We start from the raw sequence: 56954 nt of genomic DNA on the forward strand, positions 1-56954 counted from the left end.
GACCACGGAGTTGATGCAGCCCGGGCACTTCCATGATGTCTGCTCCGCCGTGCACCCAATGGCTGTGGCGTCCCCTTTCTTCCGCGCTTTCGAGTTGCCCCGAAGGGTGGACCTCATCACCCCGGACGTGTCCTTCGGTTCCCCGCTGGAAGGTGGCCGGGCAGCCCTGGCCTATCAATCGATGGACAGGACCGTTGAAGGACTGGGCCGGGACGGACCCGCGTACCGCCGGCTCATGGAGCCACTGGTCCGCCACATTGACGACGTCATGGACTTCACCCAAAACCAACTCCTCCGGATCCCCCGGAACCCCCTGGTGGCCGGCGTCTACGGCCTGCGGACCCTGGAACAAGGGACCGGGCTGTGGAACCTTCGGTTCCGGGAGGAACTGGCGCCGGCCCTCCTCAGCGGTGTGGCCGCCCATGCCATCTCCCACCTGCCCTCCCTCGCCGCCTCCGGAGCCGGGCTGATGCTTGGTGCCCTGGGACACGCCGTGGGATGGCCCATCCCCCGCGGCGGTTCCGCATCCATCGCGGCAGCCCTCGCGGACGACATCCGCGCCCACGGAGGAGTCATCCACACCGGAACCCCGATTGACCGGTTGGAACAGCTTCCTGCCACCCGCGCCACGCTGCTGGACGTGGCACCCCGGGGTTGCTGGACATGGCAGGGGAATCACTTCCCGGACATTACCGGCGGGCCCTGGAACGCTTCCGTTACGGCAATGGCTCGTGCAAGGTGGACTTCATCCTGTCCGGGCCGGTGCCGTGGCAGGCCAGCGGACTCTCCGACGCCGGCACCGTGCACGTGGGCGGCACGCGGGCCGAGCTGGCACGCTCGGAAAACGAAGTCAGTGCCGGACACCATCCTGAACGGCCATATGTGCTCGTGGCCCAGCCGTCCCGCTTCGACGCAGCCGCGCCCCTGCAGGCCGGCACACACTGTGGACGTACTGCCATGTTCCCTCCGGCTCGACGAAGGACATGACCAGCCAGGTTGCCGCGCAGCTGGAACGGTTCGCCCCGGGATTCCGCGATCTTGTGGTGGAATCACACGTCATCACCGCAGCGGAGTTGGCTGAATACAACCGGAACTACATTGGGGGCGATTTCAGCGCCGGCATCATGGACGTCCGGGGTCTGGTCCAGAAGCCGGTGGTGTCCCCCATCCCGTGGCGGACGCCGCTGCTGGGCGTCTACCTGTGTTCGTCGTCGACACCGCCGGGTCCCGGGGTGACGGGCATGCCCGGGCTGCATGCCGCAACGTCCGCCCTGAAGGACGTCTTCAAACTGCCGGTGCCGGACCTGGGGCTCTCATAACGCTCCATGACCCGGGACTGAACACGCGTGGCGCTGATGTCAGCCGGCCCGGGGGATAATGGCGCGATGGGGAAAACAACAAAACTTTCGCTTGCCATAACTGCGCTCATTATCGGAACCTCGCTGGTGGCCTGCGATGACGGAAAGTCCGGCGCCGAAGCCGCGGCACGGCAGCTGGCCGGCGCAGTCTCGGCGCTCGACGTAGGGTCCGTGGCTTTCGACGGCAAGGACGCCGCCGCAGCGAACGACCAGCTGCACCAGGTCTTCGCGGCCCTGGACCCGCAAAAGCCCGAGGTCCAGGCAGGCGGACTCACGCTGGACGGGGACAAGGCCTCCGCACCCTTGAACTACACCTGGAAGTTCGGCGACGCGGAATGGAAGTACACCATCGCAGCGAACTTCAGGAAGTCCGGCGATAAATGGCTCACCGTCTGGGATCCGGCCATCCTGGCACCGGGCCTCGGGGACAGCGAAATCGTGACCAAAGGATCCCAGACCCCCCAGCGCGCAGACATCCTGGGCGCCGGAGACGTCCCGCTGGTGACCTACCGCCCCGTGGTGAATGTGGGCATCGACAAGCCCCAGTTGGGCAGCGCAGACCCCGCCGATTCCGCCGGCAAACTGGCTGCCCTGGTGGGAGTGGACCCTGCCGCCTACGTGCAGCAGGTCAAGGCAGCAGGGGCCCAGGCCTTTGTTTCCGCCATCACCCTCCGCGAAGAGGGCCGGACCATCACCGATGCACAGATCCAGGCCATTCCCGGCGCCCGCGGCATCCCGGCATCCATCCCCCTGGCCCCGAGCAGGACGTTTGCCCGGGCCGTGCTCGGGTCGGTAGGGGAAGCGACGGCGGAACAAATCGAGGCGTCCGATGGCGCCCTGGCCCCCGGGGACGTCACGGGCATCGGAGGGCTCCAGCAGCAGTATGACGAACAGCTCCGCGGATCGGACGCCGTCGTCATCCGCGCGCAACGGGCCGACCTCACGCGCGAACAGATCCAATCCGCCGGCACCGACCCCCGCCGCGTCCTCTTCCAGGTGGAGCCCAAGCCCGGGACGCCGCTGAAGACCACCCTCGATCCGCGGCTGCAGACGCTGGCTGAGGGCATCCTGGAGCCGGTGGGGCCGGCGTCAGCCATCGTGGCCCTCCGACCCTCCACCGGAGCCGTGCTGGCAGCGGCTTCCGGGCCGGGCAGCAACGGCTATAACACGGCAATGCTGGGACAGTACGCCCCGGGATCGATCTTCAAGATGGTGGATTCCCTGGCCATGTTCCGGAACGGGATGACGCCCGACTCCACCATCCAGTGCACCCCCACGCTCACGGTGGACGGGCGGACCTTCAAAAACTCGGAAGGCTACCCCGAGACCTCTTTGGGCGCGGTGACCCTGCGGGACGCCTTTGCCCACTCCTGCAACACTGCCTTCATCTCCCAGCGTGACTCGGTGTCGCAGGGCCAGCTTGAAGCCGCTGCCACGTCCATGGGAGTGGCGGTGGAGGCGCCGAAACTTGGCGCCGAAGCCTTCCTGGGCTCCGTTCCAGGGCAGGCGCAGGGCACCGAACACGCAGCGTCCATGATTGGCCAGGGCAAGGTATTGCTCTCCCCGTTGGCCGCAGCAATCATGGCCGGCTCCGTGGCCAAGGGCGCCCCCGTCGCCGCGCAGCTGGTCCTCAACCCCGACGCCGGTGCGCCCGCTGCCGGAACAACGGCAGGTTCCACTGCCCCCGCGGCCGACCGGTCCGCAACCGCCGCTGCCGAGGCACCCTCCACCGCCTCGGACAAGCCGATCACGGCTGCGGAGGCGGCGTCGCTGGCAGACATGATGCGCGCCGTCGTCACGTCCGGCCACGCGGGGTTCCTGTCCAGCGTCCCCGGGGCACCGGTAGGGGCGAAGACCGGAACCGCCGAATTCGGCACCGAGACTCCGCCAAAGACGCACGCCTGGATCGTGGCCGTCCACGGGGACCTGGCCGTAGCCGTCTTCGTGGAGGACGGCGGCCTGGGCGCCACCACCTCCGGCCCGCTGCTGAAGCAGTTCCTCACCGCCGCCGGCTAGGGGACCCCGCCAGGCAAGGGACCGGCGTGGGAGGATTGACGGTGTGGCCCATATTGACGTTTCCGGCATCGACTACTTCCTCTCCGACGGCACCCAGCTCCTGAACGGAGTGACCTTCAAGGTCCCTGACGGCACCAAGACCGCCCTCATCGGGCCCAACGGCACGGGGAAGACCACGCTGTTCCGGATCATCGCCGGAGACCTGGTCCCGGACGAGGGCGTCATTGGGCGGTCCGGAAACATGGGCATCATGCGCCAGTTCGTGGGGCAGGTGCGGGACGGCTCCACCGTCCGGGACCTCCTGGTGTCCGCCGCTCCCCCGGCCCTGGCAGCCGCTGCCCGCGAGGTGGATGACGCCGAGCTGGCCATGATGGAGGACGACGACGAGCCCACCCAGATGCGGTACGCCCAGGCCATCGTGGATTGGGGGGACGCCGGCGGCTACGACGTCGAGACCGTCTGGGACGAGGTCTGCATGGCCGCGCTGGGGCTGCCCTTTGACCGCGCACAGCACCGCCCGGCGTCGACCCTTTCCGGCGGCGAGCAGAAGCGCCTGGTGCTGGAAGCACTGTTCGCCGGCCCGGACGATCTCCTCCTTTTGGACGAGCCGGACAACTACCTTGACGTGCCGGGCAAGCGCTGGCTCGAGGAGAAGCTCAATGACTCCAGGAAAACCGTCTTCTTCATCAGCCACGACCGCGAGCTGCTGAACAACGCCGCCGGGCGCATTGTCACCCTTGAGCCGGGGATCAACGGGGCCGCCGCGTGGATCCACGGGGGCGGATTCGAATCGTACGTGGAGGCCCGGGCGGACCGGAACGCCCGGTTCGAGGAATTGCGCAAGCGCTGGGACGAGGAGCACATCAAGCTCAAGGAACTCGTCAACATGTACAAGAACAAGGCCGCGTTCCGCTCCGACATGGCCAACCGCTACCATGCCGCCCAGACCCGGCTGGCAAAGTTCCTTGAAGTGGGGCCGCCCGAGGCGCTGCCCATCGAGCAGAACGTGCAAATGAGGCTCAAAGGCGGACGGACCGCCAAGCGCGCCATCGTGGCGGAGAAGCTGGAACTCACCGGGCTCATGAAGCCCTTTTCCACGGAAGTGTGGTTCGGCGACCGCGTGGGCGTGCTGGGCTCCAATGGTTCCGGCAAGTCGCACTTCCTGCGGCTGCTGGCAACTGGCGGCACTGACCCCGAACGCGAACACCTGCCCGTGTCCGATGTTGACATCGCCGAGGTACCGCACGAAGGCACCGTCAAGCTCGGTGCCAGGATCCGGCCGGGATTCTTTGCCCAGACCCATGTCCGTCCCGACCTGCTGGGAAAGACCCTGCTGGAAATCCTGCACCGCGGCGATGAACACCGTTCCGGGCTGGGCCGGGAGGCCGCCGCGGGTGCCCTGGACGGCTACGGCCTGGCGGGACAGTCGGAACAGAAGTATGAGTCACTCTCCGGCGGCCAGCAGGCGCGGTTCCAGATCCTCCTGCTTCAGCTCAGTGGTGCCACCCTGCTGCTGCTGGACGAGCCCACGGACAACCTGGACCTGCACTCCGCTGAAGCGCTGGAGCGGGCCATTGACCACTTCGAGGGAACTGTCCTGGCGGTCACCCACGACCGCTGGTTTGCCCGGACCTTCGACCGGTTCATCGTATTCGGCTCCGACGGGAAGGTGTACGAGTCGGCGGAGCCGGTGTGGGACGAACAGAGGGTGGCGCGCAGCCGCTGAGCTGTCCCGGCCACCACATGAGCAAATGATCATGAGTTGATATCATTTGCTCATGAAAACGGACGAGCGGCACAGGACCATTGCCGAAATCCTCCGGCGGCAGCCGGAGGTGAGCGTCGAGGACCTGATGCAGGCCTGCGCCGCCTCTGGCGCAACCATCCGCCGGGACCTTGAAGTACTGGCCGGCCACGGTGTGCTCCGCAGGGTCCACGGCGGCGCCAGGAGCCTGATAGGCCACGGCCGCAACCCGGGCTACGGACAGCGGGAGCTGGAGGACCGGGATGCCAAGAAGCGCATCGCAGCTGCCGTGGCCGGCCTGCTGGCCGACGGCGAACACGTCTGGCTGGACAGCGGCAGCACGGCAACCGAAGTGGCGCGGGCAGCGGCCGGCCGGCAGGTGACCCTGATGCCCATGTCCCTGCAGGCCCTCAATGCGGCTGCAGGCGGTGACGGTGTCGCAGGCTCCCGCCCCGCCCTGCTGCTGCCGGGTGGAAGCGTGGTGCCCGGTGAACTCTGTTTCCGCGGACCGCTGGCCGAGTCCAACATCAGGTCCCTGCGTTTTGACACCGCGGTGGTCACGCCCTGCGCAGTGGACTTCCGCGACGGCCTGCTGGCCCACGACCTCGACGATGCCGCGGTGAAGAAGGCCGGCCTGGAAGCTGCGGCACGAGTGGTGGTGGCCGCCTCCGCGGGAAAGTGGCAGGCCAGCGCCCGGGTGCTCGTCGTCGGCCTGGAAAAAGTGGATGTCATCGTGACGGACCGGCAATTCAGCGCCCAGGACCATGCCGACCTTAAAAAATACTCTGTGGAAGTAGTGTACGTATGAGCTCCAGTACAGGTAAGGAAGAGCAGGCAGGCTTGAGAGCCGCCGCCGCAGCCACGTTCGTGGTCTTCGGGATCAACGGACTCGTGTTCGCAAGCTGGGCGGCCAGGATCCCTGCCGTTACGCAGACGCTGCACATCACGTCAGGGCAAATGGGCACGCTGCTGCTGTGCACGGCCGTAGGCTCACTGCTGGCACTTCCCACCGCCGGCCTGGTGGTCGGCAGGATTGGCACCGCCAACACGGTCCGCTTTGCGGGCTTGCTGGCGGCGGCCGCAGGTGTGGGAATCGCCCTGTCGCTTTCGGCCACGTCCATTCCCGGAACAGCGGTTTCGCTGTTCTTCTTTGGCATTGGCATTGGCCTTTGGGATGTGGCACAGAACATCGAAGGGGCCGACGTGGAGCACAAGCTCCGTCGCACCATCATGCCCCAGTTCCACGCGGCCTTCAGCGGCGGCGCATTCGTTGGCGCCCTGGTGGGTGCAGGGCTTTCCACCCTGGGTGTGGACCTGCCGCTGCATCTCATGGCGATTGCAGCCGTGGTGGTGCTGGTGGCATTGACCGTGCCACGCTACTTCCTTCCCCACATCTCCACCGCCCCCGTGGAGGGGGAGCCGAAACCCGCCAAGGGACCGTCCGCGTGGCGGGACAGCAGGACACTGCTCATCGGCGTCGTGGTCCTGGGCGCCACCCTCACCGAGGGAGCGGGCAACGACTGGATCGCCAAGGCCTCAGTGGACGGGCTCGCGGCCTCCGAATCCACCGGCGCCCTCATGTTCGCCCTCTTCGTCCTGGCCATGACCGCCATGCGGTTCCTGGGCGGCCGAGTCATTGACGCATACGGACGGGTGGCAGTCCTGCGGGCCAGCATGGCCGCAGCGGCCGCGGGCCTGGGCCTTTTTGTGCTGGCGCCCAATATCTGGCTGGCCGGCATCGGTGCAGCCCTGTGGGGCGTCGGCGCCGCCCTGGCTTTCCCCATGGGCATGTCCGCTGCGTCCGATGACCCACGGCACTCAGCCGCACGCGTTTCCGTTGTATCCACTTTGGGGTATATATCATTCCTTGCTGGACCACCGCTGCTGGGCTACCTCGGTGACCTCACCGGTATCCACACCGCGCTGCTGGCCATCATGGCACCCATCTTGGTGGCGCTGCTTCTTGCCGGTGCCGCGAGGCCCCTTAACGCGGTCGAGGAAGCCGCCGGGCAGGAAGCCGCCAAGCGGGACTAGACCTTGGGTTAGGGTGATCACATGCAAAGCGCCAGGCCGCGGGGGAGAAGCTGGATCAGCCGCCTCGATAGATACCTTCTCAAGCATGTATCCAACCTGCCCGGCGGCAACCACGATGTGTTCTTCCGCCGGCTTTCCGCCTCGGCCAACCACGGAAAGCTCTGGATGGGAGCGGCGGCCGTCCTGGCGTTGTTTCCCGGCAAGACGCGGAGGGCAGCACTGCATGGGCTGATCGCCCAAGGGGTGGCCTCCGCCGTGACCAACGTGGTGTTCAAGACGCTGCTCCCCCGGACCCGCCCGCTCCCCGAACATCTTCCGGTATTCCGCTTCGTGCATCCACAGCCCACCAGTTCCTCCATGCCATCGGGGCATTCGGCGTCTGCGATAGCGTTCGCAGTCGGGGCAGGCTTGGTCCGCCCGGCCGTAGGTGCTGCCCTGGCTCCCGCAGCCGTGGGAGTCGCCTATTCGCGGGTTCACACCGGCGCCCACTGGCCGTCGGACGTCCTCTTCGGTTCGGCCCTTGGTGCCGGTGCTGCGCTGGTGACCCGCCATTGGTGGCCGGTTCGTCCGCCGATTCCGCAGACGACCAGGGCATGGACCAGTGCGCCTGAGTTGCCGGGCGGCGAGGGTCTGAGCATTGTGGTCAACACCTTGGGCGGATCCTTCAAGGAGGAGACGGCGTCAGCACTCAAGGAAGTATTTCCCAAAGCGCATATAAATACCGTGCAGCCGGACGAGGACCTGGTGCAACGGATCGCCGCCACCGCCGACTTCCCTGGCACCCGCGCCCTGGGCGTGTGGGGCGGTGACGGAACGGTCGGCGCAGCTGCCGCCGCCGCCGTCGCACGTTCGATTCCCCTGCTGGTCCTGCCCGGCGGCACCCTGAACCACTTTGCGCGCGACGCGGGGACGGGAAGCCTGAAGGATGCAGTGGATGCGGCCAGCAAAGGTGAAGCGGCCCTGGCGGACATCGGGGTGGTGACGGCGGAACGGGGCCTGGCGGGAAGCCCGGAGGTCTCGGAAATGGTCATGCTGAACACCTCCAGCGTCGGCCTTTATCCGAACTTTGTCCGCCGCCGGGAACACCTGCAACCGGCGCTCGGGAAGCCGCTGGCAGGGGTGGTGGCCATGTTCAGGACCTTTGCGGCGGGCACCCCAACCACCCTGTCCGTGGACGGCGTTGTGCGCAAGGTGTGGATTGCCTATCTGGGCAGGGGGCGTTATTACCCCCGGGACCATGCGCCCTTGTTCCGGCCGGTGATGGATGACGGCGTGCTGGACGTCCGGATGATCACGGCTGACGAATCCTTTGCCCGGCTGCGGCTGCTGTGGTCCGTGCTGACGGGAACAGTGGCAAGCTCCCGCATCACCCACCTGCGGGAGGCCACAGAGGTAAGGATCGACGCCGGAGGCGCACCCATGGCGCTGGCGGTGGATGGCGAAGCGCTGGCCGGCGTGCGCAGCGTCGCGTACCGGATCCAGCCGAAGGCACTGACGTATTACTCCCCGCGCCGCTGACCACGTGGACGTGGGGGAAGTAACTACCCTGATTCTCCCCTGAATCAACCCTGATTCCGGGAAAAAGCTGCCCGGGCATCGGTAGCGTAAGGCATGAACACCCACCGAAAGTCGTCTGCAGCCGCGCGCTGCCGTGCAAAGGATTCTTCATGATCGAGGCAAACGGGCTGACCAAGGTCTACGGCGCCAAAACCGCCGTGGCCGGCGTCAGCTTTACCGTCAGGGCAGGGCAAGTGACCGGCTTCCTGGGCCCCAACGGGGCAGGAAAATCCACCACCATGCGGATGATCATGGGACTGGACCGGCCGACGTCGGGCTCGGTCACCGTGAACGGCCTGCCGTACGTCCGGCACAAGGCACCCCTGCGCGAAGTGGGTGCCCTTCTCGATGCCAAGGCGGTCCACACCAGCCGCAGTGCCTACAACCACCTGCTGGCCATGGCGGCCACGCACAGCATCCCCAAATCCCGGGTGCACGAGGTGATTGAAATGACGGGGCTGGAGGCCGTGGCACGCAAGAAGGCCGGCGGCTTCTCCCTGGGGATGGGCCAGCGGCTGGGCATAGCGGCAGCCTTGCTGGGGGACCCGCAGACCCTCATCCTGGATGAACCCGTCAACGGCCTGGACCCGGAAGGTGTGGTCTGGGTGCGGAACCTGGTCCGCTACCTCGCAGGGCAGGGACGCACGGTTTTCCTTTCCAGCCACCTGATGAGCGAGATGGCCCAGACCGCCGACCACCTGATCGTCATTGGGCGCGGCCGCATGATTGCCGATGCACCCATCCGTGACATCATCACCGGCAAGGGGCAGGCACGGGTCCGGGTGCGTACCGACGAACCCGACCGTCTCCACCAGCTGCTCGCCGGACGGGGCGCGTCCATCGACGTCCCGGAGCGGGAACTGCTCGAAGTAACGGGCCTGGAGCCCAGGACCATCGCGGCGGCCGCCCTGGAAAACCACGTCATGGTCTACGAACTGACGCCGCTCGTCGCCAGCCTCGAGGAGGCGTACATGGAACTGACCAAGGACGACGTCGAATACCACTCCCTGCCCGCCGCGGAGGTAAGCAAGTAATGAGCGTAACCACCACCGAACCCACGTCTTCGCCTGACCCCGCATCCTCCGCCGGGGGCCGCAGCCCCCGTGCCGGTGGACGGGCCCTGCCCGGCCCCACGTTCCTCCGGGTGCTCAACTCGGAAGTCATCAAGTTCCGCAGCCTCCTTTCCACGCTGATCCTGCTCGCTTCCACGGCGGTGGTCATGGTCGGGTTCGGCGCGCTGTCCGCGTGGGGGACGGGCCAGTTCGCCGACGCGGCCACAAGGGATCCGCAGGCCGCGGCGCGGATGGCATCGCAGGGCGGCGATCTTGCCGTCAGCGTGCCCACCTCCGGCATCGCCTTCGCCCAGCTGATCCTGGGGTCCCTTGGTGTGCTCCTGATGAGTTCGGAATTCACCACCGGAATGGCCCGGTCCACCTTCGCGGCCGTGCCCAGGCGCCTTCCCGCGTTCGCTGCAAAGCTCGTGGTGGTCATGGTGACGTCATTCGTGGTTACCGCCGTCTCCACCTGGGTGGCAGGACTGGTGGCCGTGCCCATCCTGGACAACTATGGCCTCACGCTGGACCTTGGCAGTTCCCAGTCGGTGAAGCTCCTTCTGGTCAACAGCATCTATGTGGCCGCCGTCGCCGCCATCGGCATGGCCCTGGGCACTCTCATCAGGAATTCCGCCGGCGGCATCATGAGCCTGGTGGGCATCTTCTTCGTGGCACCCATCGCCTTCCAGCTCATTCCCGGGGACTTCTTCAAGGAGGCCCGCAAGTACCTGCCAGGCAATACCGTTGATCCGCTGACGGCGGCCCTGCATGTTCCGGACACCCTGGAAGCCTGGCAGGCGGCACTCGTCCTTGGCGCCTGGGTCATTATCCCCGTCCTGCTCGCGGCAGTCCTGTTGAAGCGGCGGGACGTTTAGCGGCCAACCACTGCTGACGCCCCCGGCGAGAGGGACGGCGCGTGGTTTCCGGCACATTACAAAAGTGCATGGCGGGAAACTTTCTTTGCCCGTGGTGGTTCCTGCTTGGAGGCACGTCCTGTTGGGAGCAACCAGGTCTGTTGGAGTGCACAAAGCAAGGTGCATAATGGCCGACCTAGGGTGAAACGACGATGTGGTGCATCACACGGTCCCCCGGTGGTCCACCAAGGCACGTCGCTCAACCCATGCTATTTTCCCAACAGGACGGCGCTTCCATGCATGCTGACCAGCAACTCTCAAAGTCCCTGAAACCCAGGCACCTGTCCATGATCGCCATCGCCGGCGTCATTGGTGCAGGCCTCTTTGTCGGCTCGGGTGCCGCCATCCAGCAGGCCGGCCCGGGTATCCTCGTCGCCTATGCTGCCGCGGGCCTGGTGGTCATCCTGGTCATGCGCATGCTGGGGGAGATGGCCGCGGCAAACCCGGAAACGGGCTCATTCTCGACCTATGCGGACAAGGCACTGGGCCGTTGGGCAGGGTTCAGCATCGGCTGGCTCTACGCGTGGTTCTGGATCATCGTCCTGGGCATCGAGGCCACTGCAGGCGCAGCCATCATGCACCGGTGGGTGCCGGGCATTGACCAGTGGGTCTGGGCCCTTGTCCTCATGGTGCTGCTGACGCTCACCAACCTCGGCTCGGTGAAGTCCTACGGCGAGTTCGAGTTCTGGTTCGCGTCCATCAAGGTGGCGGCGATCGTCCTCTTCCTGGTCTTCGGTGCCGCCGCCATCCTGGGGCTCATCCCCGGTGTCCCAGCCCCCGGCCTGAGCAACCTGATCAACAACGGCGGCTTCATGCCCAACGGTCCGGGCGCTGTCCTGGCCGGAATCCTCGTGGTGGTCTTCTCCTTCTTCGGCGCCGAAATCGCCACCATCGCCGCCGGCGAATCAGAAAACCCCGTGGATGCCGTGAAGAAGGCCGTGAAGTCCACCGTATGGCGCATCCTGGTCTTCTACATCGGCTCCATCGCCGTGGTGGTCACCCTGCTTCCGTGGAACTCGGCCTCGGTGGCCAAGAGCCCCTACGTAGCGGTCATCGAACTGTTCGGCATCCCGGGCGCCGGAACCATCATGGACGTGGTGGTGCTGACCTCTGTGCTGTCCTGCCTGAACTCCGGCCTCTACACCGCCAGCCGCATGCTGTTCTCACTCTCCACCCGCGGTGACGCACCGCGGGCATGGACCCGCATCTCCCGCCGCGGCGTACCCGCTGCCGCGGTCCTCGCCTCCACCGTGGTCGGCTTCGTCACGGTGGGCCTGAACTACATTGCCCCGGACACGGTGTTCCTCTTCCTGGTCAACACCTCCGGAGCCATCGCATTGTTCGTCTGGCTGGTCATCTCCGCCTCGCAGCTGGTCCTCCGCAAGCGCATGGGAGCCGCAGCAAAGGACCTGCAGCTGAAGATGTGGCTTTTCCCCTACCTCACGTGGGCAGCGATCATCAGCATCGTGGCCCTGCTGATCGGCATGGTGATCGTGGAGTCCACCCGGGAGTCCCTGCTGCTTTCGATTGCACTGGCAGCCGTTGTGGTGGCGGTGGGCGTGCTGCGCTACCGGCGGAAGGGCGTGGCCGCCGCGGGCCAGCCGGACGTGGCAACCGAGGCTGCGCCGGCACCTGTCGAGTAGGCGCGGCACTAGACTCGGGACCATGCCTTTGCCTCCCTCTGCTGCAGACCACATCCAGGACCTTGGCGCCTATGTCAGCGCATCGCCGTCGAGCTTCCACGCTGCGCATGAGGGGGGCCGGCGCCTGGAGGAAGCCGGGTTCACCCGCCTGGATGAGCTGCAGCCGTGGGAGGCCGGGCCCGGTTCCTTCTTCATCATCCGCGACGGCGCCCTGATCGCCTGGGTGGTCCCCGAAGACGCGGGACCCGCCACGGGTTTCAACATCCTGGGCGCGCACACCGATTCGCCGTCGTTCAAGCTCAAGCCCAAGCCCACCACGGGTGCGCACGGCTGGCTCCAGGCCGGGGTGGAAATCTACGGCGGCCCCCTGCTGAATTCCTGGCTGGACCGGGAGCTGCGGCTGGCGGGCAGGCTGGTGATGCTTGATGGCACCGAGCACCTCACGGCCACCGGGCCGCTGCTCCGCTTCCCGCAGCTGGCCATCCACCTGGACCGGGCCGTGAATGATGGCCTCACCCTGGACAAACAGCGCCACATGAACCCCGTCTGGGGGCTGGGAAGTCCTTCAGACTCCGACCTGCTGGGCGTGCTGGCGGCGTCGGTTGCCGGCGCATCCGTCGATCCGGGGCAGATTGGCGGGTACGACGTCGTCATTGCGGACACGCAGGCGCCTGCGGTTTTCGGGGGCAAGGGGGAGTTCTTCGCATCAGGGCGGCTGGACAACCTTTCCGCCACGCATGCCGGACTGGCAGCGCTGACCGCCCATGCGGAGTCCGCAGCCGCCGGCGGCCCGATTGCGGTCCTTGCCGCCTTCGACCACGAGGAAATCGGCTCCAACTCCCGCTCAGGAGCCTGCGGGCCCATCCTCGAGGACGTGCTGGTGCGCATCTCCGACGGCCTGGGCGCGACGGTGAGCCAACGGCGGCAGGCCTTGTCGGCGTCGTTCTGCCTCTCTGCCGATGCCGGCCACGCCGTGCACCCCAACTATCCCGAGCGGCACGACCCCGCCAACCATCCCGTGCTGAACGGCGGGCCGCTGCTGAAGATCAATGCCAACCAGCGCTACGCCACGGACGCGTTCGGCGCCGCATTCTGGGCGCGGCTCTGCGGCGAAGCAGGCGTTCCCTACCAGGAATTCGTGTCCAACAACGTGGTGCCCTGCGGTTCCACCATCGGGCCGCTCACCGCGACCCGGCTGGGCATCCGGACCGTGGACGTGGGCGTGCCCCTGCTGTCCATGCACTCGGCCCGGGAGCTGTGCGGGATTGAGGATCCACGGCGCCTGACCGCGGTGACGGAGCTGTTCTTCCGGACGGCGGCCTTGCCGGCGGGGGCACACCCCTAACGGATCCAGCCGTAGTTGAACCCACCATGGTCAATTTGGTGGGCAGGCACCCCTACCCACGTTTCGCCGTCGGGAACATTGCTGAGAACGGCCGCGCCCATGCCGATGGTCGCGTAGTCTCCCACGGATGTCCTCTCCCGGACGCTCGAATTCAATCCGAGGTAGGCGCCCTTGCCTATCCTGGCGCCGCCGCCCAGTGAGACGCCCGCGGCGAAGGTCGCAAAGTCGGAGACATCGTCGTCGTACGAGAACGTGACGGAGGGCATGGCAACCACGTGGGATCCCAGGCTCACGGCGGCAGTGAGGGTTACGTTGCGCAGCAGGATGCTGCCGCGGCCCACACGGCAGCCTTCCGGGTACTGGACGGAAGGATCCACCGCACTGGCGTACCTCGACTCGCCGATCCCCAAGGTGCCCAGATGCGACACCACCGCTTCGCGTTCCCTGCTGGACGCAATGCACACCAGGAGGAAGGCGTGCATGTAGTTGACTGCATCATCAATGCTGCCAAGGACGGGGGCACCATCGACGGTGACGCCGGCCATCTCCCTGTCATCATCGAGCAGCCCAACCACGTCATACTGGCCGCTGCCGCGGACCATGGCCAGGACTTCACGCGCCAGGCCGCTGGCACCTATCAGGATCAGTTCGCTCACGTGACGGCTCCGGCAGCAGCCTGCCGGGGTGTCGTTACTGGAATCCGGTCCATGCTGTACCTTTCCCGGCGCGTGACGTCCTCTGAACGTGGGACAAGGCTATTCGCCAGGGGCACACTTTCCGGCTGGACACCGAAGGCTATGTGGTTCGGAACAGGGACTATGTGGAAACTGCGGGGACCTGTGGATCACAGGACGGGCAGGACGTACGGCTCCGCAGCCGGAGTTGCCTTGCCGGCGGCCAGGGCAGTCAGCTGTGCGCGGGACTCAACGCCGACCTTGCGGTAGATGGCCGTGAGGCGTACTTCGACGGTGCGGACCGAAACATACAATGTGCCGGCTATTTCCTTGTTGCGCATCCCCCGGGCCACCATCATCGCCAGCGCCCTCTCATGGTCCGTGAGCAAGAGCATTGACGGGTTGCCCTGCGGGCGGACGGCCTCCCACCGTTCGTCCAGCAGGAGGGCGTCCACGTGCTGCGTCCAGGCATCAGCCCCGGCCTCGTCAAACATCACCTTGGCCCGGAGCAAGGCCTCCCGCGCGTGGCGCAGCCTGCCGAAGCCATGCAAACGTTCCGCATAGCACATCAGGGTCCTGCCCCGCTCAAGCCTGTGACCGTTCCTGTCTTCAAGCGCCTGCTTGAAGAGCTGCAGGGACTGCTCGCCGTCCGCAAGCATGGCGCGGCTCCGGGCAACCACCATGACCAGCCACGGAGAGCGCAACCCCGCCGAACGGCTTTCCAGGCGTTGAAGAGCCTGGGTGGCTTCACGGTGCCGGCCAAGACGGACCAGTACCTCCACCAGGTCGGCCTCACAGCGCAGCAGGGTGGGGTTGCCCAGCCCCAGACCGATTTCCGCGGCCCTGGACAACTGGACAACGGACTCCGCCAGGTCACCCCGCAGGAGTGCGAAGTGGCCATGGCAGGCCGCCAGCTGTGCCGTGAGCCCAGGGTGGTTTCCCGATCGCAGATAGTCCAGGGCATTGGCGGCCTGGTTACGCGCGAGTTCGTCATCGCCCAACGAGTAGGCACGCCAAACCCGGAACAGGTGCCGGGCTCCCCGGTGGTACTCCAGGTCAGGTTGGCAGAGCTCGAGTTCGTCGATCAGCCTGACCGCCGCTGCCACATTCCCGGCGCGGATCTCATTGTCTACTGCCGTGAGGGCTGCTGTTTCCCGCCAGTTGGCGTGGTCCGGTTCTGTGGAGCTGCGGAGCATCGCGAAGGCTTCACGGGCGCTTTCGTACTGTTCCGCATAGGTGAGCGCCCGGCCGCGCAGCAGGAGGCGGGCCGGCCGGGCGCTGCGGACCTGCCCGGGGCGGCGGGAGGGGTTTGCCCTTCCGCCGCTGATCGATTCGACCAGCAGTTCGGCATGGTCGGCGATGGCCAGGCACTGCAAGGACGCGGAGCCGCGGAACGCGCCGCCCTGGCGCAGCAGCTCAACTGCCTCTTTCAGTTCCCACCGCTCGGCATAATAGACGGCGCCGATGGCCAGCAGGGCAGCGGAATACCCCGGATCGTGCTGGCCAAACTCCTTTACCAGCCGCTGCAGCATGCTGCAGCGCACCGCAACGCCCTGGACGAAATCGATCTCGAAGGAGAGGCCGGTCAACCGCAGAATCAGGTTGGGGTCGCGGGTGACCCCTTGCGCCCACTCCAGGTACCGGCGCGCATGCACCAGATCACCGCGGGTGAAGAGCAGCTCGGCCAGCCCGGTGAGGCGTGCCGCCGTTTCCGCTTCGCCCGGGTTGATGGCGAGGGCCCGCTCGATGCACTCCACCGCGAAGGACACCTCGCCCCTCCGGACCAGGTGCACCGCGTTACGGAGAAGGTGGAAGGGAGTTTCGTGCTCCAAGACCACCGCGAAGCTCAAGTGCCAGCTGCGGGCATGCCGATCGGTGCCCCGTGCTGCTTCAGCCAGGGCGCGGTGGGTTGCGGTGCGGACGTCAGGTGGCATGGCCGCGTGCACATGGCCCCGCAGCATCTGGTCCGCTATCCACAGGTGTTGTCCGGATCGCTGCACCAGTCCGGCAGCCACCAATTCATCTGCGTGAAGCCACGCTTCATGGTCGATTTTCCCGATAGTGGTGATGTCACTGCGGAACGAGAGCGCAAGCAGGTCCAGGACCATGCTCGCGCCGGGGGTCAGAGCGGCCACCGCTGATGCGTGTCCAGCGTCAAGGCTGCTCGTGGAGGACAGCGGGATGGGCAGTGCGCACTTGCCGCCGGCGTGCCTCTCCACCAGCCCGCTGTACAGTTCGACGGCGGCAAGCGGGTTGCCGCCGGTGGCTGCGGCAACCGCGTGGGCCACCGCCGTCGTGGTCTGTTTGGTTGGCATGCTTTCCAGCATCCGCACGGTGTCACCCTGGCTCAGCGCACCCAGGCGCAGGGCGGGGAGGCCGGTGAAGGGGCTTCCGGGGACCTCGTCCCGCATGCCCGCAAAAAGGACAATTTCCGTGCCGGCCAGTCGCCGTGCCAGGAATCCAATGACTGATTGACTGGCCGGATCCAGGCTGTCGGCGTCGTCAATCGCAATGATGGTCCGCGTTGACGACCGGCGCTGCAGTCCGCTGAGCAGCATGCCGGACACAGCGGGAACGGTCAGGGCACCGGCGTTGCCACCCCGGAGGGCGTCGACGGACCCGTTCAGGACCGGGTCATCCATCTCATTCAGCAGCGCAGTCAGACCGGAAAAGGGCCAGCCCGATTCAGCGGCGCTGGCGGCCAGGAACACGGACCGGTATTCGCAGAGAGAGGAAATTTCGGACAACAGGGCTGACTTGCCTATGCCCCGGCCGCCGACGATGGCCAAGGCTGTTTCCTTGGGGCCACGGATCGCAGAAAGAATCCGGTCAATTTCTTTGTTTCGGCCCACAAGCGGCATGGGGTCCCCAATCATCGAAGAAGGAGACCGCATTTTGTACTGCCGGTTCAAATGGTGGCCGCGCTCCCCAACGCGTAGGCCGCTACAAGCGAATATAACGCGCCACTAAACATGGCACCATACAAATTTGCGCTGGATTGCATCAAGATTAGATCCACAATTGCTCAAGGTCCCGGCCGCGTGGCTGAAGGCCGGCCCGGCGAACGCTGGGGCCTTGCAGGGCCCGGCGATTGCGGTATTGGCGGCAGTACCGGCGCCACCCCATCGCATGAACCACGAAGGGCGGCATGATAACCCCCGTACTTAAAAACGCGCGGCAGACAATAACCCCTATACCTAATATCACCCTGCACCCGTAATCCCCGTACTTGCCTTATCGCAGTAAATATGACTGCAGAAACTGAGTACTCGCTACTGGTGACACTCGAAAGGGGTGGAAATAGGCTTTCTCCACGGCCAGAGTCAAAGGCTAACGAGAGCTGGGGCCCGAGACCAGACCCATGACCGGATAAAGCGTCAAAGACGCGCTCGGCTTCCAAGCGGGCGGGTTCGTTGTTAACTATCCGCAAACGTCATGAAGTGGTGAGGTATTTGTCCATTTCCATCCAGCTCCCAATTACTCTTGCGATGCAGGGCACGGAGCCCGGTAAGGCCTCCGTCAGCGTCGTCATTCCAACACTGGACGAAGCCAGGAACATTCCGTGGGTCCTGCGCAGGATGCCGTCCTACGTTGATGAGGTCATCATCGTGGACGGCCGGTCCACCGACAACACTGTGGGAGTAGCCCAGGCGGTCCGCGACAATCTCGTCATCGTCAATGAGCCCCGCAAGGGGAAAGGTGTGGCCCTACGCTCAGGGTTCGCTGCCGCCTCAGGCGACATTATTGTCATGCTTGACGCGGACGGCAGCATGGACCCGCAGGAGATCGGGTGGTTCGTTTCCCCGCTGCAACATGACTACGACTTCGTCAAGGGCTCGCGGCATGTCACCGGTGGGGGCTCCGAGGACCTCACGCGCCTGCGGAAAGCCGGCAACCAGGCGCTGACCAAGTTGGCCAACGCGGTGCTGCACAGCAATTACTCCGATCTTTGCTACGGATATATTGCGTTTCGGCGTGAATGCCTTGAGATCCTGCAACTCGAATCAGACGGATTCGAAATCGAAACTGAACTGATCGTCCGGGCAGCACGGGCCGGCCTCCGGATTGCGGAAGTCCCCAGCATTGAGCTTGACCGGATTTCGGGAGCCTCCAACCTGCAGACCTTCCGTGATGGGTGGCGGGTCCTGAGGAAGCTGGCCCACGAATGCACCATGTGGGAGGCACCCACGGCCGGCGCCCGGCCCGAAGCCCTGCGCCGGGTCAAGTACGCCTACGCCAACGTCAGCGTTCCGCGGACGCCAACCGACCCGCAGAGCATCCTTGCATTGGTTCAGGGGGCTTAGCATGCTGGATCGAATTGTCCGTCCAAGTGTGTCGATCGTGATTTGTGCCTACACCGAACGCCGTTGGGAGCTTTTGCTGGACGTGATCGAGTCCGTCCGCGCCCAAACTGTCGCCCCCCAGGAGATCCTGGTGGTCGTGGACCATAACGAGGACCTCTACGGTCGGCTCCTCGAAATTGTCGACGACGTGACAGTGGTGGAGAGCGAAGGCCCTCCGGGGCTTTCAGGGGCACGCAACACGGGCGTCGGACTCGCAGAGGGGGACATCGTGGCCTTCCTGGATGATGATGCGGTGGCGACGCCAAACTGGCTGGAACGGCTGCTTGTCCTCTACGACGATCCCGACGTGCTGGCCGTTGGCGGCCGCGTCGAACCTGTATGGGACCAGGGCCGCCCAGGCTACTTCGGTGAAGAACTCGACTGGATCGTTGGATGCAGCCACCGCGGAATGCCGACGGTTGCCTCCGAAGTCCGGAACCTCATTGGGGCAAACATGTCCTTCAGGCTCGACGTCCTCCGACAGGTTGGTGGCTTCAACATCGCGCTGGGCAGGCAAGGCAATTTGCCGCTTGGCTGCGAGGAGACCGAGATCTGCATCCGCTCCACCATGGGCGCACCCGGTTCCCGGATCGTTTACGAACCTGCTGCCTTGGTCCGGCATCACGTCCCGCAGGAACGTGGGACTGTGCGCTACATGCTTTCCAGGTCCTGGTCGGAGGGCCTCTCCAAGGCACAGGTCAGCCACGTCGTGGGGCACAAACGGGCCCTCGGTCCCGAACGGCGGTATGTCCGCAGCACACTGCCGCGCGCCGTGTTCTCGGGAATCCGCGATTGGAGCCGGGGCGACAATCCCATGGGACTGGGACGGGCAGGATCCGTCCTTGCGGTATTGGCCTTCACCTCCGCCGGCTACCTCCGCGGCCGCCGGCTGGCGCACAGCTCCACAACCCAGTTGGGCAGTGAAATTCCCCAAGGCGCAGTCTGGCGGGAAGTCCAGTGAGGGTGAACACCTAGCCAGGACGCTGCCCGTCCCGTCCATGGGAAAGACCTCTTAACGTTGGTGGCAACCAAACAGAGCCAACGACTAAGAGGTCTTTCCCAATGTGGAGGTTGAATCAAACCCGGCACAAGCGCTGCGTTCAGGGGCTGCGGCAGTGGGGTCAGCCGGCGTCCGGGTGCCAGTACCGCAATCCGCCGCTGGTACCCCCGTCGTCGGCGACATCGATCAGCGCGTAGGGAAAGACCTGGCGGTCCAACTGATCCGGACCTTGGCCGCGGACGTCCGACGACCAGGTGCCAGTGTTGATGTACCGGGTTGGAGAACCTTCCAGCCGTGATTCAAGGGCGCGGTGCGTGTGGGCCGAGATGTACCAGGCCACTTCGGAACCGTGCGCTTCAAGAATGCCCGCCACCCGGGCTGCCGCCGCAGGAGCTTGCCCGCCACTGACATTGCGTCCAGTGGCAGCAAGCACCATGCGGGTCGCGGTAAGGGGAAGCGCTGACACCGTCCGGAACCGGGACAGGCGTGCAAGTTCCCGCACTGCCGTCCCGTTGAGCGCGAGCCGCTGCGACTCGGTCTGGAGCAGCTCGCCATAGGCCGGGCCGCGGACGCGCCGTTCCGCCCGTTCCGAGGCCAAACAGGCCTGGGCAACAGCTCCGGCACGACTGAGGCGCGACCGCGTGGGATGGGCATGCCAGGCGGCGAGGGGCGGCAGATCCAGCCCGTCAGTGCCGTTGACGGCGGTGCGCAGCACCTCGGGTATCCGGTGCAGCGCGTGATGCAGGTGTCCATGCTCGGCCATCAGCACGGAGGGGACATAGAGGAACCACGGGTGCACCCGGACCCGCGTGGGATCATCGGGTGCCAGCAGCGCCGCCAGCCGTGCGGCCACCGATGGGCGGGCCAACTCCACATCATGGTTCCCGCATACGAAGTGCAGCTGCACCCCGCGCGCCACGCACGCCTCGAGGGCCCGGAGAGTGGCCGGGTGCCGTTCGAAGATGGAGTCAAGCCGGGCCAGGCTCTCGTTCTCGGACAGGCCTGTGAGTTCAAAAGTGTCACCAACGAAGACAAGGTGTTGCTGCATGCCCGGGGCGGCGGGCACCTCGCGGTGGAGGAACCCCGGCAGTACCCTGCCGGGGTTCCGGGGATCGTCGTCAGTGACGTCCAGATGGAGGTCGCTGACGAGCAACCATCGCGCCCCGCGCCCCAGGTTCACGTAAGCAGTCCAAGGACGCGGGGGAAGAGAAGGAGCAGGAAGGCCGCCCACATGACGCCGACTACGATCCTGCTGTTCCTGGACTGGCTGTGGGGAACCGGCGCTGCTGCCGGTTGCCCAGTGCTTGATCCAGTGCTTGGTGCGGTGGTTGACCTGCCGGGTCCAAGCCGCCGGACCTCGAGGGTTACGAGGGTGATGAGCAGCACGGCAGCTGCAAGCACTCCTGCCAGATCCATCATGATGCGACCTCCTGACGTGCCCGCGCCAAGCATGCGAGGACAGTAATGACGGCCATTGTCACGACGCATGCCTGCCACGACCACAGCGTGAGGTAGAACATGGCCGTGGACACTGCGGTGAGTGTGGCCAGGCCCAGTCCCAGGACGAGCAGCACGCCAAGCGGGACGTCGGTAATCGGGATAAGCCGGGCCAGTGCCTGGCCCGGGAGCAGGATGAGGACGGCTATGGCGGCGACCGTCTGCAGCGGCGTCGGCAACCCGACCAGCGTGACCAGGGCCAGTACCACCGCGGCAACCCCCAGCGCCAGGGTGGGCCGGCTCACTCCGCGGCCGGTCATGGCCCCACCCGGTATACGCGTGCGTCGGCATTGCTGTACGCGAGCTCCACGCCGACCTGCGTATCAAGCCAGTCCTCGAGCTCCCCGAGGCCCGTGGCGGTGGTCTGGCCCTGGATGATCAGGCTCGACTCCGATGAGCGCAGGAGCAGCAGGTAGGCGCCGGCGGCATTGTGCCTGGCGTAACCGTAGATGAGGGGGCCGCAGGTTTCGGCCGACAGGTCGGCGGGACAGAGGTCCTCAATGGTCCGGTATCGGTGCTCCAGATAGTCCTGGTTGCGCCACGGCGTGGGATGGTCAGCCGAGATAATCGAAGAGCCGGGCGGCGCCATGTGGTCCACGGCGGCGATGGCGGCCATCTCGTCATCGGTAAAGACGTCATATTGCGCGTTGCCAAAACGGCCTGTCACGGTCATGACGGCGAACAGGATGCAGGTGAGGACAAGGGCTCCCGCAGCACGGAAGGAAGGCCGGTATCCCACGTTTCCGGGAAGCAGGACCGATGACGCCTGCATCGCAACGAAGGGGAGCGCGAACAGTGATACGCGGATGAGCATTTCCCCGCCGTAGGACTGCGCGGGAAAGAGCAGGAACGGGGCGACGGCCAGGAGGAGCACGCGGATGTCAAGGCGCCCCCTGCGCCAGTCGCGGAACGTTCCAACGGCGGCGAGGGCCCAGAGCAGGAGGGTGAGGCCCATTCGGACCTGCACCACGAGCAGATGTCCAGGGGTCCCGTTGGTGCGGTCGACGACATTTGCTTCGATGGCGGTCTGCAGGCCCGCGTCCGCCAGCGGCGGATGGCCAGCGAGGTACGTGCTTGCAGGAAAGACAAGCCAGAGCACCAGTACGACGCCGGCGATCAGGGGCAGCCTGCTGGGCCAGAGACGTCCGCTCAGGGTAAGGGCGGTGAGGGCGATCAGTACCATGAACGGCGTGAGCTGGTGGCTCGCGCAAATGACCACGATCAGCAGGAGGGTTACGGCCAGGGCGCCAATCCGGCGCCCCGGCTGGGGTTCGGCCGGGGACCGGCCCCGCCACCATGCTGCCAGGTCGGCGCGCCGGAACCCGCGGAAGTGGGAAGGCTCCGTTGCCAGCGGCCCCAGTGCCAGGGCCACCACAACCAGGTAGAGGAAGAAGCCGAAGGCCTGGGGGGAGAGGTAGTCCTGGTCCTGCCAGTTGCCGAGGCAGAAGAGCCAGAGCACCAGCCAGCGCCGGCGCGGATCGCTGATCAGGTACCGTGTCACCACGGCCACGGCGACGAGCCACAGGCCCACGTTGAACACCGGTGCCCACAGGGCAACGCTCACGGGGTCGAGGCCGGCCGTTCCGAGCACGGTCGCCAGGAGGGCAAAGAATCCCGGCCAGTTGAAGTATGCATCGATGTTGGGATCGATGGCCACATTGCGCGACATGGCGTCGGCGATGCCCAGGTGGCGGAACGCCACTTCACCGCGCGGTACGTCCGTCACGAAGACAGCGGCGCCGAAGAGTATGAGCACCAGTACCACGAGGAGCCACAGCATCACCGGGCTGCGTGCAGGGCCCGCGGCATCCCCGCGCAGTGCCACGACGAAGGCGATGTTGAGAATCAGGACCCCCACCCAGAACGGGTAGGGCAGCACACCGACCAGTCCAAGGTCGCTGTTCACAGGAAGTGCCACGGTGGAGGCGGCCCACGCTGCAAGTGCGAGCGACACCGCCCCCGCTGCGGCGCACCAGACATCCCTGGTTTTCCAGCGCGCCTGGGGACGGTGGATGGCCTCCTTGAGCGTGCTGGTCATGATGCCTCCTTTTTGGTGCGGTGGAGAATTGCGATGAGCCGCAGTCCGATGACCAGGGCCCCGGCGGAGAGCACTACCAGCCACGCAAGGGCCATGGCGCTGGAGCCACTGTCGGCGCCCAGGAGCGCCGAGACGCAGAGCGCGGCGCCAAGTGTCACCCCGACGATGATCGACTCTGTATAGCGGCCGAGCACCCGGCAGACGGAGTTGTAGGCCTGCAGCACTGCATAGGCCACCACTCCCGCGGCCAACAACCGCAGGGTGCCGGTGGATGCATTGGCGTACCTGTCGCCGAGCAGATGGAGCAGCGGGTGGGCAAAGACGATGAGGACCATCGCAGCTAGGCCACCGACTATGAGGGACCAGCGGAAACTTGCCCAGGTGGTGGCCGCCAGGCGGCCCGGTTCACGGACTCCCTCGGAGAATTGGACAATGCCTATAAGCATCGGAGCTGTGTAGGCAGCCCAGGCCATCATCCATGCGGGATACCAGTAGGCCGCCACCTCCGGCGATACCAAGTGCGCAAGCAGGAGCGGCAGCACCAGTCCCGGGGCGCGTTCGGTGAGGGTGAGGAGCTGGTTTGGAATGCCCATTTTCAGCAATGAACGTCCGCGCCCGGGATGCAGGGACGGCCGTGGCCGATAGCCCACCAATCTCCGCAGCTGGACGCCACCGATGATGCACGAGACGGCCGAACCGAGGGTCCAGCAGGCCATCAGCACATCGGCCGTAGCCGCGTGGGCCGCCTGCAACGCCACCAACGCCGTGGCCCCAAGGGAGACCATGCCGCCCAGTGTGTACCTCAGTGTTGCGCTGCTGCCGCGTCCCAACGCGACGAGCGCCTGGTCCAGCACCGTGCACATGGTTCCCGTGACGGCAGCCACCACGAACGTCAACCAGAAGAGAACCGACATCGGGGCCGTGTTCGGCGCCACGAACAACTCCAGCACGAGGTAGCCCAGGGCCAGCACGGTCCCTGCCACCCCCACGATGCCAAACGCCGCGTCCAGCACCCAGGGCCGGCGGCTCCCCCCGCCCCACCGAGACGATGACGGCCGAACCGGTGCCCAGCACCGCAAGCTGGGTGCAGATCATCACCGCCGAAACCGCAGCAGTGGTCAACCCAACCTCACGGTCTATCGCCGCGTGCGCGGCGACGACCCAGAATGCGAAACCCGTGCCCGTCTGCGCAGCCTTGGCCAGGACGAGTCCAAGCGAGCTGCGCAGGGGGGAATGCCGGACGACGGGTGGGGCCTCCGTTGGAGCGATCTCCCGTTCAGCCGTCACGACCTAAACCCCTCGCCATACCCGCGTAGTTGTACCAGCAGAAGGCGATGTAATAGCGAAGCCATTTAGGCTGGCCGGAGGCGAGGCTCAAAGCGCTTCCCCGAACGGCGGCGGCGGCGGGCAGGAGCGCCAATCGTGCGCCGCCCCAGCCGTGCTTCCGGACCATCCGGCCCAGTCCCGTACCATCCATGAGGAACTGGTCAAGCGCGAAGTCGAAGTCGTCGGCGGCAAACCGGTGTTCGACCATGACCCGCTGCGACACCCCGGTCTTCATCCCTGACTGGCGCATCCGCCACCGCAGTTCGATGTCCTCGCCCGACTTGAATGCGTCGTCGAAACCGAGGCCCAACATCAGGTCCCGGTCTACGAGCGTGGCGACGAGTCCGAACCAGTTGCGGCTGCGCCCGGTGCGATGGTGATGTGCCAGCGCCTGGCCCCAGTAGCCGGGTCCTGCGACGCTTTCAAGGCCTGCCTGGAGGGCGTCATATCCGTCCTCCACCAACTCAATGAGCAGGTCTGCGACGCCGGTGGCTCCGAACACGACGTCGGCATCCACCAGCAGGACCCACCGGGTGGTGCTGTTCTGGACGCCAAGCGTGCGGGCCCAGGGCAGGCCGCGGCCCTCGTCACTAAGGATCCGGGCGCCGGCAGCGCGGGCAATTTCGACCGTGCGGTCGGTGGACAACCCGTCCACCACGATGATTTCCGCGACACCGGACTGACGCAAGGCTTCCAGACAGCGCGGAAGCAGCTGCTCCGCGTTGCGGGCCGGAACGACCGCGGTGACGTCTGCTGTGCTGTAGCCCACCGTGATCCCCCTTAGGCCTGCTCGTCGAGGATCGACGGCAGCAGCTCGTCCAGGTGCCGGACAATATCGTCCGATGCCTCGTCCGCGGAGTAGGCGGCCGGGACTTGGAACAGGTGGCAGGGGCGTCCGTCCAGGGCTTTGCTGAGAACGAGTCCTTTCGCCGCGAAGTGTTCGCGCCACGGGACCACGGAGCTTGCCGCGAGGCCGGTAACGACCCGCTGCGAGAAGCTCGCCATCTCGATATGGAAGTTGCCGATCATGCGGTCCACCATCCAGTCGGTGGTCCGTTCAACAACCCGTGACCGTGCGCCCTCGTAGCGCTCCACATATATGGCGGCCGCAAGCGGCGCTGAGGTGGTCACCTTCCGACCGGGAAACGCTGCCTCCGGGGTGACCATGCGGTGCTCCGGCGACCACCGTCGGGAGAAGTCGGCCAGGCGTGGATAACGGATAACGAACGGGTGCACCACAGTGGTGAGGCGTCCGATGCTCCCGGAGAACCGGGAGGGGACGAGGGGCTTGCGCGCACCTTCAAACAGGTGCGGGTAGATTGCGCGGTGATGCGGCTTAATGAACATGGGCTTCGCGTATCCAAGCAGCGTTGCGTCCTCGGCGAGGAATGCCCAGTCGTCACCCATGAACGACCAGCCCTCACGCCGCATCAGCTTGGCGGCGGTGCTGGTCTTACCGGTCCCGCCGGCCGCGGGCAGCGCGATGGCGTGGCCCCGGTAGGCCATCGTTGCCGCGTGGATCATGGCCGCCCCGCGGGAGATCATGGCGGCATCGAGAACCGGTACCACGGAGGTCAAGAGCTCTCCGGGTCCGTGAATACGCCATTGCTCTGCACCCCTGACAACTTGGACCCGGTCAGCCTGGAAGCGCACACTGTTGTCCGTGTACGCCAGCTCATGCTCGACGAAGCCGGCATTCGGCATAGGCTCGGGGCGGTCATCAACAATAATGTCGGGCTGCCGATCCTCCGTGTCGGAGGCGAAACACGCCAACATGCTTTGAAGCTGCCTTGCCGTGGGGGCCATTGCGTCGACGCTGATCGTGACGCGGCCGTGAATGTCGAAGTGCAGTGCCTTCGCCCGCCTGGTGCTCATAGTCCTCCCCTGTCTGATTGGTGTCGGCCGAATACAGCTCCGGCCCGGGCCAATCCACCCAGTGCCCGTAGACGGATTCGAAACCCCCGGCCGTAAAACTCCGCCGGCAGAATCGAGCGTAGGGTAGGCCGCCCGGGTAAACACCGGTAGTGAGTACTCGCCTTTTGCATCGCCTGCTACGTGGGGAATGGCGCGCTTTTCGCAGGGCTGGGGGTGGAGGGGCACGTCCGGGCGTGGCGTTAAGTACGTTGGGGGTTTGTCCCGTTCGGTGCGTCAGGTAGAGGGGGTACCTTGGGCGTAGACGCGAACCCAGTCCACCCGCATCTCGCCGTGACCGTTGGGAGTGCCGTCCGGAAACCAGTCCAGCTGCAACGTCTGGTGCATCGACCCCGGCGGCTGATGCGTGGGGTCGCTGTCCTCAAACCACTTCACGCCATCGACGTAGCCGATGATGCCGCCGGGGGACCAGTCAACTGCGTAGTTGTGGAACTGCGTGACGTCCAGGGGCTTGGAAACAGAGGTCTTAGAGTTCGAGCATCCGAAGTGGTGGAAGAAATTGGTGCGGTTCCAGTCACCAGTGGTCTCCGCATAGTCCACTTCACCGTCACAGGGCCAGTGCCCGCTGTCCGGCCACAGGATCGACACCATATGGTATTCATCGTCCCCGGAGCCCGCTGCCCGGACTTCCCAGCGGCCATACCTCTGGAGGCCAAACTTGGCACTCATTCCCGCAGTCGTGCCATCCGAGGTTCCGGTAATGACCATCCTGGAACCATCCACCGTGACCTGCCGGGGACTGCGTATGCCGTTCCCTGCGTGCCCGTCACTGTCGTACACGGACCACTTCGCGGCGTCCGGTGCCCCGGCGTAATTGAACTCGTCGCCGGCGATCGGCGTGCCCCAGCCCAGCCTTGCCGCGGCAGAGCTCATGGCAGAGTCCGTCATGGGTTGGGCTGAGCTGGCCGAGCAGCCGGACAGGAACAGTGCCGCCATCCCCAGGGCCATCGCGGGTCGACGCATGTGTCAGATAATAGGGGCTTCAGCGGCGGGGTGGATAGCAGCCCCGGTTTTTCCACATAGCGTGCCGCGCCGCTGCCTGGGCTGCGCACCACGGCACTAGCCTTGAGTCAAGCGCGAATCGCCTATCGGGTCCAAATGCACTAGGATATTGAAGTCTGTGCTGCGTCCTGCCTCCGTTCCGGGGCAAGGCATTGCACGGAATCGCAAATGAACCTCCTGTTACGGAAATGCCGTAACCGCTTAGCCCAAAGGAGGTGGGTTCACATATGCGTCCTTACGAATTGATGGTAATCATCGACCCCGAGGTCGAAGAGCGTACCGTTGAGCCGTCGCTTCAGAAGTTCCTGAACGTCATCACCAACGATGGTGGAACCATCGAAAAGGTTGACATCTGGGGCCGTCGCCGTCTGGCTTACGAAATCAAGAAGAAGTCCGAAGGTATCTACGCCGTGGTGAACTTCACCGCCAAGCCGGAAACCGCCAAGGAACTTGACCGCCAGCTGTCTCTTAACGAGACCATCATGCGCACCAAGATCACCCGCCCCGAAGAGCAGAAGGTTGTTGCTGAGTAATTCAGCACCACGTCTTCATTCTTTACCCCGCAGGACACGCACTCTTCACCCAGGATCGAACAAGGAGGCAGTAGATGGCAGGCGAGACCACCATTACGGTCATCGGTAATCTCACCAATGACCCGGAATTGCGGTTCACACCGTCCGGTTCGGCAGTAGCGAACTTCACCATCGCTTCCACCCCCCGCACCTTTGATCGCCAGTCCAACGAGTGGAAGGACGGGGAAACCCTGTTCCTCCGCGCCGCTGTCTGGCGTGAAGCAGCCGAGAACGTTGCCGAATCCCTGACCAAGGGGATGCGCGTCATCGTGACCGGCCGCCTGAAGAGCCGTTCCTACGAAACAAAAGAAGGCGAAAAGCGCACCGTTATCGAGCTTGAGGTCGACGAGATCGGCCCGAGCCTGCGCTACGCCAACGCCAAGGTTAACCGTACCCAGCGCTCCGGCGGACAGGGTGGGGGCGGCTTTGGCGGCGGCAACAGCGGCGGTGGCTTCGGCGGCGGCAACTCTGGTGGAAGCCAGGGCGCCAACGCCGGCGGAGGCTGGGGCGGCGGCAACCAGCAGGCTGCACAGGACGATCCCTGGGCTACGCCCGGCGTGTCCAACGCAGGCGGCTGGGGCAACGGCCCCGATTCCGAACCTCCCTTCTAAAACCCAAACAACGGTCCGGCGCGGGGCCTCCCAGGGAGCCGAAAGGCACCCAGGGAACTGCCGCCGTCGGACCACCACCATCCCGTGGATCAATATCCACGGGCTCCCTAGAATAGGAGCTCCACGATGGCTAAGGCTGAACTCCGTAAGCCCAAACCAAAGTCCAACCCCTTGAAGGCCGCTGACATCACTGTCATCGACTACAAGGACGTAGCATTGCTGCGCAAGTTCATCTCCGACCGCGGAAAGATCCGCGCCCGTCGCGTCACCGGCGTTACGGTGCAGGAACAGCGCAAGATCGCCCAGGCAATCAAGAACGCCCGCGAAGTTGCTCTGCTGCCTTACTCCGGCGCTGGCCGCGGCTAAGGAAGGGATTAACTAACATGGCAAAGCTCATTCTGACCCACGAAGTAACCGGTCTCGGTGCTGCTGGCGATGTTGTCGAGGTCAAGGACGGTTACGCACGTAACTACCTCCTGCCCCGCAACTTTGCCCTGACCTGGTCGAAGGGTGGCGAGAAGCAGGTTGAGTCCATCAAGGCTGCCCGCGCTGCCCGCGAGCACGCTTCCCTGGAAGATGCTCAGAAGCAGGCCGCTGCACTGTCCGCGAAGCCGGTCAAGCTGGTCGTCAAGGCCGGCGAGTCCGGCCGCCTGTTCGGCACCGTCAAGCAGGGCGACGTCGCCGACGCTGTTGAGGCCGCCGGCCTCGGCAAGATCGACAAGCGCAAGGTTGAACTGCCTGCCCACATCAAGTCGGTTGGTTCCTACCAGGCCAACGTCCGCCTCCACGCTGACGTTGCTGCTGTGATCGAACTCGACGTGGTTGCAGGAAAGTAGTCCTCAACTGCATCGGAAGACCCCCGTCGCCGGACTCCGGCGGCGGGGGTCTTTCGTTTTCCGGTGGTAGCCTGCTCCGGTGAACCCGACACCACGCAGCCGCCCCTTCCATCAGGTGGATGTTTTCGCCAGCCAGGCCTACCGCGGCAACCCGCTCGCCGTCGTACTTGATGCCCAAGGGCTGGACACGGCAACAATGCAACACTTCGCCAACTGGACCAATCTCTCGGAAACCACGTTTCTCCTGCCTCCCGAAGATCCCCGCGCCGATTACCGGGTCCGGATCTTTACCGGCAGCGAAGAGTTTCCGTTCGCAGGCCACCCGACCCTTGGCTCGGCCCATACGTGGCTGCAGGCCGGGGGAGTGCCGCGGTCTGACGGCCACGTGGTGCAGGAGTGCGCTGCGGGCCTGGTCCGGATAAAGCGCGACGGCGGGAGGCTGGCTTTCGCGGCACCGCCGCTGACACGCTTCGGGCCTGTGGATGCGGGTATCCGCCGTCAACTGGCCGCGGCGTTGCGGGTGTCCGCTGCCGACATCGTTGACGCGTCCTGGCTGGTGAATGGTCCGGAATGGATCGGTGTCCTGCTGCCTTCTGCGGCCCAGGTGCTGGCCCTGAATCCGGACCAGGCGGCGATGGGCGACCTGAAGATCGGCGTTATCGGGCCGCACGAGCCGGGTGCAGACGCCGACTTTGAGGTCCGCACATTCCTGCCCGGCGACGCCATGGCCGAAGACCCGGTCACCGGCAGCTTCAATGCAGGCGCCGCCCAATGGCTCATTGGAAGCGGCAGGGCGCCGGAGGAATATGTGGCTTCGCAGGGGACCGTCCTGGGGCGCGCCGGACGCATCCACATCACTGCCGATGCCGGGGACATCTGGGTGGGCGGGGACTCCGCCACCTGCATCCAGGGAAGCGTCCTGCTCTGACGCAGCGGCCCGGGTTCACGTCCGGGAATACTTCGCTGCCGGCGGCAGTTCACAGGTATAGATGCAAACGCATGTATGCTGAAGTGAACGATTACCAGGAGAATGCCATGGAAACCCGCCGTATCACCGTCCTTTCCGCAGGGCTTGGCGTACCTTCCTCCAGCCGGCTGCTGGCTGACCAGCTGGCTGCTGCCGCCGAGCGCCAGCTCAGGGCCGGCGGCTACGAGGTGGAGGTGGACGTCGTCGAACTCCGCGACCTTGCCGTGGACATCGCCAACAACTTCGTCACCGGCTATGCCGCACCACGCCTGGCCGAGGTCATAGCCGGGGTGGAGGCCTCGGACGGCATCATCGCCGTGACACCGGTCTTCAGCGCCTCCTTCAGCGGCCTTTTCAAATCCTTTATCGATGTTCTCGACCCGAAGTCGCTGGACGGCAAGGCGGTCCTGCTGGGCGCCACCGGCGGCACGGACCGGCACCAGATGGTCTTGGACTACGCGCTGCGGCCACTGTTCAGCTACCTCCGCACGCGCATGGCTGCAACCGGCGTCTTTGCCGGACCCCAGGACTGGGGAACAGCTGAAGAGGGCGGGGGGTCACTGGCGGACCGCATCGACCGCGCAGCCGGTGAATTCACCACTCTGCTGCAGGGGCCCCAACCGGGCCGGAAGCCCGCCCCGCTGGAGTCCCTTCCCTTCGAGCAGCTGCTGGCCGGGATTTCCGGGAACCGCTGACACACGGGCGGCCGCCCCCGGTGCCGGACCCCGTGGTTTCGGGGTTAGGGGACCCGGGCCGCGGGTTTTAGGGGGCGTTCCGGGGATTGCTATTGATCCTTCCACCGCCAACACTGAGCAATCTGGGGGTTGACTGATAATTCAACACCGGGGAGTGAAGTTGAGAGACCATCCAATATCCAACGTGGACGAGCATGATCGGGGTGCCGGGGCTTCCCGGCCCTTTCTTAGATGGGGACCTGCCGGTCCCGAGGGCCGCCGCATGCGTCAACGCCGACTGGCGTTTCCCGCACTGCTGACGGCGCTGCTGCTTGTGCTTGGTGGTCTGGTGGCGCCGTTGGCCGCCTCCGCCGCTACCGGTGATGTAGGCGTCCAGGGCCCGTCCCACTCCGGGACGGCAACGCCCACCGGGACCAAACGGCAGACGAATTCGCTGTGGTTCAACGACGGGACCTGGTGGGGGAACCTTTGGGACGCCGGCAGTTCCACTTTCCGCATCTTCCGGTTCAATGCCTCGACAAGTTCGTGGACGAGCACAGGTGTGGTGACGGAGTCCCGGGCGAACACCCACCATGACGTGTTGTGGGACGGGAAGACCCTGTATGTCGCGAGCTTCCGGTTCGTCAATGACGGCCTGCCGTCCGAACCGAACTTCCCCACGACTATGCGGCGGTACAGCTACAACTCGAGCACCAAGTCGTACACGAGCCTGGGATCCAGCCAAATCAACAACCAAAAAACTGAAACCATCTCCATTGATAAGGACTCAACCGGCCGGGTGTGGGCCACGTGGCAGCAGGGCAATCGGATCTATATGAACGTCACCGGCACGGACGGCGCCACGTGGGGCACCCCGTTTGCCCATCCGGCGTCGTTGAGCAATGTGTCCGTGGACGATAACTCGGCGGTCATCGCGTTCAGCGGGAACAAGATCGGTGTGATGTGGAGCAGGCAGGTGGGGGACTCCACTGACGGCATGTACTGGAGCTACCACGTCGACGGAGCGTCGAAGACCACCTGGACCACTCCTGTGGCGGCGGTGAAGGGGCAGCGGAGCGGCGACGACCACATGAACCTGAAGTGGCTGGATGCCTCAACAGACAAGGTTTTTGCCGCAATCAAAACCTCGTACACCTCGGCGTCCCAGCCGCTGATCCAGTTGCTGGCACTGAATACGTCTACGTCGACATGGTCTGCATACACGATCGCGACAGTGTCTGAGTGCCCGAACAGGGTGATCGTCATGATCGACGAGGCAGCGCGCAAGCTGCGTACCTTCGCTACCTATCCGAAGCCGGGTGGCACAACGAATGCCGGGGTATGCACGAGTTCCGGCGGGGCCATCTACGAGAAATCCACGTCGCTGGACAACATCAGCTTCAGCACCACCAAGACGGCCCGGATCGTTGACGCCGACCAGTACGTCCACAACGTCACGTCGACCAAGCAGAACGTCAACAGTGTTGCGCGGGGCACGGCCAACAGCGGCCTGCTGGTGCTCGCTGACGTGAATGCCACAAGCCGGTACTGGCACTACTACGATTCCACCGGCGGTGCCGGGTAGGCGGGCGGCAGCCAGCCCATCTTCATCCTGAGCCAGGCAAGGCATACAGGACAAGTACGGCCGGGACCCATTCGCAGGAATGGGAGCCCGGCCGTACAGCCGTTTCAATTGGCAGGTGTCAGTCGTCCAGCAGCGCAATGAACTCGCGGGCCTGCTTCATGGAGATATCAGAATGCTTGGACAGTGCAGTGGCTGCCGCTTCGGTGTCGCCACTGCGGGCAAGGGTGCGGATCCTGCCATAGATCTCGTCGTTGAGCATGTTGCTGCTCACTTCGCGGGTGACGTCGCCCTTGCTGGCGATCGCCCGGTAGCGGTAAGGAAACCGCTGGGGCTCGTCGTCGTCGGCCTCGGGTGCCTGCGCCGACTCGGGGCTCCGGTAGGGCTGGGGATGGGCCGCCAGGGCCCCGACGGCGTCACGGGAGGCCCGAAGCCCGTCGCCCGTGATTTCGTAGTAGAGCTTGATGGCAGCCATGGCCTGGCCCTGGGCAATCAGGGCATAAAGCCGCCGGTGTTCGTCTTCCGACAGCCGGTCTGCCGCAGCCCGGGCCAGCTCCTGCGGAGTGGCAGCGGGCTGGGACTGGGAGGCGGTATGTGCGGCCCTCCGCCTGGTGGCCGCGCGGTAGGCCACGGTGACTCCCGCAACCACGGCGAGCAGGATAAGGACCGGGACCACAAGCGATTCCATTTTCACGAGCCGTTCTATGTACTTCCTGGCCCTCGCCAGGTGCGATTGCTTTGCTGGTCATCCGCCCAGCCGTGTTCCTGCTGTTGGATGTGCTGCTGCCTGTTTTGGCTTGGGTGGGTAGCCGCCTCCAGCCGGGCGCGGGCGGCGGTGGCCGCCTCGACCTGGGCTGCGTAATGCCGGGCAGACCGCACGGCAAGTTCGTGCTGGTATTTTTCGGCTTCAGAGGTGCCCGCACCACGCGGCCGCAGGGCTGTGGCAATGCCCCAGATGAGCGCCACCAAAACTATCGCAGGCAACAGCACCAGCAGTAGATCGCCCATACCTAGAGCTTAATCCAGATCGTGGTTATCCACAGCATATTCACTGCTCCGCATACAGCGCCCCGCTGGTGTGGGTCAAACTCCCTGACGGGAATATGAGTAGTGCCACAGCGCCGATCGAAGTGCTCCCGGCCCGGCCTTACCTCCGCTTTCCGCGAGTGGTGCCAACAATGGCCTGTGGATGAAATTCCTTGGAAGAAATATTTACTCCACATGCTGTCCCAAGTGTTTCCGCAGGTCAGAGGCGGAAGCGGCGACAAAAAACTTTGATATCCACAGTGTTCCCCACAGACTGTGCACAAGGTATGCCCCGTACTGCACAGGTTATCCACAGCCCCTGCGGCATGCTGGCTTTGCGGCAGGCGCCAGGGCGGTTAGCGTAGCGGGGTACCTGTTCTCCGCGGTCAAAACAGGGTATGCCTGCACCGGTTTTCAGCCCGGCGCACGGCCTCCTGCAGGTCTCTGTGGAAAAGCTGTGGATAGTGGGGATAACTCCCGCGGAGCCGGGCATCCGGAGCCGCCGGCGCTTGATTGTCAGGGCCAGCGGGTAGACCTGGGCAGGTGGCGGAGCCGGTTACCGGGTGCCGCGAACAGGATGGATCGCCGGGCCGCCAGGCCGGGCATAAATTGAGGACGGCAGCTTTGTCAATCGCGCATCTGGACCCTGTCGAGACAACCCGTGGATCGGACGCCAGCCGGAAACCTCCCCAGGACATCGCGGCCGAACAGTCGGTCCTGGGCGGCATGATGCTGTCCAAGGATGCCATCGCGGATGTCGTTGAGATCCTCCGCGGGCAGGATTTCTACCGTCCCGCGCACGAGACCATCTACGAGGCCATCATTGACCTCTACGGCCGGGGGGAGCCCGCCGATGCCGTCACCGTCTCCGATGAGCTGACCAAGCGCGCCGAGATCAACAGGATCGGCGGCCCTGCCTACCTGCACGAACTGATCCAGACCGTTCCCACGGCAGCCAACGCGGGCTACTACGCCGAGATCGTGGCCGAACGGGCAGTGCTCCGCCGGCTGGTGAACGCCGGAACCAAGATCGTCCAGCTGGGGTACGGGTCGGACGGCGAGGTGGAGGACCTGGTCAACCAGGCGCAGGCGGAGGTTTACGCGGTAGCGGAGCGCCGCACCGCGGAGGACTACGTGGTACTGAAGGACGTGATGGAGTCCACGGTGGACGAAATCGAGGCGTCCGGCCACCGCGGAGAGGGCATGACGGGTGTGCCCACCGGCTTCTATGAGCTCGACGAGCTGACCCACGGGCTCCACCCGGGGCAGATGATCGTCATCGCCGCCCGCCCGGCCGTCGGTAAGTCGACGTTCGCACTGGACTTCGCCCGTTCCGCAGCCATCAAGAACAACCTCGCCACCGTCATGTTTTCGCTGGAAATGGGCCGGAATGAGATCGCCATGCGCCTGCTGTCTGCCGAGGCCACCATTGGTCTCCAGGACCTCCGCAAGGGCACCATCAAAGACGAACAGTGGTCCAAGATCGCCACCACCATGGGCCGGATGAATGATGCACCGCTGTTTATTGATGACAGCCCCAACATGTCCCTGATGGAAATCCGGGCCAAATGCCGCCGCCTGAAGCAGCAGCACGACCTCAAGCTGGTCATCCTGGACTACCTGCAGCTCATGAGCTCGGGAAAGAAGGTGGAGTCCCGCCAGCAGGAAGTCTCCGAGTTTTCGCGTGCGCTCAAGCTCCTGGCCAAGGAACTCCAGGTCCCCGTGATCGCGCTGTCCCAGCTGAACCGTGGATCGGAACAGCGGCAGGACAAGCGGCCCATGGTGTCCGACCTCCGCGAGTCCGGCTCCATCGAGCAGGACGCGGACATGGTGATCCTGCTTCACCGCGAGGACGTCTACGACAAGGAATCACCCCGTGCCGGAGAAGCGGACATCCTGGTGGCCAAACACCGTAACGGTCCCACCAAGGACATTGTGGTGGCCTTCCAGGGCCACTACTCCCGCTTCGCCAACATGGCCGGCGATACCGGTGGCGGCGGCTTCTAAGTATCCCGGCGGGCGCTGGTTCCGCCGCCGGCAGGCCCTGCGGCGGCCAGCAGGTGGTTCGGCAGGCGGTTGCCGGGCGCTGTTCCCCGGATCTCCAGGAGTTCGCGGGCGTGGGCGTGGAGCCGCTTGTCCTCCTCGCTGACCGGCACCCAGGCGGGGACGGGCACGGAGTTGCCCTCGTCGTCGCGCGCCACCATCACGGTGAGGCAGTATGTGGTGAGGGCCAGTTCACGGCCTTTCGGATCGCCCGAACGGACATGGACGGCGATGTGCATTCCCTTGGTCCCGGTGTAAACCAGCCGGGCCTCAACCTCCACAACATGGCCAATCAGCAGCGGCCGGTAGAAGCGCACGCCGCCGGAGAAGACAGCCACGGTATCCCTGCCGCAGTAACGGGAAGCGCACACGTAAGCGGCCTCGTCGATCCACTTCATGACAATGCCGCCGTGGACCTTGCCGCCCCAGTTCACGTCCGTGGGGGCGGCCATGAACCGCAGCGTCACCCGCTCGGCCGTACCGGCGTCGGTATATTCCTGCCGGTTCATGGCTTCCACGATCTGCTCGCGGACCTTGATCCTGGCCAGCGCGTGGTCCCGTTGCTCGATCTCGGCTGGGGTTTGGGGTTCGAACTGCTGCACCGGGATGGGCTTGCCGTCCGGGCCGACCGCAACGAAGATCACCATGCACTGGCTGCGCATGGTGGCAGGGCCGCCTTTGGGGTCACCCGAGGAAACCACGGTATGGATGTGCATTGAGGACCGGCCGGTGTAGACGATGGTCGCTTCCACCTCCACCATGTCGCCGCTGTTGACGGGATCGGCGAAGTGGATGTTTCCCACGTACGCGGTGACGCAGTAGGACTTGGCCCATCCCACTGCCGCGGCATAGGCGGCTTTGTCCACCCACTCAAGCACCGTGCCTGCGTCCACGGAGCCGCTGTGCCCCACGTCGGTGGGGGCAGCGAGGAAGCGGAGGGTCACGGAGTTGGCGCGGCCGGTCTCAGTCATGCTGCGATCTTACTGAGGGCCACGGTTACCGGCCGGTTGGGCCTGAAACAAACTTCCCGGCGGGAGTGCCGCGATTAAAGCCCGACGGCGGCCGGTCACCCAAGGTGACCTGCCGCCGTCGCACCCGGTGGGACAAGTGATCCTAGGCGAGGGCGGCCAGCCGCGAGTTGCTTCGCCCGAAGAGCGCGCGGTCCAGGGAAAGTCGGCCGGCGCCCGTGAGCGCCAGCGCGAATGCCGCGGCGGCCAGGAGCAGGACGAATTCGTAGCCGCCGTTTGCGGCAAAGATGCCGGCGGGAGCGTGCACCAGGAAAAGGGCGCCCAGCATGTCCAGGGCGAGGAGGGCGGCCACCAATCGGGTGAGGATCCCCAGGATCAGGGCAACGCCGCCCGCCAGTTCCAGGACGGCGACGGCGGGTGCCACGAGCCCGGCTGCCGGAACCCCCATTTTGGCGAAGGATGCCTGGGTGCCGGCGATGGTCCATTCGTTGAACTTCTGCCATCCGTGGGCTGCGAAGAGGAAGCCAAGGACGATGCGCAGGGCGGTGAGGGCGGTGGTGGTGAGTCGTAACTGGTTCATGGATACCACTCTTGCCGACCAATGGTTGAAGTGTCAACTATTCTTTGGGGGACTGTGGGCTTTCTCATCTCCGGAGGGTGTTGTCGGCGGCCGCGGTTAAGCTGGCAGCGTGCCCCAACAACCCGCCCCCTCCGCCGTGGCCGGCCGCCAAGGCCATGCCCGGGAGATACTCCGCCTAGCTGTCCCTGCCTTTGGCGCGCTGGTGGCTGAGCCCCTCTTCCTGCTGGCGGACTCCGCCATTGTGGGACATCTTGGTGTTGCGCAGCTCGCGGGAGTGGGGCTGGCATCTGCGGTGCTCCAGACTGCCGTCGGACTCATGGTCTTCCTGGCCTACTCCACCACGCCCGCCGTGGCCCGCGCCATTGGTGACGGGCAGTTGGGCAAGGCCCTTGCGGCAGGGCGCGACGGCGTGTGGCTGGCATTGCTCCTCGGCGTGGTCCTCGCCGTGGCAGGCTTCGCGGCGGCCGAACCGCTGATTGACCTGATGGGGGCCCAGGGCAGCGTCCGGACCTTTGCGGTCGATTACTTCCGCTGGTCCATGCCGGGCCTGGTGGCAATGCTCTTGATCTTCGCCGGCACCGGTGTGCTCCGCGGACTGCAGGACACCCGCACCCCGCTGGTGGTGGCCACGGCCGGTTTCGGGGTCAATATTGTCCTGAACCTGTGGCTTGTGTACGGGCTGGGCATGTCTGTGGCTGGTTCCGCGGTGGGCACCAGCCTAGCCCAGTGGGCCATGGCGGCTGTCTATGTGGTGATGGTGCGGCGCAGCGCAGTGCGGCAGGGCGTGAGCCTGCTCCCCAGCTGGCGCGGCATCCGCAGCATGACGCGGGTTGGATCCTGGCTGATGCTGCGCACGCTCAGCCTCCGGGCCGCAATCCTGGCCACGGTGCTGGTGGTGACGGCCCAGGGGGAGGTCAACCTTGCCGCCCACCAGCTGGCCATGACCATTTTTTCCTTCCTGGCGTTCGCGCTGGATGCCCTGGCGATCGCGGCGCAGGCGCTCATTGGCAAGGAGCTCGGCGCGTCCCATGCCGCCAGGGCCCGGCTGCTGACCGGAACGATGATCCGCTGGGGCGCGGGGTTCGGCGTGGTGACGGGCCTGCTGCTGGCAGCGGCAGCCCCCTGGGCCGGGGCTCTGTTCACCACGGACCCCCAGGTGCAGCAGGCACTCACCGCTGCCCTCTGGATCCTGGCGGCCGGGCAGCCGATCGCCGGCTATGTCTTTGTCCTGGACGGTGTGCTGATCGGCGCAGGGGACGCGCGGTACCTCGCGCTGGCGGGGCTGGTGAACCTTGCTGTCTACGTGCCGCTGCTGGCAGCGGTTGCCTGGTCCGGTGCCACCGGCACCACCGGGCTCGCATGGCTTTGGGTTGCCTTCGCGCTGGGGTATATGGCGGCGCGCGCCGTGACGCTGGGCCTGCGTGCCCGGTCCGACCGCTGGATGGTGCTGGGCTCTGCCTGACGCGGCCCGGTTAGACCTTCCAGCTGCCCCCACTAAACTGGACCGGTGACACAACCATCCACCCCCGCCGGTGCTGCTCCCGGAACCACCGCCCGCCACGACCTCTGGAAGCCGGTCCTGCTCCGTGCGGCCGCTGCCCTGGTGTTTGGCGCCGTGACGGTCTTCTGGACGTCACCGTCTGTGGAGGTCATGGGCTGGGCCGGGGGACTCTACCTCCTGGCCGCCGGTGTGGTTTCCCTGCGGACCGTCCCCGCAGCCGGATTCGCGCAGAACTCGGCGGCCGGCAAGCTGCTGTCCGCCGCCGGCGCGGTCCTGGCCGGCGCAGGCTTTGCCGTGCTCCTCCTGCACAGTGACCTGTTGTTCGGGGTGATCGCAGCCCTGGGCCTGGGCGCAGCCGGCATCCTGGAGCTTGCCTGCGGCCTGCAGCACAGGGGCCGCCATGTTCTTGCCCGCGACTGGATTGCCTCCGGCGTCATCGGGATTGGAACCGCGGTGCTCCTGCCGTTCTTCATCAGTCTCGGTGCCCATGCCCTGCTGGGCGTGGCCGGTGGAGGCGCCATTATTTCCGGCGTCCTGTGGGTGCTTTCCGGCCTGACGCTGCGGCACGATGCCCGTGCCGGCGCAGGGAAGCCGTAAACTAGGGGGAGCGCCCTTCTACTTTCTGTAGAAAATTCGGTGCGACACCGCAATTCGTAAACCGGGCCGGCCGTGCGCCGCCCGCAGGGAGGAACCACCGTGGCTGACCAGCATCAAGGAAAACCGCGCAAGCTGCGGACCTCGGTGAAGGGGCCGCTGATGTTTTCGGCATTCTGGGCCGTCGTCGCCTTCGTGGCAGTGTTGATCTTCGCCTCCGGTGGAAGCGCACGTGCACCCCGGTTCGACCTCGCGTTCACCGCAGCCGGCATCGCCTTCATCGCCACCCTGGTGATCGCCGCAATGCTGTCCATGAGCTACAAGGAGAACGCCGAACACCTGGGCAAGGGATCAGGGGTGAACCTGAGTTCGGCGCCCAAAGGATCCCCGCACGCGGGGCCAAGCCATGGCTTCGGAGCTCCCGGCAACCAGAACCCGCCGGCATCCGGCGATGGCACTGACGAAACTCCCCAGCGCTAGCCGTTACCGGCGGCAGCCGGACAAAGCGCGGGAAAATCCCTACCCCGCAGCAGCCTGGCGGGCCCGGTAAGCAGCAACATGCGCACGGTTGGCACAGTTGCCGGTATCGCAGTACCTCTTGGACCGGTTGCGGCTCAGGTCCAGCACGGCGGCATCGCAGTCCTCTGACTCACACATCCGCAGCCTGTCCATCTCCTTGCTGCGGATCACATCAGCCAGGGCCATGGCCGCTTCGGTGCTCATCCGGTCGGCAAGGGGTGCCTCGGGCGCCGTGGCATGAAGGTGCCAGTCCCATCCGTCGTGCTTCATCAGCTGCGGCAGCGCGTTGGCGTCCCGCAGCAGCCGGTTGACGGTTTCCACGGCGGCGTCCTCACCGGCCGTCCATACCGCGGACAGTTCACGGCGCAACTGCCGCACGCTTTCCAATTCCGCAGCGTCCCGGGTCCGGGAGCCGGAAAAACCCTCCGCGGCCAGGAAGCTGTCCAGGTCCGCAACGGAGGCCAGGCCTTCCCTGCCGTTCGCGGCCGTGTTGATGAGGTTCACCACCGTCCGCAGCGCCACTTCAGTGTCAGGGGCGAAAACCATGTTGACTCCTTACAGCGCCTGAGCGTAGTGTCATGAGCATTACCCCACTTTACTCCTGACAGGAGGCAACGGTGCCTGCCGCCCAAAACCACACCCCCACCCCGGAACTGTCCCCCAGGCGTCCCGGCTTCCAGGCCTCCGGGCTCGGCGTCGCGCTGTTCTCCTCCGCCGTCTTTGGCCTGTCCGGATCCTTCGCCAAGTCGCTGCTGGAAACCGGCTGGTCCCCAGGGGCGGCCGTGACTGCCCGCCTGACGGGAGCTGCCCTGATCCTTGCCCTGCCCGCGGCGTGGGCGCTTAGGGGCCGCTGGGGCCAGTTGAAGGACAACTGGCTCACCATCATGCTGTTCGGACTCATCGGGGTGGCGGCATGCCAGTTGTTCTACTTCAACGCAGTGGCCCTGCTCTCCGTGGGCGTCGCGCTCCTGCTGGAGTACCTGGCCCCGGTGATCATCGTCCTGTGGCTCTGGGCCGCCAGCCGACGCCGCCCGCGCGTCCTCACGGCCGGCGGGACGCTGCTGTCGCTGGCCGGGCTGGTACTGGTCCTTGACCTCACCGGAGCCGTGAAGGTTGACCTGGTGGGGGTGCTGTGGGGCATGGCTGCCGCGGTCTGCCTGGCCATCTACTTCTTCATCACGGCAAAGGAAAATGACACGCTGCCGCCCATCGTGCTGGCTTCCGGCGGCCTGCTGGTGGGTGCGGCCGCCATGTGGCTCGCTGCCGCCACGGGCCTGCTGCCCATGGCCTTCAGCACTGCGGACACCACCCTGGGCCCATGGCTTACGCCGTGGTGGGTGCCGCTTGCCGGGCTGGTGGTGCTGGCCACCGTGCTGGCGTACGTCTCGGGCGTCATGGCGGCCCGGGCCCTCGGTTCCAAGGTGGCGTCCTTCGTGTCGCTCACCGAGGTCCTCTTCGCCGTGGTCTGGGCGTGGCTGCTGCTTGGGGAACTGCCGGGCACCATCCAACTCCTGGGCGGGGTGCTGATCGTCGGCGGGGTCATCCTGGTAAGGCTCGACGAGCTGCGTTCCCCCGCCACCATTGCTCCTTACGACGGCGGAAAGGGCGCCCAGGTGCCGGCGTCACCGCTTGAGCACGCGAACGACGTCGAGCCTGTCCCTTAGGAGCGCAGGTCCCGTAAGCCGGGCACCGGCGTCGCACGCCAACACAAAAGGGCAGGGACACCACCTGGTGTCCCTGCCCCTTGCCGGAATGCGGCGATAAGCCTAGTTCGATGCCTGGCTCTGCTGCTCGGCGTTGCGCTTGGCCTGCGCGCCGGCTTCCTTCAGCGCCTCGGCAACCTTGGTAAGCATGGTGGTGTGGGTTCCGGACCACTCCTGGCGGAACTTATCAGCGTCCGGGCCCTTCCAGTCAGTGCCGCTCAGGACCTTGGTGAGAGTGGACTTCTGCGTCTCGATCTCGGACGCCCCTGCCTGAAGCTTGCTGCCGAGCTGGCGAAGCTGCTCAACGTCTGCACCCCAAATAGCCATCAGTTTCTCCTTGTTAGGTCGTGGATCCGAACCAGATCGGCTCCCCAGTGGCCCCCCGGCTCATCCGGAAGATCCATTGCCTCAAACCTATCCCGGCCCCCAAAACAGTGTCGATGGGCAGCCCTGCCCATGCCGGGCTCCCCATGGACGCCGGGTAGGGACCATGAAAAGGGGTCGATCCCAGGCGTTGGAAGAGCCTAGCATGGCGGTATGTGCCGGAATATCCGAACCCTTCACAACTTTGAGCCGCACGCCACCTCCGAGGAAGTGCACGCGGCGGCGCTGCAGTATGTCCGCAAAGTCAGCGGCAGCACCAAACCGTCCAAGGCCAACCAGGAGGCCTTTGATGAGGCCGTGCACCAGATAGCCCACATCACGCAGCACCTGCTGGATTCCCTGGTGACGCAGGCGCCGCCGAAGGACCGGGAGGCCGAAGCGGCCAAGGCCAGGGCGCGCGCCGCGGTCCGTTACGGCGCGGCCTGAGCCCGCGCTGCTACTTTCCGAAGCTGCGCAGCCGCAGAGAGTTGGCCACCACCAGCACCGAGCTGGCAGCCATGGCAGCTCCTGCGATCATGGGGTTGAGCAGCCCCAGGGCGGCCACCGGGATCCCCACGGCGTTGTAGAAGAACGCCCAGAACAGGTTGGTCTTGATGGTGCCCAGGGTCTTCCGGGACAGTTCGATGGCCTGGGCCACCTGGGCGAGGTCGTTCCCCATCACCGTCAGGTCCGCGGCTTCGATGGCCACATCGGTCCCGGAGCCCATCGCAATCCCGAGATCCGCCTGCGCAAGCGCCGCGGCATCATTGACGCCGTCCCCGGCCATGGCCACCGTGGCCCCGTCCGCCTGGAGCTCCCGGACTGCTGCCACCTTCCCTTCCGGCAGGACGCCTGCATGGACGTCATCCGCGGCGATGCCGACGGCGGCAGCCACCTGGGCGGCGACGGCGGCGTTGTCGCCGGTCAGCAGGATGGGCCGCAGGCCCAGCGCCTTAAGCCGGGCGACCGCTGCGGCGGACCCTTCCTTGACGCTGTCCCTGAGGCTGATGATGCCGGCGGGCGTGCCATCCACTGCCACGCAGATGGCCGTGGCGCCGCCTTCCTCTGCAGCAGCCAACTGCGCCTGCTGGCCGCCGTCCAGGGCAATGCCGTTCTGCTCCAGCCAGCTGCTCCGCCCGGCCATCACGTGGCTGCCTTCGACGGTGCCCGACACTCCGCCACCCGGGGCGGAACTGAACCCCTGGACTGGCGGCAGGTGCACTGAAGGCGAGGTGCCGCCGTCGTCCCCTGCGGGCGCCAGGCGTGCGGCGGAAACTGCTGCTGCCGCAATGGCGTGCGCAACCGGGTGCTCGCTGGCGGCCTCAACGGCTCCGGCCAGCCGGAGGACATCCCGGTCCTGGAAGCCGGGGAACGCGGCCGTGGCATCCACGGCCAGGGCGCCGGTGGTGACCGTCCCCGTCTTGTCCAGCAGGATGGTGTCCACGGTGCGGGTGTCCTCCAGGACCTGGGGGCCCTTGATCAGGATGCCCAGCTGTGCGCCGCGTCCGGTTCCGGTCAGCAGGCCCACCGGAGTGGCCAGGCCCAGCGCGCAGGGACAGGCGATCACCAGCACTGCGACGGCGGCCGTGAACGCCTGCCGCAGGTGGCTGCCGTCGGCGCCCGGGCCGGCGACGAGGAGCCAGAGCACGAACGTCAGGGCGGCGATGGCCAGGACCACCGGTACGAAGACGGCGCTGATGCGGTCGGCGAGCCGCGCGATGGGGGCCTTGCCGGTCTGGGCCTGCGACACCAGGCGCGCCATCTGGGCCAGTGTGGTTTCGGAGCCGACCCGGGTTGCCCTGACCAGCAGGCGGCCGGAGGTGTTGATGGTGGCACCCGTAACGCGGCTGTCCGGCCCCACCTCGACGGGGACGGACTCACCCGTGACCAGGGAGGCGTCCACCGCGGAGGCGCCGTCCACCACCACACCGTCGGTGGCGATCTTTTCACCCGGCCTTACCACCAGGACGTCGCCCACCTGCAGACCGTCCGCGGGAATTTTCTCTTCCCGGCCGCCGCGCAGGACGGTGGCGTCCTTGGCGCCCAGGTTCAGCAGGGCCTGGAGGGCGTCGCCGGCCTTTTGCTTGGCATTGGCCTCCAGGTACCGGCCCAGGAGAAGGAAGGTGGTGACCACCGCGGCCACCTCGAAGTACAGGCCGCCGGACATGCCTTCCATGCCGGGATGCTCCGTCATGCGCGGGTCCGCCAGCAGCTGCCAGGCGGAGAAGAGGTAGGCGGCGGCCACGCCGAGCGACACCAGGGTGTCCATGGTGGAGGCGAGATGGCGGGCATTGACTGCTGCGGCCTGGTGGAAGGGCCACGCCGCCCACGTGACCACCGGCAGCGCCAGGACCGCTGCCACCCAGCCCCAGTGCGGGAACTGGAACGCCGGAACCATGCTGACCAAAAACACCGGGACTGTCAGCACCGCAGCGGCGGCCAGGCGCGGGCGGAGACTCGAAGCGTGGACCTCAGCAGACGGGTCCACCGGCCGCGCCCCCGCACCAGTAGTGCTGCGGTGGCGGACCCTCGCCTTGTACCCGGCTGCCTCGACCGTTGACGTGAGCTGTTCGTCGGTGATGCCCTCGGGGACCGTCACGTAGGCCGACTCCAGCGGCAGGTTGACGGTGGCCGCCACACCGTCGAGCTTGCCGAGCTTCTTCTCCACCCGGTTGACGCAGGACGCGCAGGTCATCCCCTCGATGTCCAGTTCGACGATCCGGGTACCCGGTGGGTGGAGCAGTTCCTGGTGGCTCATGTCAGCTTTCCGCGGTGTAGGGGTTTCTAGGCCTCGTTGGCAACCACCAGGTAGCCCGCCTCAGCGACGGCCTCCCCGATGTCGGAGGGTGGGAGTTCCTTGCTTGAGGTGATGGTCACGGTGGAGACCCCGCCGGCGTTCAGGTCGACGGTGACCTCTTCAACGCCTTCGAGGGCTTCAAGTTCTTCACTGACGGCCGACACACAGTGCCCGCAGGTCATGCCGGAGACGCTGATGGTAGTGGTGGTGGGGGAGGTGGTGCTCATGGCTTGCTCCTTCAGTTGGGCCGGCGGTGGCCGGGTTCCGGGTGTGTTGGTGGGTGTCAGCGAAGCAGTCGGCCGATGGCGTCGGCGGCTTCCTTGACTTTGGCATCTATGGCTTCAGCGCGTGCTGCCGGGTCCGGCTCGGAGGCTGCACCCACCACGCAGTGGCCGATGTGTTCCTCAACCAGCCCCAGGCTGACGGCGTGCAGGGCCTTGGTGACGGCGGCAACCTGGGTGAGGATGTCGATGCAGTACTTGTCCTCGTCCACCATCCGGGCAATGCCCCGGACCTGCCCCTCGATGCGCTTCAGCCGGCGAAGGTACGCGTCCTTGTTTTCCGTGTAACCGTGCTGGGCTGCGTAACCGTGTTGGGCTGCAACGCCGGACTCCGCGGCCGGTGGTGCGGCTGCTACCGCCGCAACGGCTTCTTCGATAGCGTTCATGAAGCCAACCTATACCCCTTGGGGGTATGAGCGCAAGTACCCCCTAGGGGTATCCGGGAACTCTTCCCACCCGTCAGTGGGACAGTATCCCGGGCACAAAAAAAGCTCCGGAGTGCGTTATTGGGGGATACGCACTCCGGAGCAGCTTTTGGGCAAATCCGGCTTCCACTCGTGTGGATCGGCCTTGCTTGAATCAGCTTACTGGCAGGTACGGGCAGCGCGCCAGCACCACGAATAAGTACTTTCGCTTTACTTTAAGCCCGCCATTTCCAGGCGTATTTTCCCCGGTATGCGCCGCTCATGGCCTGTCCTCGTGGGCCGGCATCCGGTATGGAACCACAAGCACGGGGCGGCTTTGGTGGTGGCTTAGCCACTGCCCGACCGATCCGTTGAGTGCCTCCGAGAGCCGGTGCGTGAAGCCGCGCTCGGAGGTGCCCACGATGATGACCGGGGCATCCAGTTCGGCGGCCAGTTGCGCCAGCGCCCGTGCGGGATCGCCTGAAAGGGTGCGGAAGGACCACTGCAGGGGCCCGCCGTCGGAAGGCACCTTGTCCGCCGCAGCCTGGACCTGTGCCTTCAACTCCGTTGTCAGCGCCAGCATGTCGTCATCTGCGTCCGGGTGCAGGGAAAGCCGGTGGGCGGAGCGGGCCGGGTCCCATTCCACCAGGTAGCTGGCTTCGTCCACGTACGCGCAGACCAATGGCGCCGACAACCGGGCTGCCAGGGAGGCTGCGGTCTGGAGAACCTCCGGGTGCTGTTTGGGCATGATTCCCGTCAGCAGCGGAGCGCCGTCGAAGTTTTCCCATGTCATGCTGCAATTGTCCGCCCGCACCGGCTGCATGAACAGGTTCGTTCGGCCCGTCAAACTTCCGGAGTGCGGGCCCGGAGGCCTAGGGAAGGCTGGGATATGCCGTGACCACCACGTTCTTGCCCCACGGATCCTCGGTGTAGCAGCTGATGAGGACCAGCCGGTTGGGCACCATGTCCCAGACGGGGCTGTCCTTGAGGCTGGACTTCAGGTAGGTCGTGACGCTGTCCACCCGGTAGCTGATGGTTCCCGCCACTGTTTCCACCTCCAGGCGGTCGCCAACGGCCGCCGCCGAACTGAGGTGGTTGAAGGGAGCATCCGCGCCGTCCCAACTGTGGCCAATCACGTAGGTGGTGTTGCCGGAGCCCTTGCCCGGAACCCCGAAGGGCGTGAGCCAGTAGCCGTCCTTGGTGGCGGGAGGTTCAATGGTCCGGCTGTATTGGGCCCCACTGTCCAGGTCCAGCGGGTGGACGGGCACATCGAAGGCGGCCGACGGGTAGCGGATGCGGACCGGCTGGGACGCCGCCGGAAGCTCCGGTCCCGCAGGCGCTTCCGTTGCTGTTTCGCCAGGAGCCTGGGCTGCCGCTGCCTGGTCGGGTGCCGCTGCGGCGTCCGGCAGGCCGGTCTCCGCAATGGGAGCCGCCCCCGCGGCGGATGGAATGCCGCCACGAACCAGGGCAACCGAAGCGGGGGCATTTCCGATTGCCAGTGGCGGTGCCGGGTGGAACAGGGGAGCGCCGAGGGTGAATGACACGAAGGCGAGGACGCCACAGCACAGGATTGCCAGGTCACCGGCGTTCCACCGGCGCCATATGCGCCGCCACATGCCGTGCTGGGGGGCTGCGTGCCGGCTTCGATCCTGCCGCATGGCGCTCCTCACGGGTTGGCGGGGGTGGAAGGAAGGCGTCCTGCCGGGCACTGGCAGGACGCCTTCCTTGTCAGGGGGCCACTGGTGGTGGCGGTGTTCCGGCTAGCCGGCAGTGTGCAGCGGACGCGACTGGCGCCGTACTGCCACCACGGTCCCCGCGGCAGCAAGCGCTCCCAGGCCTACCAGCCAGCCCGGCAAGCCATCGGGCGCTCCCACCGCCGTCTGTGCGTTGTAGCCCTGGTTGGTTCCGACGCTGACGGGTGCCGCGGCAGGGGCGGCCTTGGGTGTGGCAACAGCCTGCTTGGCGGGCGCCGGCTGCGCGGGTGCGGCAGCAGGGGCCACAGCCGCCACAGCGGCCGGAGCAGTTCCACCGGTTGTGTCGCCGCCGGTGTTGCCGCCGGTATTGTCGCCGCCGGTGTTGCCGCCGGTATTGTCGCCTCCGGTGTTGTCGCCGCCGGTGTTGCCGCCGGTGTTGTCGCCGCCGGTGTTGCCGCCGGTGTTGCCGCCGCCGTTGCCGCCACCGTTGTTGGTGCCGCCGCCGTTGCCGTTGCCGCCACCGCCGTTGTTGCCGCCGCCGTTGCCGTTGCCGCCACCGCCGTTGCCGCCACCGTTGTTGGTGCCGCCGCCGTTGCCGTTGCCGCCACCGCCGTTGTTGCCGCCGCCGTTGCCGTTGCCGCCACCGCCGTTGTTGCCGCCGCCGTTGCCGTTGCCACCGCCGTTGTTGCCGCCACCGTTGCCGTTGCCACCGCCGTTGTTGCCGCCACCGTTGTTGGTGCCGCCGCCGCCGTTGTTGGTGCCGCCGCCGCCGTTGGTGCCGCCGCCGTTGGTGCCGCCGTTGTTGGTGCCGCCGCCGCCGTTGCCGCCGCCGTTGCCGCCACCGATGTTGTTGCCGCCGCCGTTGTTGGTGTCACCGGTGTTGTTGCCACCGCCGTTGTTAGTGCCGCCGTTGGTATTGTTCTCCAGCGGTATCAGGGCGCTTCCGTTTGAGCGGGCGACCACCACCTGGTCGGAAGCCGCGATGGCGGGCGCTGTGAGGCTGATAAGGCCAAGCCCCATCACCCCCATTGTTGCTAAGGTGCGTTTCATTTTGTCTCCCCATATATGTGTGAAACGGACCATGGCGAGGAAAGGCCAGCGGTGACGCCGTATGCCCCAGCAGCACGGTCAGCTTGCTTGAGATTTCAGGCTAGGAGCGCCGCCTTGCGCAGTCGCCAGTAGGGGATACTCGTCTTTCAACGGGGTTGGCCGGGAAAGTTACCTGCCAGTACTTGAAACCCGGCCGGACACACCTGCTTCCGGCCGCAGCACCTTGTCCCCCGTAGGGGCCGCGCCTAACGTTTAAAGCGACGCAAGGAGGGGTTTCGTGGAAATCTTTATGTGGTGGCTGGACCTGGACCTCGCCAGCAAAGAGTGGCTGCGGGAAAACCTCTATGCGGAGGAACTGCCCCTTCCGGTGCTCCAGGGCATCGCTGAGGCGGGCGGCCCGCACCCCGGAGATCCCGCAGCCGTGCTGACCGTCGCCGACTGGGACTTCATCCAGACGCAGTCGGAGTTCGTGGACTGACTCCTGCCTCTGTGAATGTGGAGCCTGCGCACCTGGAAACGTTGCGCGGTGACTGATCCGGTGGTTGCATGGTCCGCATGGCAACGGCGGCAGAATCATTTGTCCTGGCAATCGGGACCAAGAAAGGGCTGTGGCTTGCCACGAGCCGGGACCGGCAGGAGTGGTCCTTCACCGGGCCGCACTTCCTCATGGCGGAGATCCCCAGCATCGGGATCGATACCAGGGAAGGCCGCACGCGCATCCTGGTGGGTGTCCGCAGTCCGCACTGGGGACCAACGGTTGCCCACTCCGACGACTTCGGCACCACCTGGACCGAGCCGGAACAGGGCGCCATCAAGTTCCCAGAGAACACCGGGGCAGCATTGGAGCGGGTCTGGCAGATCTATCCGGACGCCGAGTCCCGCCCCGGAGTGGTATGGGCCGGAGCCGAACCCATCTCCGTCTGGAAATCCATGGACGGCGGGGAGCACTTCGAGCTGAACCGCGGCTTGTGGGACCACCCGCACCGCAGCGAATGGGGAGCGGGCTATGGCGGGGCGGCTGCGCATTCGATCGTGGTCCAGCCGGCCGGGGAAACGGTGCACGTTGCCATGAGTACCGGCGGCGTTTACCGCTCGCTGGACGGCGGCACCTCCTGGGAGGCGCGCAACAAGGGCATCTCGGCCTACTTCATGCCGGACCCCAATCCCGAGTTCGGCCAGTGCGTGCACAAGATCGCCGCCGATGCCGCCGTGGAAGGGCGCCTCTATGCCCAGAACCACCATGGGGTGTACCGGACGGACGACAATGCGGACAGCTGGACCTCCATCGCCGAAGGCCTGCCTGCCGATTTCGGCTTCGTCATGCTCACGCATCCCCGCAGGGAGGGCACCGCCTGGGTTATTCCGTTGAAGGCCGACGGCGAACGCATCCCGCCCGACGGAAAGCTTGCCGTTCACCGCACCGACGACGCCGGGAACACCTGGAAGCGGCTCAGCACCGGGCTCCCTGAGCACGAATACAACAGCGTGCTCAGGGACGCGGCGTCCGTGGACACCGCAGATCCCGCCGGCGTGTACTTCGGTACGCGGGGCGGGACGGTCTATGCGAGTGCGGATGAAGGGGAGACATTCAGGGAGGTGGCCTCCCACCTGCCTGATGTCCTGTGTGTCAGGGCGGCCGTGGTGGCAGGTGCCTGAGATTTCGCTGCTGCTTCCCAGCGTCCTGCAGCCCCTGGCCGGCGGGCAGTCCGTACTGACTGCGCCCGCGGACGGGCCGGTAACGGTGGAAAGCCTGCTTGATGCGGTGGCCTCCGACTACCCGGTGCTGGGCCGGCGGCTCCGTGACGAAACCGGTGCGCTGCGCCGGTTCGTCAACATCTACGTCAACGGCGACGAGGTGCGGCGGTTGCAGGGCCTGGATACCAGGGTGGCGCCGGGCCAGGAAGTACTGGTGATCCAGTCCGTGGCCGGCGGCTGACCGGGAGGCGGGCCGGTGGCGGGCAGTCCTTACTGACTACGCCCGCAGCCCCGCATCCAGGTCCCTATGCCACACGCCAGACGGTGCATTCGTCCGTATTGATTGCTTTCCGGACCCCCGTGATCCGGTCCAGGATCCACACCACCCCAATGCCGGGCGCCGTTTCCTGCACGCTGCCGCGGCGGATCACCACGTCGTCGTAGGAAGGGCCTACGGAGAGGCGGGCTTCGATTTCGTCACCGCGGTGGAGCTGGTCCAGGGCGCGGACTCTGGTTACATGCGTGGTCGCTTTCTTCAACATCGGGGGCCTCCTGGCTGGAGCTGGTGCCGGCTCTTGCCTGCACTACCCAGTGTGGGCCGGGAATGTTGCGTAGCGGTTTCCCCGTGGTTAGCGCCCGGTTAGTTCTTCGCGCCGCTGCGGTTTCCTGCCTCTGCTTACATGTCCCCGGCGTTATTCGTCCGTGCCGTTGCGGTAGGCGGCCAGGAAGCTGGAAATCCGCCGGACGGCTTCCTCGATGTCCAGCACCGAGGGGAGGATGACAAACCGGAAGTGGTCCGGCGCGGGCCAGTTGAAGGCCGAGCCGTGGGAGACCAGGATCTTTTGGTCCCGGAGCAGGTCCAGGACGAATTTTTCGTCATTGGCAATGGGATACAGGTCCGGGTCCAGGCGCGGGAACAGGTACATGGCGCCCGACGCCGGCACGCAGGTCACGCCGGGAATGGCGGTAAGGAGTCTATGGGCAAGGTCCCGCTGCTCGCGCAGCCGGCCTCCGGGTTTCACCAGCGCCTCGATGCTCTGGTAGCCGCCCAGGCAGGTTTGGATGGCATGCTGGGCGGGAACGTTGGCGCAAAGGCGCAGCGAGGCAAGCAGCTCAAGGCCTTCACGGTAGGCGGCGGTAGCGGCAAGCGGTCCGGTGATGGCCACCCATCCTGCCCGGTAGCCAGGCATCCGGTAGGCCTTGGACAGTCCGCTGAACGTCAGGCAGCACAGGTCCTCAGCCACGGACGCGGTGTGGATATGCTTTGCGTCGTCGTACAGCACCTTCTCGTAGATCTCATCCGAAAACAGGACCAGGTTGTGCTTCCGGGCCAGCGCCGCGAACTGCTCCAGGATGTGGCGGGGGTAGACGGCGCCGGTGGGGTTGTTCGGGTTGATGATCACGATGCCTTTGGTGCGGCTGGTGATCTTTGCCTCCACGTCGGCCATGTCCGGCCACCAGTTCTCCGCCTCGTCGCAGGCGTAGTGCACGGGTTTTCCGCCCGTCAGGGTCACGGCGGCGGTCCACAAAGGGTAGTCCGGTGCCGGGACCAAAATTTGGTCGCCGTTCTCCATGAACGCCTGGAGGCACATGGAGATCAGTTCGCTGACGCCGTTGCCGATCACGATGTCTTCGACCCCGATGTTCATCAGGCCACGCGTCTGGTAGTACTGCGAGATGGCGGTCCGCGCCGTGAAAATGCCCTTGGAGTCACTGTAGCCCTGGGCGCCGCGAAGGTGGTGGATCATGTCCACCACCACGGATTCAGGTGCTTCCAGGCCGAACGGCGCCGTGTCCCCGAGGTTCATCTTGAGGATCCGGTGCCCTTCGGCCTCCATGTTTTTGGCCGCCTGCAGGACTGGCCCGCGGAGCTCATACCGGACGTTTTCAAGCTTGCTGGAGTGCTGCATTGCGTGCATGGTTGATCTTTTCACACAGCGCACACCGCGGGCAGCGGGTCACGCGGCCCACCTGGCAATGTCGGGACCGCTTGTCCGATAAGTTTGAGACTTGTAGTACTTTGTCCTGCGGCGCGGCAGGATGCGGCGGGAGCGGAAGGAAGTACCCCACGTGGGCGGTGTGCTGATCGGACTGGCGGTGATCGGCGTCGTCATTGCCGTGGGTTACATCGCCGCACGCTGCGGCCTGGGCGATGAACCCACCATCTCGGCGCTGACCCGGACCGCCTTCTTCATCACCAACCCGGTGCTGCTCTTCACCGTGGTGCTGAAATCGGACCTCTCCGTGGTCCTCTCCGCATACGTTCCGCTCGCCATGATCACGGCGGCGGTCACGGCCCTCCTGTATGTGGCCGCCAGCCGGATCTGGTTTCCGCGGCCGCTCGCGGAGACGGCCGTGGGCGCGATGGCGGGCTCCTACGTCAACGCCAACAACATCGGCATCCCCATCACGCTGTATGCCCTGGGGGACGCCACTCCCGTAGCTCCGGTCCTGCTGGTCCAGCTGCTCCTGTTCGCCCCGCTGGTCCTGACCCTGCTGGACCTCTCCGAGGCCGGCCGGTTTTCGCCCCGGCTCATGCTGACGCAGCCCTTCCGGAACCCCATGATCATCGCCTCGCTCCTGGGCGTGGTCCTGGCCGCGTTCCATGTGCAGCTTCCGGCTCCGGTGATGGCTCCACTGACGCTCCTGGGCGGTGCTGCAGTGCCGGTGGTGCTCCTGGCCTTCGGGATGTCGCTGCACGGAACAAAGATGCTTCGAAGCGGCGGCCACACGGCCGAAATCCTCACTGCCACGGCACTCAAGTCCGCGGTGATGCCGGCGGTGGCGTTCGTCGTCGGCCGCTTCCTCTTCAACCTGGACCACCACATGCTGCTGGGCGTAGTGCTCATGGCGGCGCTTCCCTCGGCCCAGAACGTGTTCCTGTTCGCCAGCAAGTACGGGAGGGGGGTGGCGGTGGCGCGGGAAACCATCCTGCTCTCCACCGCCGCCGCGGCGCCGGTGCTGGTGCTGGTGGTTTGGCTGCTGGCAGGCTGAAAACCACTCCGCCGCCGCGCCGCCCTACCGTGCAGGGCGCTGGCCGGGCAAGAATGGGCACTATGGAACTTCCCGTGATGCCGCCCGTCCCGCCCATGCTCGCCAAGGCCGTCAGCGGCATTGACGGCATTCCAGGAAGCGCGGACCTCAGCTACGAGCCAAAATGGGACGGCTTCAGGTCCATCATCTTCCGCGACGGTGATGACCTGGAGATCGGCAGCCGCAACGAGAAGCCCATGACCCGCTACTTCCCGGAGCTCGTTGCGGCACTGAAGGAAAACCTGCCGCCGCGCTGCGTGGTGGACGGCGAGATCATCCTTATCGGTGCGTCCGGCGACCGGCTGGATTTCGACACCCTGCAGCAGCGCATCCACCCCGCGGCCAGCCGGGTGAAGCTGCTGGCCCAACAAACCCCGGCGAGCTTCGTGGCGTTCGACCTGCTGGCGCTGGACGACGACGACTACACCGGCAGGCCTTTTTCTGAGCGGCGGGCCGCGCTGGAGAAGGCGCTCGCGGCCAGCAGCGCCCCGGTCCATCTCACAGCTGCCACCACGGACAAAGCCACGGCCGCGCAGTGGTTCGAACAGTTCGAGGGCGCCGGGCTGGACGGCATCGTGGCCAAGCGGCTGGACGGCCGGTACGAGCCGGACAAGCGGGTGATGTTCAAGGTCAAGCACGAGCGCACGGCCGACTGCGTGGTGGCAGGATACCGCCTCCACAAGAGCGGTCCCGATGCTATCGGGTCCCTCCTGCTGGGCCTCTACAAGGACGACGGCGGCCTGGCGAGCGTGGGCGTGATCGGCGCCTTCCCCATGAAGCGCCGCAAGGAACTGTTCGAAGAACTCCAGCCGCTGGTGACCGGCTTCGAGGGCCACCCGTGGGCGTGGGGCAAGCAGGAAGAAGGGGAACGGACGCCGCGGAACGCCGAAGGCAGCAGGTGGAGCGCCGGGAAGGACCTGTCCTTCGTCCCACTGCGGCCCGAACTGGTGGTGGAGGTCCGCTACGACCACATGGAGGGCGACAGGTTCCGCCACACGGCCCAGTTCAACCGCTGGCGACCGGACCGGGACCCGGAGTCCTGCACCTATGAGCAATTGGAGGAACCGGTCAATTTTGACCTGGCCTCGGTGCTGGCGACCGGCCGGGGGTAAGTGCCCTGCGGGACGCTTCCGAAGCAGCCCATCTTTCACGAAGGAAAGCCCGCCATTTGGGGGAATGGCGGGCTTTCCGGCTCTAAAACCGGGCTGGTGTGACGCTTTCGGCGCCTACTTCACGCCCAGCAGGTTGGTGGGGGTCCGGAAGGACTCCTTGGCCGTGAGTGCCGAGACGGCGGCGATGGCGCAGATGATGGCGGTGAAGGTGCTGATCTGGACCCAGCCGCCCGCCTGGATGCCGCCCATGGCAGCCACAATGGCCGGGGCGAAGCCAGCCATCAGGAACCCGAGCTGGGTGCCGATGGCCAGGCCGGAGAAGCGGACCTTGGTGCTGAACATCTCGGCGTAGAAGGACGGCCACACGGCGTTGGAGGCGGCGTAGCCGAAGGAGAAGAAGCCGATGGCTGCAACGAACATCAACGGGATGCTGTGGGATTCCAGGCTGAGCAGGAACAGCGGGGTGAGGATTGCGCTGGCCACGGCGCCGTAAATGAAGACGGGCTTGCGGCCGATCCTGTCCGCGAGCTTCCCGAAGAGCGGCTGGGTGCCCAGGGCCACCAGGTTGGCCCCGACGACGAGCCACAGGGTGGTGGTGCCGTCCACTCCGGCCACGGTCTTGGCGTAGCTGATGGCCAGGGTGCCGAAGACGGTGGAGACGGCGGCAATGAAGGCGCAGGCGACAACACGCAGGACGTCGCGCCAGTGGCCCTTGAGGAGGTCGGCCACCGGGAGCTTGGAGATCTGGGCGTTCTTCTGCGCTTCCTCGAAGGCCGGCGGCTCGTGCAGCGTGCGGCGGATGAAGAAGGCAACCATGACCACGACGGCGCTGAGCCAGAACGGGACGCGCCAGCCGATGCCGTACTTGATCTCATCCGGCAGGGCCAGGACGGGGATGAAGACCAGGGCGGCGAGGATCTGGCCGCCCTGGGTACCGGTGAGGGTCCAGGACGTAAAGAAGGAACGCTGGTTGTCCGGAGCGTGCTCCAGGGTCATGGACGAGGCGCCGGCCTGCTCACCGGCGGCGGAGAGGCCCTGGCACAGGCGGGCCAGCACCAGCAGGACCGGGGCCCACCAGCCGACCGTGTGGAAGTCGGGGAGGCAGCCGATCACGAACGTCGACGCGCCCATGAGCAGCAGGGTAAACATCAGGACCTTCCGGCGGCCCACCCGGTCGCCGAAGTGGCCCAGGATGATGGCGCCCACGGGACGTGCCACGTAGGCGAAGCCGAAGGTGGCGAAGGACATGATGGCAGCGTTGGTGTCTGCATCGGGAAAGAAGACCTTGGGGAAGATCAGCGCCGCAGCGGATCCGAAGATGAAGAAGTCGTAGTATTCGACGGCGCTGCCCAGGAAGCTGGCGAGGGCTGCTTTCCTGGGCGTCCCGGCACGGGTGAGGGCACCCGCCCCGGCGGACGGAAGTGTCTGGCTCATGGTGTTCCTTTGGTGTGACGACATTGTCGCGGATGGATCTGGAGGTCGCAGCCGCCGCTGCCTTGGTGCGGGCGGGGCGCGATGCGGCTGGAGTCCGGAAGAAGACCCGGCGTCAGTAGCCACATGGTGGGAGCTACTTGTGCGATATAGAAACTATGACTGTGAGGGCAGTCACCTGTCAAGAAAATAATCACCATCTAGAAATAGCTCTCACATTGTGGCAACATGATTGCCATGAGTGTGAACCAAACCACAGCGGTCAATGAAGAATCCGCTGCTGCCCCTGCCGCCACGGAGCCCGTGAACACCATGCCCCCGGAGGCGAAGGTTGGCGCGCGTCCTGCGGAACGCACGGACATGGTGGGCAAGGCCCTGGGCCTGCTTGTCCTCCTGGGGGACGAACCCCGCGGTGCCAGCGCCGCGGAAATTTCCCGCCGCGCGGAACTGCCGTTCAGCACAACCTACCGGCTGCTCGGATCCCTGACCCGTGACGGCTTTGTTGACTACGAGCCGGACGGCCGCCGCTACCACCTGGGCCTGCGCATCTTCCAGCTGGGCCAGCGGGTCTCCAACCACCACGGTTTCGCGGGCACTGCCATGCCCATCCTGCGCCGGGTGACCGAGCAGACCGGGGAAGCCACCATCCTCAGCGTCCGCGACGGCCTGCACCACCTCACCGTCAGCAAGGTGGACGGGCCGCAGATCTTCCGCGTCACCAGCGATCCGGGCCACCTGGGCTCCTTGTCCACCACTGCCGTCGGCAAGGCCCTGGTGGCATTCGCCGAGGATGCGGAACGGGAGCGGCTGCTCGCGGAACTCCCGCTCGAGGCGCTCACCGCCCGCTCCATCACCGACCGGGACGCGTTCCGGGCGGAAATCGAGGAGGTGCGCCGCCGCGGCTACGCGGTCATGGATGAGGAGAACGAGGCCGGCATGCGTGCCGTGGCGGTGCCCCTGCTCAACAGCCAGGGTCACGCCTTTGCCTCCCTGGCGACGGCCGTTCCGGTCTTCCGCCTGAGCCTCGAGGAGCTGGAGGCCCACGTCCCCGTCCTGGTCGATGCGGCAGCCGAGTTGGCTGCACGCCTTCCGCAGCGCGGCTAAGGCGCCTGTGCCGTTACTCAAAATATTTAGTTCGTATCTCGAACAGTAGTGCGAGAAGTGAACAAATGCTGTACTGTAATCCCTATCACCGGCGCAGCCCATCCCCGCATGGACACTGCCGGTGCCGTTACCAAAGGAGCTGCACGGATGAGTATTCGAACTGAGTCCTACCTCGTGGGACTGGTTGGAGACGGTGTCACGCCGTCGCTCACGCCGCCCATGCACGAACGGGAAGGTGACGTGCAGGGCCTGCGTTACCTCTACCGCCCCATCGACCTCCTGGAGCTGGGCCTGGCGGGCGAGTCCGTCGGCAGCATCCTGCAGAGCGCCCGGACGCTG

Annotated in this window: 56 protein-coding genes and 1 pseudogene (1 of these 57 running past the window's edge); 32 read left to right on the forward strand and 25 right to left on the reverse strand. The window is 65.9% G+C overall.

All coding sequences use genetic code 11. From position 1 onward, the window contains the following. Nucleotide 1: 1 nt before the first annotated feature. From ACV095_RS00005 to ACV095_RS00050, 10 genes and pseudogenes are all read left to right on the forward strand, one after another. A pseudogene (locus ACV095_RS00005) lies at nt 2–1319 on the forward strand (phytoene desaturase family protein); the annotation flags it as partial. 66 nt (nt 1320–1385) lie between these two features. Then, nucleotides 1386–3374, forward strand: a complete 1989-nt coding sequence (locus ACV095_RS00010) for a penicillin-binding transpeptidase domain-containing protein (protein WP_018769857.1) — start codon at nt 1386–1388, stop codon at nt 3372–3374. A 43-nt stretch (nt 3375–3417) separates the two neighbouring features. After that, entirely contained in the window at nt 3418–5100 is a 1683-nt protein-coding gene (locus tag ACV095_RS00015) for an ABC-F family ATP-binding cassette domain-containing protein (protein WP_478222634.1), read from the forward strand. Nucleotides 5101–5152: 52 nt separating this feature from the next. Then, nucleotides 5153–5926, forward strand: coding sequence for a DeoR/GlpR family DNA-binding transcription regulator (locus tag ACV095_RS00020; protein WP_478222635.1), 774 nt, complete (start codon nt 5153–5155; stop codon nt 5924–5926). Then, nucleotides 5923–7152, forward strand: coding sequence for an MFS transporter (locus tag ACV095_RS00025; protein ID WP_478222636.1), 1230 nt, complete (start codon nt 5923–5925; stop codon nt 7150–7152). The genes ACV095_RS00020 and ACV095_RS00025 overlap by 4 nt, the downstream gene beginning before the upstream one ends. A 21-nt stretch (nt 7153–7173) precedes the next feature. Beyond that, on the forward strand, nt 7174–8670 hold the full coding sequence (locus ACV095_RS00030) for a bifunctional phosphatase PAP2/diacylglycerol kinase family protein (RefSeq protein WP_134164858.1): 1497 nt from the start codon (nt 7174–7176) through the stop codon (nt 8668–8670). Between the two features lie 149 nt (nt 8671–8819). Beyond that, nucleotides 8820–9743 (forward strand): ABC transporter ATP-binding protein, encoded by a 924-nt coding sequence (locus ACV095_RS00035; RefSeq protein WP_478222637.1) that lies wholly within the window; start codon nt 8820–8822, stop codon nt 9741–9743. Continuing rightward, nucleotides 9743–10636: an ABC transporter permease gene (locus ACV095_RS00040; RefSeq protein WP_478222638.1), complete on the forward strand. Its 894-nt coding sequence runs from the start codon at nt 9743–9745 to the stop codon at nt 10634–10636. The genes ACV095_RS00035 and ACV095_RS00040 overlap by 1 nt, the downstream gene beginning before the upstream one ends. 275 nt (nt 10637–10911) lie before the next feature. After that, the gene (locus tag ACV095_RS00045; protein WP_018769850.1) at nt 10912–12318 is read left to right on the forward strand and encodes an amino acid permease; all 1407 of its coding nucleotides are present in this window, start codon (nt 10912–10914) and stop codon (nt 12316–12318) included. Between the two features lie 22 nt (nt 12319–12340). Beyond that, nucleotides 12341–13663: a M18 family aminopeptidase gene (locus ACV095_RS00050; RefSeq protein ID WP_478222639.1), complete on the forward strand. Its 1323-nt coding sequence runs from the start codon at nt 12341–12343 to the stop codon at nt 13661–13663. Here the strand turns inward: ACV095_RS00050 and ACV095_RS00055 are convergent. Next, entirely contained in the window at nt 13660–14319 is a 660-nt protein-coding gene (locus ACV095_RS00055; protein ID WP_018769848.1) for a PglD-related sugar-binding protein, read from the reverse strand. The two genes, ACV095_RS00050 and ACV095_RS00055, sit on opposite strands and share 4 nt — an antisense overlap. A gap of 188 nt (nt 14320–14507) precedes the next feature. Further along, the gene (locus ACV095_RS00060; protein WP_478222640.1) at nt 14508–17231 is read right to left on the reverse strand and encodes a helix-turn-helix transcriptional regulator; all 2724 of its coding nucleotides are present in this window, start codon (nt 17229–17231) and stop codon (nt 14508–14510) included. 594 nt (nt 17232–17825) lie between these two features. Between ACV095_RS00060 and ACV095_RS00065 the strand changes: the two genes are divergently transcribed. Together ACV095_RS00065 and ACV095_RS00070 are read left to right on the forward strand one after the other, a co-directional pair. After that, entirely contained in the window at nt 17826–18641 is an 816-nt protein-coding gene (locus tag ACV095_RS00065; protein WP_478222641.1) for a glycosyltransferase family 2 protein, read from the forward strand. A 1-nt stretch (nt 18642) separates the two neighbouring features. Next, on the forward strand, nt 18643–19641 hold the full coding sequence (locus tag ACV095_RS00070) for a glycosyltransferase family 2 protein (RefSeq protein ID WP_043425013.1): 999 nt from the start codon (nt 18643–18645) through the stop codon (nt 19639–19641). A gap of 160 nt (nt 19642–19801) precedes the next feature. Here the strand turns inward: ACV095_RS00070 and ACV095_RS00075 are convergent, their stop codons facing one another. From ACV095_RS00075 to ACV095_RS00110, 8 genes are all read right to left on the reverse strand, one after another. Next, the gene (locus ACV095_RS00075; RefSeq protein WP_478222642.1) at nt 19802–20860 is read right to left on the reverse strand and encodes a metallophosphoesterase family protein; all 1059 of its coding nucleotides are present in this window, start codon (nt 20858–20860) and stop codon (nt 19802–19804) included. Next, nucleotides 20857–21099: a hypothetical protein gene (locus ACV095_RS00080; RefSeq protein WP_018769843.1), complete on the reverse strand. Its 243-nt coding sequence runs from the start codon at nt 21097–21099 to the stop codon at nt 20857–20859. Before ACV095_RS00080 ends, ACV095_RS00075 begins: the two co-directional genes overlap by 4 nt. Further along, nucleotides 21096–21437, reverse strand: a complete 342-nt coding sequence (locus ACV095_RS00085) for a hypothetical protein (protein ID WP_142070000.1) — start codon at nt 21435–21437, stop codon at nt 21096–21098. Before ACV095_RS00085 ends, ACV095_RS00080 begins: the two co-directional genes overlap by 4 nt. Beyond that, nucleotides 21434–23215, reverse strand: coding sequence for a hypothetical protein (locus ACV095_RS00090; RefSeq protein ID WP_018769841.1), 1782 nt, complete (start codon nt 23213–23215; stop codon nt 21434–21436). The genes ACV095_RS00085 and ACV095_RS00090 overlap by 4 nt, the downstream gene beginning before the upstream one ends. Then, nucleotides 23212–24228 carry an MATE family efflux transporter gene (locus ACV095_RS00095; RefSeq protein WP_268002240.1) on the reverse strand — a complete coding sequence of 339 codons (1017 nt, stop codon included), beginning with the start codon at nt 24226–24228 and terminating at the stop codon, nt 23212–23214. The genes ACV095_RS00090 and ACV095_RS00095 overlap by 4 nt, the downstream gene beginning before the upstream one ends. A gap of 263 nt (nt 24229–24491) precedes the next feature. Continuing rightward, entirely contained in the window at nt 24492–25310 is an 819-nt protein-coding gene (locus ACV095_RS00100) for a glycosyltransferase family 2 protein (protein WP_018769839.1), read from the reverse strand. Between the two features lie 11 nt (nt 25311–25321). Next, entirely contained in the window at nt 25322–26416 is a 1095-nt protein-coding gene (locus ACV095_RS00105) for a hypothetical protein (RefSeq protein ID WP_018769838.1), read from the reverse strand. 273 nt (nt 26417–26689) lie between these two features. Next, on the reverse strand, nt 26690–27436 hold the full coding sequence (locus ACV095_RS00110) for a glycoside hydrolase family 16 protein (protein ID WP_026265856.1): 747 nt from the start codon (nt 27434–27436) through the stop codon (nt 26690–26692). A gap of 266 nt (nt 27437–27702) precedes the next feature. Between ACV095_RS00110 and rpsF the strand changes: the two genes are divergently transcribed. The 7 genes from rpsF to ACV095_RS00145 all read left to right on the forward strand — a co-directional run bounded on the left by rpsF (nt 27703) and on the right by ACV095_RS00145 (nt 32720). Next, nucleotides 27703–28008, forward strand: a complete 306-nt coding sequence (gene rpsF, locus ACV095_RS00115; protein ID WP_013602900.1) for a 30S ribosomal protein S6 — start codon at nt 27703–27705, stop codon at nt 28006–28008. 74 nt (nt 28009–28082) lie between these two features. Further along, nucleotides 28083–28658: a single-stranded DNA-binding protein gene (locus ACV095_RS00120; protein ID WP_018769835.1), complete on the forward strand. Its 576-nt coding sequence runs from the start codon at nt 28083–28085 to the stop codon at nt 28656–28658. Between the two features lie 126 nt (nt 28659–28784). Beyond that, entirely contained in the window at nt 28785–29024 is a 240-nt protein-coding gene (gene rpsR / locus ACV095_RS00125) for a 30S ribosomal protein S18 (RefSeq protein WP_003800144.1), read from the forward strand. Between the two features lie 17 nt (nt 29025–29041). After that, nucleotides 29042–29494: a 50S ribosomal protein L9 gene (gene rplI / locus ACV095_RS00130; protein ID WP_018769834.1), complete on the forward strand. Its 453-nt coding sequence runs from the start codon at nt 29042–29044 to the stop codon at nt 29492–29494. Nucleotides 29495–29573: 79 nt separating this feature from the next. Then, complete coding sequence (locus ACV095_RS00135) at nt 29574–30422, forward strand: PhzF family phenazine biosynthesis protein (RefSeq protein ID WP_134164864.1); 849 nt, start codon at nt 29574–29576, stop codon at nt 30420–30422. Between the two features lie 107 nt (nt 30423–30529). Continuing rightward, nucleotides 30530–31156 (forward strand): FMN reductase, encoded by a 627-nt coding sequence (locus ACV095_RS00140; protein WP_018769832.1) that lies wholly within the window; start codon nt 30530–30532, stop codon nt 31154–31156. A 262-nt stretch (nt 31157–31418) separates the two neighbouring features. Continuing rightward, nucleotides 31419–32720 carry a hypothetical protein gene (locus tag ACV095_RS00145; RefSeq protein WP_478222645.1) on the forward strand — a complete coding sequence of 434 codons (1302 nt, stop codon included), beginning with the start codon at nt 31419–31421 and terminating at the stop codon, nt 32718–32720. 118 nt (nt 32721–32838) lie between these two features. On the opposite strand, the gene ACV095_RS00150 is transcribed toward ACV095_RS00145, so the two are convergent. Further along, nucleotides 32839–33405, reverse strand: coding sequence for a hypothetical protein (locus tag ACV095_RS00150; protein ID WP_018769830.1), 567 nt, complete (start codon nt 33403–33405; stop codon nt 32839–32841). A gap of 14 nt (nt 33406–33419) precedes the next feature. Then, a complete protein-coding gene (locus ACV095_RS00155; RefSeq protein WP_018769829.1) occupies nt 33420–33725 on the reverse strand; it encodes a hypothetical protein in 306 nt (101 codons plus the stop codon). Nucleotides 33726–34367: 642 nt separating this feature from the next. On the opposite strand from ACV095_RS00155, the gene dnaB reads away from it, so the two are divergent. After that, entirely contained in the window at nt 34368–35750 is a 1383-nt protein-coding gene (gene dnaB / locus ACV095_RS00160; protein ID WP_134164865.1) for a replicative DNA helicase, read from the forward strand. Here the strand turns inward: dnaB and ACV095_RS00165 are convergent. Together ACV095_RS00165 and ACV095_RS00170 are read right to left on the reverse strand one after the other, a co-directional pair. Beyond that, complete coding sequence (locus ACV095_RS00165) at nt 35747–36757, reverse strand: acyl-CoA thioesterase (protein WP_478222646.1); 1011 nt, start codon at nt 36755–36757, stop codon at nt 35747–35749. The two genes, dnaB and ACV095_RS00165, sit on opposite strands and share 4 nt — an antisense overlap. Nucleotides 36758–36899: 142 nt before the next feature. Continuing rightward, nucleotides 36900–37334 (reverse strand): DoxX family protein, encoded by a 435-nt coding sequence (locus ACV095_RS00170; protein ID WP_478222647.1) that lies wholly within the window; start codon nt 37332–37334, stop codon nt 36900–36902. Nucleotides 37335–37470: 136 nt separating this feature from the next. Here ACV095_RS00170 and ACV095_RS00175 point away from each other — a divergent pair, with 136 nt between their 5' ends. The 3 genes from ACV095_RS00175 to ACV095_RS00185 all read left to right on the forward strand — a co-directional run bounded on the left by ACV095_RS00175 (nt 37471) and on the right by ACV095_RS00185 (nt 39909). Beyond that, nucleotides 37471–38796 carry an MATE family efflux transporter gene (locus ACV095_RS00175; protein ID WP_144601185.1) on the forward strand — a complete coding sequence of 442 codons (1326 nt, stop codon included), beginning with the start codon at nt 37471–37473 and terminating at the stop codon, nt 38794–38796. Nucleotides 38797–38841: 45 nt separating this feature from the next. Continuing rightward, on the forward strand, nt 38842–39432 hold the full coding sequence (locus ACV095_RS00180) for a hypothetical protein (protein WP_018769824.1): 591 nt from the start codon (nt 38842–38844) through the stop codon (nt 39430–39432). Between the two features lie 99 nt (nt 39433–39531). Next, a complete protein-coding gene (locus ACV095_RS00185) occupies nt 39532–39909 on the forward strand; it encodes a hypothetical protein (protein WP_018769823.1) in 378 nt (125 codons plus the stop codon). 39 nt (nt 39910–39948) lie between these two features. Here the strand turns inward: ACV095_RS00185 and ACV095_RS00190 are convergent, their stop codons facing one another. Continuing rightward, nucleotides 39949–40494 carry a CGNR zinc finger domain-containing protein gene (locus ACV095_RS00190; protein ID WP_478222648.1) on the reverse strand — a complete coding sequence of 182 codons (546 nt, stop codon included), beginning with the start codon at nt 40492–40494 and terminating at the stop codon, nt 39949–39951. Nucleotides 40495–40565: 71 nt separating this feature from the next. Here ACV095_RS00190 and ACV095_RS00195 point away from each other — a divergent pair, with 71 nt between their 5' ends. Beyond that, on the forward strand, nt 40566–41612 hold the full coding sequence (locus tag ACV095_RS00195; protein ID WP_478222649.1) for an EamA family transporter: 1047 nt from the start codon (nt 40566–40568) through the stop codon (nt 41610–41612). Nucleotides 41613–41714: 102 nt separating this feature from the next. Here the strand turns inward: ACV095_RS00195 and ACV095_RS00200 are convergent, their stop codons facing one another. Next, the gene (locus tag ACV095_RS00200) at nt 41715–41978 is read right to left on the reverse strand and encodes a WXG100 family type VII secretion target (protein ID WP_018769820.1); all 264 of its coding nucleotides are present in this window, start codon (nt 41976–41978) and stop codon (nt 41715–41717) included. Nucleotides 41979–42188: 210 nt separating this feature from the next. Between ACV095_RS00200 and ACV095_RS00205 the strand changes: the two genes are divergently transcribed. Next, nucleotides 42189–42461 (forward strand): DUF2277 domain-containing protein, encoded by a 273-nt coding sequence (locus tag ACV095_RS00205; RefSeq protein WP_018769819.1) that lies wholly within the window; start codon nt 42189–42191, stop codon nt 42459–42461. Between the two features lie 10 nt (nt 42462–42471). Here ACV095_RS00205 and ACV095_RS00210 read toward each other — a convergent pair whose 3' ends face one another. From ACV095_RS00210 to ACV095_RS00235, 6 genes are all read right to left on the reverse strand, one after another. After that, the gene (locus ACV095_RS00210; protein WP_134164869.1) at nt 42472–44772 is read right to left on the reverse strand and encodes a heavy metal translocating P-type ATPase; all 2301 of its coding nucleotides are present in this window, start codon (nt 44770–44772) and stop codon (nt 42472–42474) included. Between the two features lie 26 nt (nt 44773–44798). Next, nucleotides 44799–45038, reverse strand: a complete 240-nt coding sequence (locus tag ACV095_RS00215; protein WP_018769817.1) for a heavy-metal-associated domain-containing protein — start codon at nt 45036–45038, stop codon at nt 44799–44801. A 56-nt stretch (nt 45039–45094) separates the two neighbouring features. After that, complete coding sequence (locus ACV095_RS00220; protein ID WP_018769816.1) at nt 45095–45478, reverse strand: metal-sensitive transcriptional regulator; 384 nt, start codon at nt 45476–45478, stop codon at nt 45095–45097. A gap of 298 nt (nt 45479–45776) precedes the next feature. Then, nucleotides 45777–46289, reverse strand: a complete 513-nt coding sequence (locus ACV095_RS00225; protein WP_026265853.1) for a universal stress protein — start codon at nt 46287–46289, stop codon at nt 45777–45779. 79 nt (nt 46290–46368) lie between these two features. Continuing rightward, nucleotides 46369–47154, reverse strand: a complete 786-nt coding sequence (locus tag ACV095_RS00230; RefSeq protein WP_478222650.1) for a class F sortase — start codon at nt 47152–47154, stop codon at nt 46369–46371. A gap of 102 nt (nt 47155–47256) precedes the next feature. After that, nucleotides 47257–48210: a hypothetical protein gene (locus ACV095_RS00235; protein WP_478222651.1), complete on the reverse strand. Its 954-nt coding sequence runs from the start codon at nt 48208–48210 to the stop codon at nt 47257–47259. Nucleotides 48211–48517: 307 nt separating this feature from the next. Between ACV095_RS00235 and ACV095_RS00240 the strand changes: the two genes are divergently transcribed. The 3 genes from ACV095_RS00240 to ACV095_RS00250 all read left to right on the forward strand — a co-directional run bounded on the left by ACV095_RS00240 (nt 48518) and on the right by ACV095_RS00250 (nt 50176). Continuing rightward, a complete protein-coding gene (locus ACV095_RS00240; protein ID WP_478222652.1) occupies nt 48518–48718 on the forward strand; it encodes a hypothetical protein in 201 nt (66 codons plus the stop codon). Nucleotides 48719–48786: 68 nt separating this feature from the next. Then, nucleotides 48787–49896 carry a WD40/YVTN/BNR-like repeat-containing protein gene (locus ACV095_RS00245; protein ID WP_478222653.1) on the forward strand — a complete coding sequence of 370 codons (1110 nt, stop codon included), beginning with the start codon at nt 48787–48789 and terminating at the stop codon, nt 49894–49896. Next, nucleotides 49856–50176 (forward strand): MoaD/ThiS family protein, encoded by a 321-nt coding sequence (locus ACV095_RS00250; RefSeq protein ID WP_377204588.1) that lies wholly within the window; start codon nt 49856–49858, stop codon nt 50174–50176. The genes ACV095_RS00245 and ACV095_RS00250 overlap by 41 nt, the downstream gene beginning before the upstream one ends. Nucleotides 50177–50240: 64 nt before the next feature. Here the strand turns inward: ACV095_RS00250 and ACV095_RS00255 are convergent, their stop codons facing one another. After that, complete coding sequence (locus ACV095_RS00255; protein WP_056392396.1) at nt 50241–50477, reverse strand: hypothetical protein; 237 nt, start codon at nt 50475–50477, stop codon at nt 50241–50243. A 150-nt stretch (nt 50478–50627) separates the two neighbouring features. Beyond that, nucleotides 50628–51854 (reverse strand): pyridoxal phosphate-dependent aminotransferase, encoded by a 1227-nt coding sequence (locus ACV095_RS00260; RefSeq protein ID WP_056392398.1) that lies wholly within the window; start codon nt 51852–51854, stop codon nt 50628–50630. A gap of 151 nt (nt 51855–52005) precedes the next feature. On the opposite strand from ACV095_RS00260, the gene ACV095_RS00265 reads away from it, so the two are divergent. Beyond that, nucleotides 52006–52929 (forward strand): AEC family transporter, encoded by a 924-nt coding sequence (locus tag ACV095_RS00265; RefSeq protein WP_134164872.1) that lies wholly within the window; start codon nt 52006–52008, stop codon nt 52927–52929. A 62-nt stretch (nt 52930–52991) separates the two neighbouring features. After that, on the forward strand, nt 52992–54080 hold the full coding sequence (locus ACV095_RS00270) for an ATP-dependent DNA ligase (protein ID WP_478222654.1): 1089 nt from the start codon (nt 52992–52994) through the stop codon (nt 54078–54080). Nucleotides 54081–54194: 114 nt separating this feature from the next. On the opposite strand, the gene ACV095_RS00275 is transcribed toward ACV095_RS00270, so the two are convergent. Continuing rightward, nucleotides 54195–55514: an MFS transporter gene (locus ACV095_RS00275; protein WP_478222655.1), complete on the reverse strand. Its 1320-nt coding sequence runs from the start codon at nt 55512–55514 to the stop codon at nt 54195–54197. A 234-nt stretch (nt 55515–55748) separates the two neighbouring features. On the opposite strand from ACV095_RS00275, the gene ACV095_RS00280 reads away from it, so the two are divergent. Next, nucleotides 55749–56615, forward strand: coding sequence for an IclR family transcriptional regulator (locus tag ACV095_RS00280; protein ID WP_478222656.1), 867 nt, complete (start codon nt 55749–55751; stop codon nt 56613–56615). A gap of 147 nt (nt 56616–56762) precedes the next feature. After that, nucleotides 56763–56954 carry the 5' portion of a shikimate dehydrogenase gene (locus ACV095_RS00285; RefSeq protein WP_478222657.1) on the forward strand. It continues 690 nt past the right edge of the window, so 192 of the gene's 882 nt are visible here — the first part of the coding sequence; the start codon lies at nt 56763–56765; its stop codon lies beyond the right edge, outside the window.

The organism is Arthrobacter sp. JDC6, assembly GCF_056484025.1.

Coding starts and splice junctions, on each gene's coding strand:
- ACV095_RS00010 (WP_018769857.1), top strand. CDS start 1,386: ATGGGGAAAACAACAAAACTTTCGCTTGCCATAACTGCGCTCATTATC.
- ACV095_RS00020 (WP_478222635.1), top strand. CDS start 5,153: ATGAAAACGGACGAGCGGCACAGGACCATTGCCGAAATCCTCCGGCGG.
- ACV095_RS00025 (WP_478222636.1), top strand. CDS start 5,923: ATGAGCTCCAGTACAGGTAAGGAAGAGCAGGCAGGCTTGAGAGCCGCC.
- ACV095_RS00030 (WP_134164858.1), top strand. CDS start 7,174: ATGCAAAGCGCCAGGCCGCGGGGGAGAAGCTGGATCAGCCGCCTCGAT.
- ACV095_RS00035 (WP_478222637.1), top strand. CDS start 8,820: ATGATCGAGGCAAACGGGCTGACCAAGGTCTACGGCGCCAAAACCGCC.
- ACV095_RS00040 (WP_478222638.1), top strand. CDS start 9,743: ATGAGCGTAACCACCACCGAACCCACGTCTTCGCCTGACCCCGCATCC.
- ACV095_RS00045 (WP_018769850.1), top strand. CDS start 10,912: ATGCATGCTGACCAGCAACTCTCAAAGTCCCTGAAACCCAGGCACCTG.
- ACV095_RS00050 (WP_478222639.1), top strand. CDS start 12,341: ATGCCTTTGCCTCCCTCTGCTGCAGACCACATCCAGGACCTTGGCGCC.
- ACV095_RS00060 (WP_478222640.1), bottom strand. CDS start 17,231: ATGCGGTCTCCTTCTTCGATGATTGGGGACCCCATGCCGCTTGTGGGC.
- ACV095_RS00065 (WP_478222641.1), top strand. CDS start 17,826: ATGCAGGGCACGGAGCCCGGTAAGGCCTCCGTCAGCGTCGTCATTCCA.
- ACV095_RS00070 (WP_043425013.1), top strand. CDS start 18,643: ATGCTGGATCGAATTGTCCGTCCAAGTGTGTCGATCGTGATTTGTGCC.
- ACV095_RS00080 (WP_018769843.1), bottom strand. CDS start 21,099: ATGATGGATCTGGCAGGAGTGCTTGCAGCTGCCGTGCTGCTCATCACC.
- ACV095_RS00085 (WP_142070000.1), bottom strand. CDS start 21,437: ATGACCGGCCGCGGAGTGAGCCGGCCCACCCTGGCGCTGGGGGTTGCC.
- ACV095_RS00090 (WP_018769841.1), bottom strand. CDS start 23,215: ATGACCAGCACGCTCAAGGAGGCCATCCACCGTCCCCAGGCGCGCTGG.
- ACV095_RS00105 (WP_018769838.1), bottom strand. CDS start 26,416: ATGAGCACCAGGCGGGCGAAGGCACTGCACTTCGACATTCACGGCCGC.
- ACV095_RS00110 (WP_026265856.1), bottom strand. CDS start 27,436: ATGCGTCGACCCGCGATGGCCCTGGGGATGGCGGCACTGTTCCTGTCC.
- rpsF (WP_013602900.1), top strand. CDS start 27,703: ATGCGTCCTTACGAATTGATGGTAATCATCGACCCCGAGGTCGAAGAG.
- ACV095_RS00120 (WP_018769835.1), top strand. CDS start 28,083: ATGGCAGGCGAGACCACCATTACGGTCATCGGTAATCTCACCAATGAC.
- rpsR (WP_003800144.1), top strand. CDS start 28,785: ATGGCTAAGGCTGAACTCCGTAAGCCCAAACCAAAGTCCAACCCCTTG.
- rplI (WP_018769834.1), top strand. CDS start 29,042: ATGGCAAAGCTCATTCTGACCCACGAAGTAACCGGTCTCGGTGCTGCT.
- ACV095_RS00140 (WP_018769832.1), top strand. CDS start 30,530: ATGGAAACCCGCCGTATCACCGTCCTTTCCGCAGGGCTTGGCGTACCT.
- ACV095_RS00145 (WP_478222645.1), top strand. CDS start 31,419: ATGCGTCAACGCCGACTGGCGTTTCCCGCACTGCTGACGGCGCTGCTG.
- ACV095_RS00150 (WP_018769830.1), bottom strand. CDS start 33,405: ATGGAATCGCTTGTGGTCCCGGTCCTTATCCTGCTCGCCGTGGTTGCG.
- ACV095_RS00155 (WP_018769829.1), bottom strand. CDS start 33,725: ATGGGCGATCTACTGCTGGTGCTGTTGCCTGCGATAGTTTTGGTGGCG.
- ACV095_RS00165 (WP_478222646.1), bottom strand. CDS start 36,757: ATGACTGAGACCGGCCGCGCCAACTCCGTGACCCTCCGCTTCCTCGCT.
- ACV095_RS00170 (WP_478222647.1), bottom strand. CDS start 37,334: ATGAACCAGTTACGACTCACCACCACCGCCCTCACCGCCCTGCGCATC.
- ACV095_RS00190 (WP_478222648.1), bottom strand. CDS start 40,494: ATGGTTTTCGCCCCTGACACTGAAGTGGCGCTGCGGACGGTGGTGAAC.
- ACV095_RS00200 (WP_018769820.1), bottom strand. CDS start 41,978: ATGGCTATTTGGGGTGCAGACGTTGAGCAGCTTCGCCAGCTCGGCAGC.
- ACV095_RS00205 (WP_018769819.1), top strand. CDS start 42,189: ATGTGCCGGAATATCCGAACCCTTCACAACTTTGAGCCGCACGCCACC.
- ACV095_RS00210 (WP_134164869.1), bottom strand. CDS start 44,772: ATGAGCCACCAGGAACTGCTCCACCCACCGGGTACCCGGATCGTCGAA.
- ACV095_RS00215 (WP_018769817.1), bottom strand. CDS start 45,038: ATGAGCACCACCTCCCCCACCACCACTACCATCAGCGTCTCCGGCATG.
- ACV095_RS00220 (WP_018769816.1), bottom strand. CDS start 45,478: ATGAACGCTATCGAAGAAGCCGTTGCGGCGGTAGCAGCCGCACCACCG.
- ACV095_RS00225 (WP_026265853.1), bottom strand. CDS start 46,289: ATGACATGGGAAAACTTCGACGGCGCTCCGCTGCTGACGGGAATCATG.
- ACV095_RS00230 (WP_478222650.1), bottom strand. CDS start 47,154: ATGCGGCAGGATCGAAGCCGGCACGCAGCCCCCCAGCACGGCATGTGG.
- ACV095_RS00235 (WP_478222651.1), bottom strand. CDS start 48,210: ATGGGGCTTGGCCTTATCAGCCTCACAGCGCCCGCCATCGCGGCTTCC.
- ACV095_RS00245 (WP_478222653.1), top strand. CDS start 48,787: ATGGTCCGCATGGCAACGGCGGCAGAATCATTTGTCCTGGCAATCGGG.
- ACV095_RS00250 (WP_377204588.1), top strand. CDS start 49,856: ATGTCCTGTGTGTCAGGGCGGCCGTGGTGGCAGGTGCCTGAGATTTCG.
- ACV095_RS00255 (WP_056392396.1), bottom strand. CDS start 50,477: ATGTTGAAGAAAGCGACCACGCATGTAACCAGAGTCCGCGCCCTGGAC.
- ACV095_RS00260 (WP_056392398.1), bottom strand. CDS start 51,854: ATGCACGCAATGCAGCACTCCAGCAAGCTTGAAAACGTCCGGTATGAG.
- ACV095_RS00270 (WP_478222654.1), top strand. CDS start 52,992: ATGGAACTTCCCGTGATGCCGCCCGTCCCGCCCATGCTCGCCAAGGCC.
- ACV095_RS00275 (WP_478222655.1), bottom strand. CDS start 55,514: ATGAGCCAGACACTTCCGTCCGCCGGGGCGGGTGCCCTCACCCGTGCC.
- ACV095_RS00280 (WP_478222656.1), top strand. CDS start 55,749: ATGAGTGTGAACCAAACCACAGCGGTCAATGAAGAATCCGCTGCTGCC.